Origin of the sequence: Hyphomicrobium sp. MC8b (genome assembly GCF_905067615.1) — a bacterium.
Lineage (GTDB): Bacteria > Pseudomonadota > Alphaproteobacteria > Rhizobiales > Hyphomicrobiaceae > Hyphomicrobium_B.
This window is the reverse complement of record NZ_LR898465.1, coordinates 2,490,247-2,547,917: the sequence shown is the minus strand read 5'-3', so window position 1 is coordinate 2,547,917 and position 57,671 is coordinate 2,490,247. Positions and strand designations below refer to the sequence as shown.

46 protein-coding genes and 1 riboswitch (1 of these 47 running past the window's edge) are annotated in these 57,671 nt (G+C 59.4%); of the genes, 16 read left to right on the top strand and 30 right to left on the bottom strand.

What is annotated here, in order from left to right:
* The 4 genes from ACLB1Z_RS12190 to ACLB1Z_RS12175 all read left to right on the top strand — a co-directional run.
* Window positions 1-1,635 carry the 3' portion of a bifunctional [glutamine synthetase] adenylyltransferase/[glutamine synthetase]-adenylyl-L-tyrosine phosphorylase gene (locus ACLB1Z_RS12190; RefSeq protein WP_409560100.1) on the top strand. Its footprint begins 1,323 nt before the window's first position, so the window shows 1,635 of its 2,958 coding nt (coding positions 1,324-2,958); its start codon lies off the left edge, out of view; the stop codon is at window positions 1,633-1,635.
* A gap of 135 nt (window positions 1,636-1,770) precedes the next feature.
* Window positions 1,771-2,388 carry a sigma-70 family RNA polymerase sigma factor gene (locus ACLB1Z_RS12185; RefSeq protein ID WP_409560099.1) on the top strand — a complete coding sequence of 206 codons (618 nt, stop codon included), beginning with the start codon at window positions 1,771-1,773 and terminating at the stop codon, window positions 2,386-2,388.
* A gap of 20 nt (window positions 2,389-2,408) precedes the next feature.
* A complete protein-coding gene (locus ACLB1Z_RS12180; RefSeq protein WP_409560098.1) occupies window positions 2,409-2,921 on the top strand; it encodes a hypothetical protein in 513 nt (170 codons plus the stop codon).
* Window positions 2,918-3,433, top strand: a complete 516-nt coding sequence (locus ACLB1Z_RS12175; RefSeq protein ID WP_409560097.1) for a periplasmic heavy metal sensor — start codon at window positions 2,918-2,920, stop codon at window positions 3,431-3,433. The genes ACLB1Z_RS12180 and ACLB1Z_RS12175 overlap by 4 nt, the downstream gene beginning before the upstream one ends.
* A gap of 43 nt (window positions 3,434-3,476) precedes the next feature.
* On the opposite strand, the gene ACLB1Z_RS12170 is transcribed toward ACLB1Z_RS12175, so the two are convergent.
* The 6 genes from ACLB1Z_RS12170 to ACLB1Z_RS12145 all read right to left on the bottom strand — a co-directional run bounded on the left by ACLB1Z_RS12170 (window position 3,477) and on the right by ACLB1Z_RS12145 (window position 11,231).
* A complete protein-coding gene (locus ACLB1Z_RS12170; RefSeq protein WP_409560096.1) occupies window positions 3,477-4,523 on the bottom strand; it encodes a sensor histidine kinase in 1,047 nt (348 codons plus the stop codon).
* Window positions 4,524-4,727: 204 nt separating this feature from the next.
* Window positions 4,728-7,385, bottom strand: coding sequence for an aminopeptidase N (gene pepN, locus ACLB1Z_RS12165; protein WP_409560095.1), 2,658 nt, complete (start codon window positions 7,383-7,385; stop codon window positions 4,728-4,730).
* A 69-nt stretch (window positions 7,386-7,454) separates the two neighbouring features.
* The gene (nspC, locus tag ACLB1Z_RS12160; protein ID WP_409560094.1) at window positions 7,455-8,624 is read right to left on the bottom strand and encodes a carboxynorspermidine decarboxylase; all 1,170 of its coding nucleotides are present in this window, start codon (window positions 8,622-8,624) and stop codon (window positions 7,455-7,457) included.
* 33 nt (window positions 8,625-8,657) lie between these two features.
* A complete protein-coding gene (locus ACLB1Z_RS12155) occupies window positions 8,658-9,095 on the bottom strand; it encodes a hypothetical protein (protein ID WP_409560093.1) in 438 nt (145 codons plus the stop codon).
* Window positions 9,095-10,309: a saccharopine dehydrogenase family protein gene (locus ACLB1Z_RS12150; protein ID WP_409560092.1), complete on the bottom strand. Its 1,215-nt coding sequence runs from the start codon at window positions 10,307-10,309 to the stop codon at window positions 9,095-9,097. The genes ACLB1Z_RS12155 and ACLB1Z_RS12150 overlap by 1 nt, the downstream gene beginning before the upstream one ends.
* A gap of 235 nt (window positions 10,310-10,544) precedes the next feature.
* On the bottom strand, window positions 10,545-11,231 hold the full coding sequence (locus ACLB1Z_RS12145; RefSeq protein ID WP_409560091.1) for a class I SAM-dependent methyltransferase: 687 nt from the start codon (window positions 11,229-11,231) through the stop codon (window positions 10,545-10,547).
* 214 nt (window positions 11,232-11,445) lie between these two features.
* Here ACLB1Z_RS12145 and ACLB1Z_RS12140 point away from each other — a divergent pair, with 214 nt between their 5' ends.
* A complete protein-coding gene (locus ACLB1Z_RS12140; protein WP_409560090.1) occupies window positions 11,446-12,276 on the top strand; it encodes a sulfotransferase in 831 nt (276 codons plus the stop codon).
* A 9-nt stretch (window positions 12,277-12,285) separates the two neighbouring features.
* On the opposite strand, the gene ACLB1Z_RS12135 is transcribed toward ACLB1Z_RS12140, so the two are convergent.
* The 11 genes from ACLB1Z_RS12135 to ACLB1Z_RS12085 all read right to left on the bottom strand — a co-directional run bounded on the left by ACLB1Z_RS12135 (window position 12,286) and on the right by ACLB1Z_RS12085 (window position 25,819).
* Complete coding sequence (locus ACLB1Z_RS12135; RefSeq protein ID WP_409560089.1) at window positions 12,286-12,834, bottom strand: c-type cytochrome; 549 nt, start codon at window positions 12,832-12,834, stop codon at window positions 12,286-12,288.
* On the bottom strand, window positions 12,821-14,113 hold the full coding sequence (gene soxC, locus ACLB1Z_RS12130; protein ID WP_409560088.1) for a sulfite dehydrogenase: 1,293 nt from the start codon (window positions 14,111-14,113) through the stop codon (window positions 12,821-12,823). The genes ACLB1Z_RS12135 and soxC overlap by 14 nt, the downstream gene beginning before the upstream one ends.
* Before the next feature lie 25 nt (window positions 14,114-14,138).
* Complete coding sequence (locus ACLB1Z_RS12125; protein ID WP_409560087.1) at window positions 14,139-14,960, bottom strand: quinoprotein dehydrogenase-associated SoxYZ-like carrier; 822 nt, start codon at window positions 14,958-14,960, stop codon at window positions 14,139-14,141.
* A gap of 181 nt (window positions 14,961-15,141) precedes the next feature.
* On the bottom strand, window positions 15,142-16,926 hold the full coding sequence (gene atzF, locus ACLB1Z_RS12120) for an allophanate hydrolase (RefSeq protein ID WP_409560086.1): 1,785 nt from the start codon (window positions 16,924-16,926) through the stop codon (window positions 15,142-15,144).
* Entirely contained in the window at window positions 16,923-20,543 is a 3,621-nt protein-coding gene (uca, locus tag ACLB1Z_RS12115) for an urea carboxylase (protein WP_409560085.1), read from the bottom strand. Before uca ends, atzF begins: the two co-directional genes overlap by 4 nt.
* Window positions 20,544-20,548: 5 nt before the next feature.
* A complete protein-coding gene (locus tag ACLB1Z_RS12110) occupies window positions 20,549-21,196 on the bottom strand; it encodes an urea amidolyase associated protein UAAP2 (RefSeq protein WP_409560084.1) in 648 nt (215 codons plus the stop codon).
* Window positions 21,196-21,927, bottom strand: coding sequence for an urea amidolyase associated protein UAAP1 (locus ACLB1Z_RS12105; RefSeq protein ID WP_409560083.1), 732 nt, complete (start codon window positions 21,925-21,927; stop codon window positions 21,196-21,198). The genes ACLB1Z_RS12110 and ACLB1Z_RS12105 overlap by 1 nt, the downstream gene beginning before the upstream one ends.
* A gap of 103 nt (window positions 21,928-22,030) precedes the next feature.
* Complete coding sequence (locus ACLB1Z_RS12100; RefSeq protein ID WP_409560082.1) at window positions 22,031-22,867, bottom strand: ABC transporter ATP-binding protein; 837 nt, start codon at window positions 22,865-22,867, stop codon at window positions 22,031-22,033.
* Entirely contained in the window at window positions 22,864-23,682 is an 819-nt protein-coding gene (locus ACLB1Z_RS12095; protein ID WP_409560081.1) for an ABC transporter permease, read from the bottom strand. Before ACLB1Z_RS12095 ends, ACLB1Z_RS12100 begins: the two co-directional genes overlap by 4 nt.
* A gap of 45 nt (window positions 23,683-23,727) precedes the next feature.
* On the bottom strand, window positions 23,728-24,738 hold the full coding sequence (locus tag ACLB1Z_RS12090) for a putative urea ABC transporter substrate-binding protein (protein WP_409563271.1): 1,011 nt from the start codon (window positions 24,736-24,738) through the stop codon (window positions 23,728-23,730).
* A 200-nt stretch (window positions 24,739-24,938) separates the two neighbouring features.
* Window positions 24,939-25,046, bottom strand: a riboswitch (guanidine-I (ykkC/yxkD leader).
* A gap of 134 nt (window positions 25,047-25,180) precedes the next feature.
* Window positions 25,181-25,819 (bottom strand): TetR/AcrR family transcriptional regulator, encoded by a 639-nt coding sequence (locus ACLB1Z_RS12085; protein ID WP_409560080.1) that lies wholly within the window; start codon window positions 25,817-25,819, stop codon window positions 25,181-25,183.
* 258 nt (window positions 25,820-26,077) lie between these two features.
* Here ACLB1Z_RS12085 and ACLB1Z_RS12080 point away from each other — a divergent pair, with 258 nt between their 5' ends.
* The 3 genes from ACLB1Z_RS12080 to ACLB1Z_RS12070 all read left to right on the top strand — a co-directional run bounded on the left by ACLB1Z_RS12080 (window position 26,078) and on the right by ACLB1Z_RS12070 (window position 33,063).
* Window positions 26,078-27,268 carry an efflux RND transporter periplasmic adaptor subunit gene (locus tag ACLB1Z_RS12080; RefSeq protein ID WP_409560079.1) on the top strand — a complete coding sequence of 397 codons (1,191 nt, stop codon included), beginning with the start codon at window positions 26,078-26,080 and terminating at the stop codon, window positions 27,266-27,268.
* Window positions 27,269-27,283: 15 nt separating this feature from the next.
* Window positions 27,284-30,454, top strand: coding sequence for an efflux RND transporter permease subunit (locus tag ACLB1Z_RS12075; RefSeq protein WP_409560078.1), 3,171 nt, complete (start codon window positions 27,284-27,286; stop codon window positions 30,452-30,454).
* Between the two features lie 101 nt (window positions 30,455-30,555).
* Complete coding sequence (locus ACLB1Z_RS12070; RefSeq protein ID WP_409560077.1) at window positions 30,556-33,063, top strand: tetratricopeptide repeat protein; 2,508 nt, start codon at window positions 30,556-30,558, stop codon at window positions 33,061-33,063.
* Window positions 33,064-33,084: 21 nt separating this feature from the next.
* Here the strand turns inward: ACLB1Z_RS12070 and ACLB1Z_RS12065 are convergent, their stop codons facing one another.
* The 3 genes from ACLB1Z_RS12065 to ACLB1Z_RS12055 form a co-directional block, all read right to left on the bottom strand.
* Window positions 33,085-34,296 (bottom strand): extensin family protein, encoded by a 1,212-nt coding sequence (locus ACLB1Z_RS12065; RefSeq protein ID WP_409560076.1) that lies wholly within the window; start codon window positions 34,294-34,296, stop codon window positions 33,085-33,087.
* A gap of 196 nt (window positions 34,297-34,492) precedes the next feature.
* Complete coding sequence (locus tag ACLB1Z_RS12060) at window positions 34,493-35,503, bottom strand: helix-turn-helix domain-containing protein (protein ID WP_409560075.1); 1,011 nt, start codon at window positions 35,501-35,503, stop codon at window positions 34,493-34,495.
* Between the two features lie 129 nt (window positions 35,504-35,632).
* Window positions 35,633-36,088: a MarR family winged helix-turn-helix transcriptional regulator gene (locus tag ACLB1Z_RS12055; RefSeq protein ID WP_013947952.1), complete on the bottom strand. Its 456-nt coding sequence runs from the start codon at window positions 36,086-36,088 to the stop codon at window positions 35,633-35,635.
* A gap of 449 nt (window positions 36,089-36,537) precedes the next feature.
* On the opposite strand from ACLB1Z_RS12055, the gene ACLB1Z_RS12050 reads away from it, so the two are divergent.
* On the top strand, window positions 36,538-38,448 hold the full coding sequence (locus ACLB1Z_RS12050; RefSeq protein ID WP_409560074.1) for a hypothetical protein: 1,911 nt from the start codon (window positions 36,538-36,540) through the stop codon (window positions 38,446-38,448).
* 19 nt (window positions 38,449-38,467) lie between these two features.
* Here the strand turns inward: ACLB1Z_RS12050 and ACLB1Z_RS12045 are convergent, their stop codons facing one another.
* Window positions 38,468-39,166, bottom strand: coding sequence for an SDR family NAD(P)-dependent oxidoreductase (locus ACLB1Z_RS12045; protein ID WP_409560073.1), 699 nt, complete (start codon window positions 39,164-39,166; stop codon window positions 38,468-38,470).
* Window positions 39,167-39,484: 318 nt separating this feature from the next.
* Here ACLB1Z_RS12045 and ACLB1Z_RS12040 point away from each other — a divergent pair, with 318 nt between their 5' ends.
* A complete protein-coding gene (locus tag ACLB1Z_RS12040; protein ID WP_409560072.1) occupies window positions 39,485-40,183 on the top strand; it encodes a hypothetical protein in 699 nt (232 codons plus the stop codon).
* Between the two features lie 70 nt (window positions 40,184-40,253).
* Here the strand turns inward: ACLB1Z_RS12040 and ACLB1Z_RS12035 are convergent, their stop codons facing one another.
* Window positions 40,254-41,090: an LssY C-terminal domain-containing protein gene (locus ACLB1Z_RS12035; protein ID WP_409560071.1), complete on the bottom strand. Its 837-nt coding sequence runs from the start codon at window positions 41,088-41,090 to the stop codon at window positions 40,254-40,256.
* A 456-nt stretch (window positions 41,091-41,546) separates the two neighbouring features.
* Window positions 41,547-42,416: a MurR/RpiR family transcriptional regulator gene (locus ACLB1Z_RS12030; protein WP_409560070.1), complete on the bottom strand. Its 870-nt coding sequence runs from the start codon at window positions 42,414-42,416 to the stop codon at window positions 41,547-41,549.
* A gap of 300 nt (window positions 42,417-42,716) precedes the next feature.
* On the opposite strand from ACLB1Z_RS12030, the gene ACLB1Z_RS12025 reads away from it, so the two are divergent.
* The 4 genes from ACLB1Z_RS12025 to ACLB1Z_RS12010 all read left to right on the top strand — a co-directional run bounded on the left by ACLB1Z_RS12025 (window position 42,717) and on the right by ACLB1Z_RS12010 (window position 47,553).
* Window positions 42,717-44,318: an APC family permease gene (locus tag ACLB1Z_RS12025; protein ID WP_409560069.1), complete on the top strand. Its 1,602-nt coding sequence runs from the start codon at window positions 42,717-42,719 to the stop codon at window positions 44,316-44,318.
* Between the two features lie 80 nt (window positions 44,319-44,398).
* Window positions 44,399-45,850 carry a glutamine synthetase family protein gene (locus ACLB1Z_RS12020; RefSeq protein WP_409560068.1) on the top strand — a complete coding sequence of 484 codons (1,452 nt, stop codon included), beginning with the start codon at window positions 44,399-44,401 and terminating at the stop codon, window positions 45,848-45,850.
* A 42-nt stretch (window positions 45,851-45,892) separates the two neighbouring features.
* Window positions 45,893-46,831 carry a carbon-nitrogen hydrolase family protein gene (locus tag ACLB1Z_RS12015; protein ID WP_409560067.1) on the top strand — a complete coding sequence of 313 codons (939 nt, stop codon included), beginning with the start codon at window positions 45,893-45,895 and terminating at the stop codon, window positions 46,829-46,831.
* A 41-nt stretch (window positions 46,832-46,872) separates the two neighbouring features.
* Entirely contained in the window at window positions 46,873-47,553 is a 681-nt protein-coding gene (locus ACLB1Z_RS12010; protein ID WP_409560066.1) for a type 1 glutamine amidotransferase, read from the top strand.
* A gap of 168 nt (window positions 47,554-47,721) precedes the next feature.
* Here ACLB1Z_RS12010 and ACLB1Z_RS12005 read toward each other — a convergent pair whose 3' ends face one another.
* The 5 genes from ACLB1Z_RS12005 to ACLB1Z_RS11985 form a co-directional block, all read right to left on the bottom strand.
* Window positions 47,722-48,264, bottom strand: a complete 543-nt coding sequence (locus ACLB1Z_RS12005; protein WP_409560065.1) for an NADAR family protein — start codon at window positions 48,262-48,264, stop codon at window positions 47,722-47,724.
* Between the two features lie 66 nt (window positions 48,265-48,330).
* A complete protein-coding gene (locus tag ACLB1Z_RS12000) occupies window positions 48,331-48,882 on the bottom strand; it encodes a hypothetical protein (RefSeq protein WP_409560064.1) in 552 nt (183 codons plus the stop codon).
* 54 nt (window positions 48,883-48,936) lie between these two features.
* Window positions 48,937-49,380, bottom strand: a complete 444-nt coding sequence (locus ACLB1Z_RS11995) for a tetratricopeptide repeat protein (RefSeq protein ID WP_409560063.1) — start codon at window positions 49,378-49,380, stop codon at window positions 48,937-48,939.
* 931 nt (window positions 49,381-50,311) lie between these two features.
* Window positions 50,312-52,030, bottom strand: coding sequence for a hypothetical protein (locus tag ACLB1Z_RS11990; RefSeq protein ID WP_409560062.1), 1,719 nt, complete (start codon window positions 52,028-52,030; stop codon window positions 50,312-50,314).
* 28 nt (window positions 52,031-52,058) lie between these two features.
* On the bottom strand, window positions 52,059-52,871 hold the full coding sequence (locus ACLB1Z_RS11985) for a MotA/TolQ/ExbB proton channel family protein (RefSeq protein WP_409560061.1): 813 nt from the start codon (window positions 52,869-52,871) through the stop codon (window positions 52,059-52,061).
* Between the two features lie 707 nt (window positions 52,872-53,578).
* Between ACLB1Z_RS11985 and dusA the strand changes: the two genes are divergently transcribed.
* Window positions 53,579-54,544, top strand: a complete 966-nt coding sequence (gene dusA / locus ACLB1Z_RS11980; protein ID WP_409563270.1) for a tRNA dihydrouridine(20/20a) synthase DusA — start codon at window positions 53,579-53,581, stop codon at window positions 54,542-54,544.
* A gap of 9 nt (window positions 54,545-54,553) precedes the next feature.
* Entirely contained in the window at window positions 54,554-55,381 is an 828-nt protein-coding gene (locus tag ACLB1Z_RS11975; protein ID WP_409560060.1) for a sulfite exporter TauE/SafE family protein, read from the top strand.
* A gap of 86 nt (window positions 55,382-55,467) precedes the next feature.
* Here the strand turns inward: ACLB1Z_RS11975 and ACLB1Z_RS11970 are convergent, their stop codons facing one another.
* Window positions 55,468-56,973 (bottom strand): phosphomannomutase/phosphoglucomutase, encoded by a 1,506-nt coding sequence (locus ACLB1Z_RS11970; RefSeq protein ID WP_409560059.1) that lies wholly within the window; start codon window positions 56,971-56,973, stop codon window positions 55,468-55,470.
* A 108-nt stretch (window positions 56,974-57,081) separates the two neighbouring features.
* Window positions 57,082-57,651: a TIGR02281 family clan AA aspartic protease gene (locus ACLB1Z_RS11965; RefSeq protein ID WP_409560058.1), complete on the bottom strand. Its 570-nt coding sequence runs from the start codon at window positions 57,649-57,651 to the stop codon at window positions 57,082-57,084.
* Window positions 57,652-57,671: the final 20 nt, after the last annotated feature.

The following is a 57,671-nucleotide window of genomic DNA, read 5'->3' as shown; positions in this document are numbered from 1 at the left end:
GAGCTTTCCGCTGCTTTGCTGCCAGTGCTGGAAACCGTCGAGAAGCACTACGACGGTCTGTTCGAAGAACCGCCGCAGCCGTCATCGCCTGCTGGTGCCAATCTCGTCTTCGCCGGAGCCAAGGACGATCCGCGCACGCTGGAAGAGTTGAAGCGCCTTGGATATTCGCAGCCAACACAGGTTCTGGCCATCGTGCGAGGCTGGCACCACGGCCGCGCGCCGGTCGTCAGGTCGCCACGTGCACGCGAACGCCTGACGGAAGTCCAGCCGCTGCTGATCGAAGCGCTTGCCGATACGGTCGATCCCGACGGGGCGATTGCGAGCTTCGACCGTTTTCTCGCAGAACTTCCCTCTGGCGTGCAGCTTTTCTCGTTGCTGAAGGCTCAGCCAGGGTTGATCCGGCTGTTCGCCGACATCATGGGCTCCGCGCCGCGCTTGGCTCACATCCTGTCGCATCGCCGACGCCTATTGGATGCCGTGCTCGATCCGCAGGTGTTGGGCGGCGATTTCAATGGCGCTGCCATCGACGAGGTCGTGATGAACGCCTTCGCCGCTGCCCGCGCGACAAGCGACGGCGATCCGATGCAAGAAATCCTCGATACGGCTCGGCGGATCGGCAGCGAGCAGGCCTTTCTGGTCGGCGTCAGAATTCTTGCCGGCAGCATATCGGCGACCGAAGCAGGCGTCGCTTACGCAACGATCGCGGAGCGCCTGATCGCGGCCCTGCTGGGCGAGGTCACGCGCGAGATGGAGCAGGACCACGGCCGTGTGCCGGGCGGGGCTGCTGCTGTCATCGCCATGGGCAAGCTCGGTGGCCGCGAAATGACGGCGGCGTCCGACGTCGATCTCATCTTGATCTACGATTTTGATCCGGCGGCCGAACAATCGGACGGGACAAAGCCGCTCGCGCCGCCGCATTACTACACGCGCCTGACGCAGCGCCTCATCACCGCCATCTCGGCGCGAACGGCGGAAGGGGCGCTTTACGAGGTCGATATGCGCCTTCGGCCCTCGGGTCAGAAAGGGCCTGTCGCGACGCGGCTGTCGAGCTTCACAAACTATCAGGCCAGCGAAGCCTGGACGTGGGAGCATATGGCCATGACGCGGGCCCGCATCATCGCCGGCTCACGCGAGTTGTCCGGACGTGTCGAAGCCGAGATTCGCAAGGTCCTGACGGCCAAACGCGACCGCGCCAAGATCGCCGCGGACGTCCTTGACATGCGCCGCCGCGTCGAAGCCGAGAAAGCGACCTGGGATATCTGGGATCTGAAGCAGGTTCGCGGCGGGCTCGTCGATCTGGAGTTCATCGTTCAGTATTTACAACTGGTGCATGCCGCCAAGCATCCGGCAGTCCTCAATCAGACGACGCTCGCAGCCCTGGCTGCGGCCGCATCCGAGGGTGTTATCCATAACGATGACTACCTGCTGCTGGCACATGCCGGTCAATTGCTGCACGATCTGACGCAGGTGCTCCGATTGACCATCGAGGGGCCTTTCGACCCCGCATCGGCGCCGAAAGGCCTGAAATTGCTCCTGGCCCGATCAGGAGATACAACCTCTTTTGAAGACTTGGAAATAAAGTTGAAACAAACGCTTGCAGACGTAGCGGAGGCCTTCAATCGGCTGATCGTCTAGGGTTTTTGCGGCCCGGCGACGGATTGTGGCAGGCTGAGACGTTCTTGCGATAACCGACACGGAAAGCCGTCTTTCGGGCGGCAGCATCCGAGGCGTTGGAGCGCAAGGCAGGCGAATAGGATGTCGAGGGGATTAGTGGCGGCAACGAGGACGGATGGCACTCCGGCCGCACCGCGACCGGCGGCCGAAAGCCGAGCCGATGAGGCGATGCTCGTTGCCGCGGTGGGTCGCGGCGACGGCGACGCCTTTCGCCTGCTGATGGCCCGCCATCTCGGAAGCATCGTTTCCGTGGCGCGCCGAATGCTGCGGGACGATGCGGAGGCGGAAGACTTGGCGCAGGAAGCTTTCTTGCGACTGTGGCGTTCGAGCGGAACGCTGGAAATTGGCCCGGCCGGCATTAGGCCGTGGCTGCGTCGCGTGGTCTCGAATTTGTGCCTCGACCGCGTGCGCGGTCAGGGGCGCGTGTCGGTGGTTGAAGAATTACCCGAGGTTCCCGAGCCCGCAAAACAGCTCGCCGGCCTCGAAAGTCAGGATACGCAGCGCCGGGTTGAAGCGGCGATGCAGAAACTGCCGGACCGGCAGCGCCTTGCGCTCACGCTCTTTCATTTCGAGGGGCTGAGCCAGATCGAGATCGGTCAGGTCATGGGAGTGTCGGACGAAGCTATCGAATCTCTGCTCAGTCGGGCGAGACGGCAACTGAAGACGGAATTGAAATCGGAATGGGAGTCGCTGCGAAATGATAGCGAACTCTGAAGTGCGGGAGACTGCAGACAATGTCACGCAATAGTTTAGGCCCTGTGGGGCTCGATAGACTGGAGGCGGCGCTCGATACGTACGGAGCAGACCGTACGCGATGGCCTGCACCCTTGCGTCTTACGCTATCGGGCTTAATTGCGGGCAATCCCGACGCCCACAAAATGCTGAAGGATGCCGAGGCTTTCGATCGGCTGCTGGACAAGGCACCGCAATATGATGCGACGCGCCTCTCTAAGTTGAGCGACCGCATCGCGGCGGCAGCGGAACGTCAGCCCCGGCTCGTCACGAGCCAGGAGCGTTCGCCAGCGGCAGCTGTTCGGCCGGCGTGGCCCACGCTTCGCCGTCACCATGGCTTGGCTGCGACGGCTCTCGCTGCATCCCTCGTCCTTGGCGTATTCGCCGGTCAAATGAAGGTCTTCACGTCGACCGCCGATGCGCTTCTCGGTGAAGATGGCTCTTCGTCCACCCTCAGCCGGCAGATTGCCTTTACGGACGATGGTGACAGTTTTGTAGACGGGGATCTGCTGTGACGGTCAACGTCGATCAATCGCGACCGGCAGCGGATCGGCCGCGCTGGCTTTATCCGGGCTTTATTGCGTCGTTGGCCTTAAACCTGCTGTTCATCGGCTTGTTTGCGACCGCCGTTTGGCATCATCACGAAGAGGAGCGAAAGAGGGACGAAGGGTTCCTTGGTTTCGTCAAACAGTTGCCTGCCGATAAGCAAACCATGATCCGGCAAAAGGTGATCGAGGCGCGCGCGTCCATGAAAGGTTTGCGCGACAACGTGCGCAAGACATGGACCGATGCCAACGCCATGCTGACGGCCGAGCCATTCGACAAAGATAAATTTTTGGCAGCACTCATGCAGCTTCGGACGGCCGAGAATGCTTTCAAAGGCGCGATCTATACGAGCGTCGCGAGTACCGCAGCCGAGTTGACGCCAGACGAGCGCAAGCTTCTGCAGGAATGGCGAGCGAAGCGTCACGCATCGATGCTGAAACCGCCTGGACCGCCACGGCCAGACGACGACAGGGCAAAATAACAATAACGGCGGCGGCCATGTGGACGCCGCCGTTATGCTTTCTTCAGGCCGCCATGGCGAAAAGGTCAGGCTGAACCGCGCGCTGAAGGCGCACGCTTGTTGTCCACTCGCCATTTTCCGCAACTGAACTCGTCAGCTCGGCACCTGACAGCTCGCAGAATGTGCGCGCCAGGATAATTCCGAAGCCGTCTTCCGGCTGCACGTCGATGCCGCCGATCAGCGTCAGTGAGAGATATACAGCTTCGCTGGCGACCTTCGTTTCAATCCGCAACTCAGAGCCCGGAGCCGCACGACGGGTGGCTTCTGCAATGAGGTTGATGAGCATCTGGCGCGTCGCCTGATGGTCGCCGACGATCTCGGCATCGCCTTTGACGTCAATCGCGATGGCAATAGATTGTGCCGCAAGATCGGGGGCGGCAAAGGCGCAAGCGTCGTCGACGATCGCTCGAATCTTGCTCGTCTCGCGAGCCCGCTTGCGCTCAGGAGCCGTCAGCAGCGCCGTGATCGCCAGCGCGTCTTCCGCCGACTTCAGCAGGATGCGACCACTCGTATGAATATCGCGGGCGTAGCCGCTGTAGCTCGACCCGAGAGGCCCGAAAACTTCGTTCGTCATCAGCTCCGAAAAGCCGAGCACGGCGTTAAGCGGCGTCCTGAGCTCATGGCTCATATGGGCCGTCAGCCTGGCCCAGGCCGCGCGATCCAGGCCCGGTTGCGCCGCGGGCGTGCCTAGAAGCTCCGGGAAGCGCATTTGGCGTCCGGTATCGGTGTTGAAGGCCGAGCGGTGGTCCAGCTCGCTGCGCTTCTGCGTGGCGTCCGCGCCATCCCGCGCAAGCGGCTGCCACGGCAGCATCACGACCAGGGCGGCAAGCCCTGCGCCAGCCACGAAGAATACGGTCGAAAGCATATCGGGGCTGAGCTGGGGGATGATGGCACCAGCTGCCGTCAGCACGGCGGCGAGAACCAGAAAGAGACCGCGGTTTGGAAAAGTCCGGCTTGCGGCGGCTGCGTAGAGTACGCCGGTGTGATGTGATCCAAAGCCGCCGAACGCGGCAATACTTCCCCGTTGAGGAACGGACCAAGTCCGAGCCATCCTCAAATTCCCCTGCTGAATTTTGATCTAAGTGCCCCGCCCCACAAGGCCGAAGACGATCATGTCTCCGAGCATGATTTGAGCTTCGCCGATTTGCGACTCACCGTCGAGGGAGAAAAAATCGCGAGAGAATCAATTTTGTCGCTCTTTCGACGGCCCGAGCAAAAGGATCGCGGGCTGTGGCCGAAATGCTCCAGAAACCGTTTAGTCGTCGAGCATCCGCGTGACCATTTCCAAGCAATCGCGCGACAGCCGCGGCGCCGAGCCCACCCTTTTCAGCGCCGCCTTGGCGAGGTTCTTTCGCTTGGTCTCAAGTGCCCGATAGCTGCGGAACGCAGCCAGCATGCGTGCGGCGACCTGCGGATTGAGCGGGTCGATTTCGAGCACCTTGTCCGCCAGGAATTCGTAGCCCGCGCCATCGGGACGGTTGAACTGCAGCGGATTGCTTGAAGCGAACGTCCCGATGAGCGCGCGCACCTTATTCGGCGTCGTGATCTTGAAGAGCGGGTGCTGGCAGAGCGCCTTCACTTCATCGAGCGTTTGCTCTCGCGGCGACTGCGCCTGAGCGGCAAACCACATGTCGATGACGAGATGATCGTCTTTCCAGCGCTCGAAGAAATTGTTGAGGACGCTTTCGCGGCCAGGAGCATTCACGCCCGCGATGAGAAACATCGCATGGCATGCATCCGTCATGTTCGTGGCTTTGCGATAGTGCGCTTCGAGCCGCGCGAAGTCTTCCTCGGTCTCGCGCGTTGTCAGCAGCGTCAGGGCGGCATTACGCAGGGCGCGCCGGCCGGCGTTCTTGGCATCGGGTGAGAATTTCTTCTCGCGCGATGCGCCTGCGTAGATCGTTTCGAGATCGCTCGCCAGCCTCTCGCCGATCGTGCGGGCGAATGCACGGTGCTCGCCGAAGATCGCCGCGTGGTCGACCTTCGTCGCCTTCTCACGCGCAACGTCGGCAACCGACGGCAACTTCAGAAGCTCGGCCTTGTACGCATCGTCGAGACCGGAGTCGCGCAGCGCATAGCCCAATGCGTCGGTAAGTTTCGCGGCCTTCGATGCGGCGAGCGATTTCGGCCGTTTCGCGTCGAGCAGAGCCAGGATGCTCCGCGTCGCGTAGGCGTTGCTCGCCTGCCAGCGATTGAAGAGGTCGCTGTCATGGTGCATCAGAAACGCCAGGTCCTGATCGGTGAGCGGCATGTTGATCACGACGGGCGCAGAGAAGCCCCTGAGCAGCGACGGCACCGGCCGCGAACCGACGCCCTTGAACGTGAACGTCGTCGCGCGTTCGGTGACGGCCATGACGCCGTCGCGGATCTTGACGCCGCCCTCGACGTCGAGATCCATCTCTTTGCCGTTCTCGCCAAGCAGCGCCATGCTGATCGGAATGAAGTAGGGCTGCTTCTTGGCTTTGCCGGGCGACGGCTTCAAAACCTGATGAACCGTCAGCTCCGCCGACTTCTTCCGCTTGTCGTAGGTCAGGTTGCAGACCAGTTCCGGTGTGCCTGCCTGCGAATACCAGCGATGGAACTGCGAGAAATCCTGCCCGCTCACGTCCGCGAAGCAGGCGATGAAATCCTCGATGGTGACGGCCTGGCCGTCGTGACGCTCGAAATAGAGATCCATCCCGGCGCGAAATTTCTCAGGCCCGAGCGTCGTCTCGATCATGCGGACGACTTCCGCGCCTTTCTCGTAAACGGTCGGCGTATAGAAATTGTTGATCTCGACGTAGCTTTCAGGGCGCACCGGATGGGCGAGGGGGCCTTGGTCTTCCGGAAACTGCAGCGCCTTCAGTTGCCGCACGTCGGCGATGCGCTGCACGGTAGCACTGCGCTGATCGGCTGAGAATTCCTGGTCGCGGAAGACTGTCAGGCCTTCTTTCAGGCAAAGCTGAAACCAGTCGCGGCAGGTGATGCGGTTTCCGGTCCAGTTATGGAAATATTCGTGCGCAACGACGCTCTCGATCGATTCATAGTTCGCGTCGGTCGCCGTCTCGGGCGACGCCAGAATGAGCCGGTCGTTGAAGATGTTGAGGCCTTTGTTCTCCATCGCCCCCATATTGAAGTCGGAGACGGCGACGATGTTGAACACGTCGAGATCGTATTCGCGACCAAAGCGTTTTTCGTCCCACCGCATGGCGCGCTTCAACGATTCCATCGCCCAGTGTGCCCGCTCTTCCTTCCCATGCTCGACATAAATGCGAAGGTCGACCTCGCGGCCGGACTGGGTCTTGAACGTTGACGCTATGGACGACAGATCGCCGCCGACGACGGCAAAAAGATAGGACGGCTTGGGATGCGGATCGTCCCAGACGGCATAGTGGCGCTCCCCGCCGAGCAGCGTGCCGCGCTCAACCGGATTGCCGTTGGCGAGCAGAACCGGCGCCGTCGCCACATCGGCTTCGAGCCGTACGGTGTATTTGGAGAGCACATCCGGTCGGTCGAGAAAATATGTGATGCGTCGGAAGCCCTGAGCCTCGCACTGCGAGCAGTAGACCCCGCGCGAGAGATAGATACCCTGCAGCGCCGTGTTGGCCTTGGGATTGATCGTCGTCACGATTTCGAGCGTGAAGGGCACTTTCGGCGGCGAGAGGACCGTCAGGCTGGCGTCGCCGACGCGATAGGAGGACGGCTTCAGCTTCTTGCCGTCCAACGTGATGCTCTCGAGCGTCAACAGTTCGCCGTCGAGCTTCAGGGGCACCTTGCCGGTCGTCGCCGAAGCAGGATTACGCCGGATCTCGAGCTTCGAGGCGACGCGCGTTTTCGTCGGCGCGAGCGCTATGTCGAGATGGACGGTGTCGATCAGAAATTCCGGAGGGCGGTAATCCGCGAGAAGGACTGGTTTGGGATTTTCTGCTTTCATGGCACCCCGCTGCGAACGTCATAGGCGCTTTCGGGGAAAGTTCCAACCGTTCCGCCGACCGCAAAGCTTCTATCCTAATCGGTGCCGGAAATCATCGTAACCAAACGACCGCAGAACATGAATTGTTCCGTCTTCGTTGAGAACTGCGAGATCGGGCAATGGCACGCCGTTGAACGTATTATTCTTCACGAAGGAATATTGCATCATATCGGTAAAGATGATGCGATCACCCACTTTCAACGGCGCGTCGAATGAGTACTCGCCGATGATGTCTCCGGTCATGCATGTCTTGCCGCCCAGGATATAACCGTGCGGTTTTCGACCGGGTTCCGCCGCGCCAATAACATGTGGCGTATAAGGCACCTCTAGAACATCCGGCATATGCGTCGAGGCAGAAGCATCCAGAATAGCGATGTCCTTGCCATTGTGGTGTAGCCCCAGAACGGAGCCGACAAGGTATCCTGTATCAACGACGAGACCGGCGCCAGGCTCCAGAACAACGTCCACGTTGAACTCTGTTTTGAATGCCTTGATTGCGGCGATCAGCTTCGAAATGTCGTAGCCGGGCTTGTTGATGAAGTGGCCGCCGCCAAAGTTCACGACCTTCACGCGCCGGACATAGTCGCCAAACGCCCGCGCGACGTGCTCGATGAGCCCGACCGATCCCTCGTGGCCCGACTCGCACAGCGAATGCGTATGCAGGATGTCGACGTCGTCCCACGACACGCTGTCGAGCATGTCGCGCGTCGCACCGAACCGCGAGAAGGGCGCGCACGGATCGTAAAGCGCGCCGCCAAGCGTGGCGTTCGAATAGCCCGGATTGATGCGGATGCCGATTTTGAGACCCGACACCTCGCGGATCACGGCGAGATTGTCGATGATCTGCTGCGGCGAGTTGAAATAGATGTGCTGGGCGAGCTTCGTCAGGCGCGCAACCTCGCCTGGCGCGTAGGCCGGGGAGTAGACGTGCACTTCCTTGCCGAACTCGTCGTGACCAAGGCGCGCCTCGTACTCGCCACTTGCTGTCGTGCCATCCAGCACCTCGCGCATGATCGGAAAGGCGGCCGGCAGCGCAAACGCTTTCGTCGCCAGCAGGATCTTGCAGCCCGCCTCACGCTTGACCTCTGCGGCCCGCGCCAGATTGCGCTTCAACGCCGCCACGTCGAGCACATACGACGGCGTCGCGATGGACTGCGCCCAGTCGAAAGACTGCAGGTTCAATTTGGAAAGGTCGGACACGTCGAGCCACCGATCAAACAGAAAAAGGGCGCTTTACGGCGCCACGCGAACAGGTCCGGCGGTCGTGCCGGGCCACTTGTAGATGAAGGTAAGATACGCAAGCGACACGTATATGGCCCCGAATGCCCCGCCGCCAAGAAGGACCGCCGCTTCGTAGAGCGTCAGGCCATGCAGCCAAGGCGGCTGAGCATTACCGAACCCGGTGATCTCGCTGGCATGTGTCGCGAGCTTCGACCACGCGCGTTCGGTGCCGACCAGAAGGTCGTTCAAGCCCCACGTCAGCGCGCCCATGAATGCCAAGCCGAACGTGAGCATCGTGAACGCCAGAAGCCGCAGCGAAATGGGCGCCTCGCGAAGAAAGAGCCACAACCCGGCGATGTAAGCCGAGATCATTCCGAAACTCACCGAAAAGACCGACACGACAATGCCGGTCAATTCGTTTCTGATCGAAAGGATCTCGGCTTCGCTCATCAGGTCTCGACCGCGAACAGCTTCTTCTGGTCGGATTTGTCGATTTCCTTGGCGTGCCAGGGCAGGCCCTGCTCGGCGAGTTCATCAAGGAACGGTTCGGGCGGCAGCTGTTCGACGTTGAATACGCCTTGGCCTTTCCAGATGCCCTTAAACATCATGATCGCGCCGGTGACGGCCGGCACGCCGGTCGTGTAGGACACGGCCTGTGCGCCGACTTCTTTGTTCGTCTCGGCATGATCGCAGACGTTCCAGATCATGTAGCGCTTCTTCTTGCCCTTCTTCTCGCCTTTGAGGACGACGCCGATCGACGTCTTGCCGGTATAATTTTCGGCCAGCGAGGAAGGGGCCGGCAGCACCGACTTCAGAAACTCCATCGGGACGACGGGCGTGCCTTTGTAGTCGACAGGATCGATGCGCGTCATGCCGACGTTCTGGAGCACTTCGAGGTGCTTGATGTAATTATCCGAGAACGTCATCCAGAACCGGATTTGCTTCAGGCCCTTGATGTTCTCCACCAGGCTTTCTTCCTCCTCGTGATAGATGAGGTAGGATTTGACCGGCCCGACTTCCGGATAATCGATCATGGTCGAGATCGACAGCGGATCGATTTCGATCCACTCGCCGTCTTTCCAATACTTGCCGCGCTGCGTCACTTCCCGAAGATTGATCTCAGGGTTGAAGTTCGTCGCGAACGCTTTGCCGTGGCTGCCAGCGTTGCAGTCGATGATGTCGATCGTGTGAATCTCGTCGAACAGGTTCTCCTGCGCATAGGCGCAGAAAACGTTCGTGACGCCGGGATCGAAGCCGCAGCCGAGCACGGCCATCAGGCCCTTCTCTTTGAACTTTTCATGATACGGCCACTGGTATTTGTACGTGAACTTGGCTTCCTCACGCGGCTCGTAGTTGGCCGTGTCCATGTAATTGACGCCTGCTTCGAGGCAGGCGTCCATGATCGCCAGATCCTGGTAGGGCAGCGCCATGTTGATGACGAGATCGGGCTTGATCTCGTTCAGGAGCTTGACCGTATCCGCGACGATGTCCGCGTCGAGCTGATAGATCTCGATCGGCGTCTTGCACTCGGCCTGGACCTTCTTGCAGCTTTCGAGACGGCGAGACGCGAGATGGATCTTCTTGAAGACGTCGCGGTTCATCGCGCATTTCTTCGCGACGACCGAGCCCGCAGCGCCTGCCCCGATGATGAGTACGTTGTCCAACGACCGCTCCCAAAGTTGAAAGGCCGGTCATACCGGCTTGCGTAGCGCGTAAAGTCGCGCTGGGGGCCGGAAATAGGGCAGGCGCACAATTAATTCAATACGTTCCGTCGTTTGCCGCCGACAACGACGTCGAAGTCGATACAATTCCTGCAAAAAGAGAATTATGACAGTTTCTTGCTAAGCCGTTTACCGCAGTCCGGATCGCGGGCCACCACTGGCTGTGGAAGCCCGTTCCTTAATCCGGAAGCCGCCCAAGCTCGTAGATGGGGCAGACCGAACGCTGTTCCTCCGGCGGCCACCCGTACTGTCCAAGATTGAGGTCGGCCGCCTCGAAGCGGCGCAGGATCACAAGCCGGGCCGGAGCAAGATCCTCCTCCTTGAGCCAATTGGCATGCGAAATGAAAAGTTTGGCGGCTGGCGCCAGGCACCGCCCGATGTTGGCGAAGAACAAGCTCCGCTGCGCTTCGTTGCAATGATTGAGCACCGAGAACGCGATAGCGTGGTCGAACATCCGGTCGATGCCCTTCAGCTCGAAATTCGCCAGCGCGACGACCGTCGGCCGCTTTTCTTCAAGCCCGTGCTCGGCAATCAGGCGGCGGGCGGCCTCGACGAACGACAGATTGTAATCGAAGCCGTAGTAATGCCCGGCATTGAGATAGCGAATGAAATGGACGCCGGCGCGCAGCGGACCACAGCCAATGTCGAGCAGATTGGAAGACGTCTGCAAGCCACCCGCCCGAAGTAGCTCAAGCTGGAAGCGCCCGCGCGCATCCCATCCTTCGCTTCCCCCGCCGAGATGCTGTTTGTATTCGCCCCGTGCGATGGCGTTCCCGTCAAGCACGAGGTCCGTATACTTGCCGGCTGCAGCACCCTTGACCTTCGACAGGCTTTTCAAGGCGCCGCGAAGCGTAATTACCCCCATCGGGTCATCCTGCTCCACTGACATACCGTGTTGGATTGGCTTACGGCATGCGAGCGCAGCGAACAGCTATCCGTGAGGCATAGGCTATCTTGCTGATCTCGGGAGCGAAATTGGTATTCTGTCGCGGTGGGCGGGACCGCGCGTCGCCTGATGATCGCCTCGTTTCTGACATTTCGATCAAGTCTCTGACGGGCAGCAAATCATCGGAGGACTGATGGTCGCGTGGAGCAATCCGCTCATCGCATGGGGATTGATGTACTTTGGCGCAATGCGGTTCCATACATCGGGTGAAGCACGCCTTCAGCCGTTGAGTTTTCGTGTGAAGAAGAAGGATGTGGCGGCATTTGCTGGGAAAGGCGCTCTCGACGCCCGCCTTGATCGGATCGACGAACATCGCCCGATAGATCGTGTCTTCGTAATGGGGTGCGGCCGCTCCGGTACCTGGTTGTTAACGGGGCTCATGTCGACGTTCAAGGACACTTGCGTCGTTGCCAAGGAAGTTCCGGTCGAACTCTTCGCACAGCTGACGACGACCGGACGGACGCTCGTTCTGAAGCGCAACAACGTCTCGTTTGAACGCCTATCGCAGATCCCTGCGCGCATCAAAATTGCCTACGCAATCCGGCATCCCTTCGATGTTCTGACGAGCCACAATCCAACGAGCACGCACGTTTATCATATCGACGTCGCACGATGGCTCGGCGAAATGTCGGCACTGCGGGCAGCACTCAACGATGGCAGACAAAACTTCTGCATCGTCCGTTACGAAGACTTGGCGACCGACGCAGCGGGTGTTCAGAAAAAGCTTGCCGATGAACTCGGACTTGAAGTCGGAACGCCAGCCAGCGAGCTTGCCTCAGTCTTCAAGCCGTCCGGCAAGGCTGAATCCGCGATGCACGGATTGCGCGGCATCGATACCAGATCACTGAACAAATACAGAAGTGATCCCAACCGCATCGCCTATCTGAAATCGATCAGGCCGCAACTCGGCGAAACGCTCGACTGGGTCGCTACCCGTTTCAGCTACGACACGGCCTTGCCGTGAGCGCCATGCTCATTTCTTTTTCTTGACGTCGATCCAGATGAAGCCATTTCGGTTCGGCATTTCGACTTTCGGAAGCGTCTCCGCATTGATCACTTGGCTTTCGCCGATGACCTTGTTTGCTGCCAGCAGATAAGCGGTGATCGCATACGTTTCGTCGGCGGAGAGGGAACCCGGCGCTGCTGGCGGCATGCTGCGCGAAATGAAATCGAAGATCGTCGTCGCGAACGGCCAATAAGCGCCGATGGTTTTGTTTGGATCATCGCGCGTCGGTGGCGTCGGATCGCCGATAAGATCCTCGGCGGTCGCGCCTTCGCCGTGCGCGCCATGGCATCGGGCGCACTTTTCGGCATAAAGCACCCGGCCTTCCTTGGCCGTTCCATGCCCCGGTGGAAGTCCACGTCCGTCGGGGAAAATCGTCCGATTCCACGCGGCGGCTTCGGCGGCCGTCATGGTCTTGCCGAGATGCGGCGCTGCAACTTTACTGGCGTCCGCCGCGCCCACCGCATTGAACGGCGCTGCGGCGGCGAGCACGATGACGATATGTCTAAGCATAGACATGCGTTATCTCGCCATCCTCGTCGACAGCCCAGCTGACGATCGCATTGTAGTGAAAATATCCTTCTCGCCCGCGCTCCTTTACCAGGACATCGCGCTCCGGCTGAACGTAGCCCGTCTCATCCGTTGCGCGGCTCTTGAGGATCGAGGGCTTGCCGTCCCACGCCCAGGGAGCGCGAAAGCGCGTGAAGCAATGCGCCATGACCGGCTCTTGCAGATGCGCCTCAGCCCACGTCTTGCCGCCGTCGGCGGAAACCTCGACTTTCGCTATTCTGCCGCGACCGCTCCAGGCTAACCCTCGAATTTCATAAATGTTCGGGCCATACATCTTCTGCCCCGGCGATGGTGACGTGATGAGCGACTTCGCGTCCATGACGAACGTAAACATCCGCGCTTTGCCGGATGGCAGCAGTTCCGTGTATTTCGCCGTTTCATTGCGCGTCATTGCCGGTTGATCCGTGACGTGCAACCGCCGCAGCCATTTAACGTTCGTAATGCCTTCCCAACCCGGCACGATCAGGCGTAGCGGATAACCGTTCTCCGGGCGCAGCCGCTCGCCGTTCTGGTAAAGGCCGAGCATGGCATCGGCGGCAAGCTTCGACAGCGGCAGGCTGACATTCAACAATCCGGCGTCCGCGCCTTCCGCGATCACCCATGAGGCGGTCGCGTCGACGCCCGCTTCATCAAGTAAGATCGACAATGGCACGCCGGTCCATTCCGAGCATGAAACGAGGCCGTGAAATGCACCCACGGGGCGTTGGATCGGTTCCGAGTGCCAGCCGGCGTTGCTGTTGCCGCCGCATTCGATAAAGAGAAAGCGCGACTGCATCGGATAGCGCAGGAGATCCTCGACCGTGAATTCCAGCGGCTTACCGACAAGGCCGTGAATGACGAGCCGATGCAGCGTCGGGTCGATATCTGGAACGCCGTCATGGTGGCGTTCGAAATGCAGCCCGCTCGGCGTCACGATGCCTGCGAGATCCTCCAGCGGCGTCCACGAAACGCCATCGCCCGAAGGCGTTCGATTGCCGCCGATATTGCGGATGACATACTTTTCGTATCTCGAAGGCAGGCCATACGTTGTGAACGGTCCGCCGGTATGGTGCAACCATGGCGGATCGGCAGGATCGAGCGGCGCTGCATTCTTCGTCTCGGCGGCCGACAGTGAACCCGCTGCTTGCGCCGAAGCCAGAACCATGCCGCCCTTGAGCAAAAGGCGGCGATCTAGAAGACCACCGCCCGCAACAGGCTTCAAATCAGTTTCTGTGAGCTTTCCGGCCACGCGGCCGTCTCGCGGGTCGTGAGCGTCAGGACTGGCTGGGCGTCGAATGACCGCTGAACTGCGTGCCTTCCGAATCCTCGGCTTTGACGTCCATCTTGTCCGCCGGGTTGCCTTGGTATGTGAAGCGGAAGTTCGGATCTTCGCTGATAGAGATGCCGCCTTCCATCGAAAAGATCAGCTTGCCGCCCGTCGTCACCGACAGCTTGTCGATGAAGCGCGCCGGCGGATACGCATGCGTGATCTGATCCATTGCCATGCCGGACGTATTGGGATGCTTGAGCATCACCTGCGCGACCTCGCTGCCGTCCTCTTTGCCGGCCGCCGTCTTGACGCGCATCTTACCCATCTCCTTGGCGGCCTCTTCGGGGTCCTTGCTCGCGGGTGCCGAGCAGCCGCCTGATGCCTTCACGAAGACGGTCGTCATATAGAGTTTGTTGTCGGTCGTTTCCGCGATAGCGCGAACGTCCGAGTATTGGTCGATGCGCACACGCGTCGCGAGCATACGCTCACCTGTTCCCGCCGCGTCGCCATAGTTGAACGTCGCAACGACCGGAGACGGATTCTGATCGATGACTAGGGTCAGCGACTTTACGTTAGCGGCGAACGGCGCCGGCATGCGTACGGTAATGGGGACGGTCGCCGCATCCTCGGCGCGCTTGGGAGCCTCAAGCGTAATTTTTCCTGCACCATCCAGAATTTCGCGCGAGCCGAAAGCATCCTTGCGAATGTCTGTCCATGCGCCTGGGTTGTTAACAGTGGGGCTTCCATCATCGGCGGCGAGAGCGCTGACGCTCATCGCGGCGATCAAAATAGCGGATCCCAAAAGTCCGCTTGCAGTTTTCCGCATCGTTTCCTCGCTTGCCGCCTTTTGGCGGTCTTTCATGCGCACTGAATGCCGAATTCGGAATGAAATACTACATCAACCCGGAAGACCGGGCCATCTTTTTCGCGAAAGTACGGCGCATCCTCTATTAAGAATACGCCTAACTGCCTCCATTCGTTACTAATTAGATCGAGAGGAGGCCGCGTCAAGCGACGGCCGTCCGGTTAAGCCAGGCGCGCCAGCCGCCGAAATTCGTAATGTCCTCGGCGCCGACAGTGGCGTGGCTCTCGCACAGGAAGCCTTTGACGCGTCGCCCGTCTTCGAGCACCAGCGTTCCGATGCCGAGCGGCGCCGGGATCAACGCCACAAACGATCCGAAGGCGGCGTCATCCATTTCCCAGATCTCGACCTCGATCGCGCCCGGCCCGGTGCCTTCATAAACGAGTCCCGGCTTGGGCGGTGTTGTCCCCGGCAAGGAATAGAGCCGATAACCGGCAGCAGTTCGCGATGTCTCGCGGAAGATGGCGTCGCGCTCTGTCAGCTGGCCGTTGAGCGGCTGCCCGCTGAGATGCGCGCCGACGACGGCGACCTGCACGGTCTTTTTCTTGGCCGGACGAACCGCGACCCGCATCGTATCGCCCAATGCTGCGTCGGTGGCGCCGAGCTTGGCATCGAGCAGTGCCCGGTGCACGGCATCGCCGATCGTCGCGAGCTTGCCGTCGGCAAACGCCCGGCCGATGAGGGTCACGCCGAACGGAATGCCGTCCTCGCGGAATCCGGCCGGAACCGCGAGCGCCGAAAGATCAAGAAGATTGACGAAGTTCGTATAGGCCCCGAGGTTCGAATTGAGCCGGACCGGATCGGCCAGCATGTCGGCGATCTTGTACGTCGTGCCGGCCGTCGGCAGGACCATGACGTCCATGCGCTTCCATTCGGCGTCCGCAGCGCGACGAAGCTCGGCGAGGCGATACATGCTCTCGAAGGTTTGCAGCGCGGTCTTGGCTTTGCCGCCGCGAACAATATCGGCGACCACCGGATTAAGGTCGTGTTCGGCCAGATCTTCGGTGGCGAACAAACGTTCCGCGACCCACGGTCCGTCATAGAGCATCGCCGCCGTGTCGCGAAATGGCGTGTAGTTGAAGGGCGTGATTTCGACGCCCAGGCCCGCGAGACGATCGATCGTATGGAGATAGAGCCGGCGGTATTCGCTGTCCTCGAAGAACGAAAGGGGCGAATTCGGTACGCCGACCTTCAAAGGGCGCCCGACACTCTCGACCGTGAACGGCGGCGCATCGGCGCGCGAGAAGCAATCGTCCTTGTCGAACCCAATGGCGGTCTCAGCAACCCTGGCAGCGTCCGCAACTGTCAGGGCGAAGATCGAAACCACGTCCTGGCTTTTGCAGGCTGGCACGACGCCACGCGTCGAGATCAGGCCTTTCGTCGGCTTCAGTCCGACAATGTTGTTGAAGGCAGCCGGCACACGTCCCGATCCGGCCGTGTCCGTGCCGAGCGAGAACGACACGAGACCGCCCGCAACGACGACAGCCGAACCTGAACTCGATCCTCCGGAAATATACTCCGGGTCAAACACGCTCGCCGGGATGCCATAGGGCGAGCGCGTTCCGTTGAGGCCCGTCGCGAACTGATCGAGATTGGTCTTACCGATCAAAATCGCACCGGCGGCTTCGAGCCTCTGGACGACGGTCGCCGATCGCTCCGGTGTGTACGCAAAGGCAGGGCAGGCGCACGTTGTCGGAAGTCCGGCGACGTCGATGTTGTCCTTGACGGCGAACGGGATGCCGTAGAGCGGTCCTTGCGTGATGCGCCGCGCTCGATCCTTTGCCGCTTCCTTGTCGACCAGCGTGATCCAGTCGGGCTGCACGCCTTTGGCCTGAATACGCGCGTAAATCTCGTCGATGACGGCTTCCGGCGTAATCTTCTTCGCTTCATAGAGCGCGGTCAGATTGCCGATATCGAGCGATAAAGTCACGCCGTCGCCTCCGCCTGCAATTCTTTCAAGATGACGAGTGTCTGTCCGAGCGAAACCGGCCGACCTTCGGCACATCGAACCTCATGAACGACGCCGCTGGTCGGCGCAGGAACGGCCATTTCCATCTTCATCGACTCGACGATAATCAATGTCTCGCCTTCGGAAACCGCGGTACCCGGTTCGACAAGGACTTTCCAGACACTCCCCGGCACAGGACTTTCTACCGCAGTCGCCCCCGGCGGCAACGCGGCATCGGCGTCATGGTCCTCGAAGGTGTCGGCCGAGCTAGCCGCCCCTTCCTGGTCGCTCTGTTGCCAGCGCGCCCGCTCCGCTTCAAAAGCCGCCTGCTGCCGCGCTTTGAAAGCCGCAATCGTCTCGGCGTTTTCGGCGGCGAACGCCTGATAGTCCTTCAGGCTGAACGTCGAAGGTTCAATTTTGACGTCCACTTGACCTTCGAGAAACCCGTCGCGGAAGGCCAGAAGCTCTTCGCCGGAAACTGGGTAAAACCGGATTTGGTCGAAGAAGCGCAACAGCCACGGCGAACCGGCCTCGAAAGCCTCCGTCGTCCGGTAGGTATTCCAGACTTGGCACGTCCGCCCGAAGAGCTGATAGCCGCCCGGTCCCTCCATGCCGTAGATGCACATGTACGCGCCGCCGATGCCGACGACGTTGTCCGGCGTCCACGTCCGGGCCGGATTGTACTTCGTGGTCACGAGGCGATGGCGCGGATCGAACGGCGTCGCCACCGGCGCGCCAAGATAGACATCGCCAAGGCCGAGCACGACATACGTCGCGTCGAAGACGATGCGAAGAACATCTTCGATGGAATCGAGGCCGTTGATCCGCCGGATGAACTCAATGTTCGACGGGCACCACGGCGCATCCGGCCGAACGCCCTGCATGTACTTATCAATTGTCTTCTGCACCGCCGGATCATTCCAAGACAGCGGCAGATGAACGATGCGCGACGGCACCTCGACATCACTCAGATCGCCAAGCGTGTCTTCGATGGCCGAGAGCTCCGCCAGCAAATCTTCCAGCGGCAACGTCGTACCGTCGTAATGGATCTGCAGCGAACGGATGCCGGGAGTCAGATCGAGAATGCCGGCAAGCTTGCGCTGTTCGAGCGCCGTCATCAGAGCGTGTGCGCGGAACCGCAGCGTGAAGTCGAGAGTGATAGGCCCGTATTCGACGAGCATGTAGGCGTCGCCGGCACGGCGATAGACGACGCGCGGGTTGTCGCCCGACGCTTCGCGGCTACCGATCACGCAATCGTCGGCGCCCCACTTGCCGTTCGGAAACGAGGGTGCTGCAATGGACTTCAGCGACGCGACTTCCGCTGCTTGCTTTCCCAGTCGAGCCGCCGCGGCTGCGGGCGTCAACCGCACGAAGCGGACTTTATCGCCAGGGCGCAATTGCCCCATCTTCCAAAGTTCCGCCTGCACGATCGTCACTGGACAGACGAAACCGCCGAGTGACGGACCGTCGGGGCCGAGGATCACCGGCATGTCGCCCGTAAAGTCGACCGCACCGATGGCGTAGGCATTGTCGTGAATGTTGCTTGGATGCAGTCCCGCTTCGCCGCCGTCGGTCCGCGCCCACACGGGCTTCGGTCCGATCAGGCGAATGCCGGTCGGATTCGAATTGTAATGGACCTCCCAATCTGCCGAGAAAAACGTGTCGATGTACTCCGGCGCGAAGAAGTCTGGCGCGCCGTGCGGCCCATAGAGAACGCCGATCTCCCAGGTATGCGTCAGCGGCGGCATGAGGTCGGCAGAAAGGCCGGGCACCGGCGGTTGGCTCGCCTCCGTGCCGACATGAAGCACGTCCCCGGTCATCAGCACGCGGCCGCCGTGGCCACCGAATTTGCCGAGCGTGAATGTCGATTTGCTGCCGAGATAGCTCGGAACATCGATGCCGCCGCGAACGCCGATGTACGCGCGTACGCCAGGACCTTTAACGCCGCCGACTTTCAGAACTTGCCCGGCCTTGACGGCGAACGGCTGCCAATAAGCCACCGGCTCGCCATCGAGCGTTGCGGCAAGCTCGGCGCCCCCCAGGCAAACAGTCGTATCGGTATTGAAGCGCAGCGTCGGGCCGGCAAGCGTGGTCTCGATCGTCGCTGCGCTCTCTTCGTTGCCGAGCAGGCGATTGATGAGCCGATGCGACAGCGGATCCATCGGCCCCGAAGGCGGTACGCCAACGGCCCAATAGCCGACGCGTCCCGGCCAATCCTGGATCGTCGTCTGAGTGCCGGGAGAGAGAACCTCGATCGTCTCCGCTTCATAAACGAACGTCTGCAGCGTGCGCGTCAGCATCTGACCGGTGTCGAACACCTCCGAGCGCGAAAGCTGACGCAGATAATCGAGGTTGGTTTCAAGCCCGCCGATGCGCGTCGCATCGAGCGAAGTCTGCAATCGAGATAGCGCTTCTTCGCGCGATGCGCCATTGACGATGATCTTGGCGATCATCGGATCGTAAAACGGAGAGACTTCTGATCCGCTCTGTACCCACGTTTCGATGCGTGTCTGAGGTGGCCAGGTGACCTCCGTCAGACTGCCCGAACTCGGACGAAAATCGCGGCCAGGATCTTCGGCATAAAGGCGAACCTGAATCGACGCACCTTTTGGAGAAAGCGTCGCTTGCGCCGGAAGCTGCAACTCGTTCGCCGCTTGCCGCACCATCCACTCGACGAGGTCGACGCCGAAGACTTCTTCCGTCACGCCATGCTCGACTTGAAGCCGCGTGTTGACTTCTAGAAAATAGAATTCGTTTGTCTCAGCGTCGTAGAGATATTCGACCGTTCCTGCGCTTTCGTAATTCACCGACTGGCACAGACGCCGCGCCGTGTCCCAAAGCGCCGTGCGCGTTGCCTCCGGCAGGTCGGGAGCAGGCGTCTCTTCGATGACTTTCTGATTGCGCCGTTGTGCCGAGCAATCGCGCTCGCCGAGCGAGACGACGTTGCCCTTGCCGTCGCCGAAGATCTGCACTTCGATGTGCCGCCCGCGCGCCACATACTTCTCCAGGAAGATGCCAGCGTCCTTGAAGTTGTTACGAGCGAGACGCTCGACACGCTCAAACATCGGCGCAATCTCGTCGGCGGACGAGACGAGCTGCAAGCCGATGCCACCGCCGCCCGCCGTGCTCTTGATCATCACCGGATAGCCGATGCGCTGGGCTTCGCTTTTCGCATGCTCGACATCGCGAATAAGCCCCGAGCCCGGCGCCAGCGGCACGTTCGCTTCGAGCGCCAGTTCGCGCGCTTTGTGCTTCAGGCCGAAGGCACGCATGTGCTGCGCCTTCGGGCCGATGAATGCGATGCCGGCTTTTTCGCAGGCTTCCGCAAAGTCGGGATTCTCGGACAGAAAGCCGTAACCCGGATGGATGGCCTCGGCGCCCGTCTTCTTCGCCGCTTCAAGAATGACGTCATACTTCAGATAGCTTTCTGCCGCAGGTGAGGGGCCGATGGCGATGGCCTCTCCCGCTTGCATGACGTGCATCGAATGACGATCCGCTTCCGAATAGACGGCGACACTCGCGATGCCCATCCGGTCGAGCGTCCGGATGATCCGGCAGGCAATCGCGCCGCGATTGGCGATCAAAACTTTGCGAAACATCTGCGTTACGCCCCCTTCGCCCAGACGAGTACTTCAATCGGCGTCGGATTGTAGGCGTTGCACGGATTGTTGAGCTGCGGGCAGTTCGAGATCAGTACGATGACGTTCATGTGCGCCGTCATCTCGACATACTTGCCGGGCGCCGACAGCCCGTCTTCGAACGTCAGACCGCCATCGGGCGTCACGGGAACGTTCATAAAGAAGTTGATGTTGTGGCCGATGTCGCGCTTCGAAAGTCCGTACTGCTCGTTCTCCGCGATCGCCAGCATGTAGCTGTCGCGGCAAGCATGCATCGATTTCTTTTCGAGCGCATAGCGGACCGTGTTGCTCTCGGTCGCGCACGCCCCGCCGAGTGTATCGTGGCGGCCGACGGTATCGGCCGTGATCGTCAGCATCGGCCGGCAGAGGTCCGACAGCAGAACCGTTCCCGCCGTCAGATAAATGTTGCCCTGCTCGCGGATCGTATCGGATGCCGAATAACGCTCGCCGGGATTATCGGCGTTGAAAAACAGCGTATCGGCGGCCTGGTTGCCTTCGAGATCGAGAATGCGAAACGTCTCGCCCGCGCGGACGACGTGCATCCAGTAATCGCCAGCCGGAACGACACGCCGATAGATCGCGTCGGCATCGCGGAATGTGCTTTCTTTGATCATCAGTGCGCCTCCTCGCAGCAGCCGGCGAGAAAGATCCGGTTGTTTTCGAAGCCGCGGCCATTCTCGGGACGCGAAAGGCGCGCTGGATCATCCTCAGAGGCGGGCGGCCCTTCAAAAATTTCAAATCCCACCGCTTTGCGCGGATAGCTGTTGGCAGGATTGAACGGATGCGGGCAGGTGTGGAACAGCACCAGCGTTTCCATCTCGAAACGCAGCTCGACCTGCGAACCGGCCTTCGCCGCAGCGGAATCGAGCGACATCGCACCACTATCCGCGACGACGACCTTGCTGAACCAGTTGACGTTCGCCGCGAGATCGCGCCGCGTCAGGCCGTATTTCGCACCTTCGACGAGGAAGCTATCGTGGCCATTCTGCTGCCAGTCGTTGCGCGCGGCCTGATAGCTCTTCTCGCCCCACTTGCGCGTGACGGTGGCTTTCGTCGCGTTGCCCGAGACCGTGTCGTGCCAGCCAAACGTGTCGCTGACGATCGAGCAAAAGATGCGCCCCATGTCGGAGTAGAGGCAATGACCCGTCGTCAGCTTGAACGTGTGCTGACATTTGAGCGTATCGGGCGCGTTGTAGCGCTCCAGAAGGTTTTGCGGATTGTAGAACAGCATGCCGATATTGGCGCCGCCTTCGACGTCCGTCAGCCGCAGTCGCATATTGCGCCGCATAAGCAACGACCAGTGCTTACCGCCCGGTAGCGTATCGGTATAGATCAGGTTTCCCATCGTCGACTCCCAACGCAAGAGCACTCCACTCTTTGCGTGCCGGTCCGGGCCGTCCCGGGTTGGTCATAGCCGCCAGGGTCGTCCCTGGCGGAGGCATGTCGTCTTACGAACGCGACTCCGAATGCCCGCCATCCGCCGGAATGGCGGGCGACCCCGCGATTTTCGGCGGCCAAATATCGATGTCCTTGGTGATGGTCGCGCCCTGGGGCAACACGACGCCGTTCATGCCCGGCGTGATGTCGGCCGACAGGCGCGCGCCATAGCGCTCGGCTTCTTCGGGACGATCACGCGTACGTTCGAAGGCGATGATGCGCGTCCCGAGCGCGAAGGCCTCGCGCAAATCGTGCGTGACCATCACGACGGTCAGTTCCGATTCATTCCAGATGCGGCGCATCAGAACGTGGATGTCGGCGCGAATGCCGGGGTCGAGCGCTCCGAACGGCTCGTCGAGCAGCAGGATCTTCGGCCGCCGCATCAGCGCCTGCGCGAGCGCCAAGCGTTGCTGCATGCCGCCCGATAACGCCGACGGATATTTCTTCTCGTTTCCCGAAAGCCCGACCGCCTTGAGCAACTCGCGAGCCTCTTCTTCGGCCTGCCTGCGCTTCGAACCGAACAGTCGGCCGAGGCCGCCGCTTTTCTCAAATTCTCGCCCGATGACGACATTGCCGAGCACTGTCAGGTGCGGGAACACCGAATAGCGCTGAAACACGACACCACGATCCGCATCAGGCTCGGGCTTCAGAGGTTGACCGGCGACCGTGATTTTTCCGCGCGTCGGCTTCTCTTCTCCGAGCAGCATGCGCAGAAAGGTGGTCTTGCCGCAGCCCGACGGACCGACGAGCGCCACGAAGGCACGCGGCGCAATTCTGAGATCGATCTGTTCCAGAACGACGTGATCGCCGTATTCCTTCCAGACCTTATCGAAGACAATTGCGCTCATTGAGCCCTCGCTTGAGCAAACCACGGGAAAGCCTTCCGTTGCAGGATGCGCAAACCAAGATCCATCAGGAAGGCGAGGAAGGTGATCCACGCGACATACGGCAGGATCACATCCATCGAGAGATAGCGGCGCACGAGGAAGATGCGATAACCAAGGCCGGCATCTGCCGCGATGGCTTCGGCCGCGATCAGGAACAACCACGCTGGTCCGATCTCGAAGCGCACGGAGTCGAGGAGACGCGGCAGTGTCTGCGGCAGGATCACACGCAGCGCGATCTGCATGCTCGATGCGCCGAGCGTCTGCGCTTTGATCAGCTGCTCGCGTGGAATGTCTTCGACGCGCAAAGCGATGTCGCGGATCAGCTTCAGCGACGTGCCGACGACAATAAGTGTAATCTTCGAAGCTTCGCCGAGGCCCATGATGATAAAAAGAATAGGTAACAAGGCGAGCGGCGGCACCATAGATAAGACGGCAATGACCGGCCCGAACGTTGCGCCTGCGACCGGCAGTAAGCCGAGCACGATGCCGAGAACCAGCGCTATGATCGTTGAGATCGCAAGCCCCGTAACGAGCCGCGTCAAACTCGCGGTCGTGTCTTCCCATAAAAGATAGTCGCCGGTGCGCGCGTCGGGCTTCAGTGCATAGTCGTCGATGGCCTGGCCCATTTTCGAGAAGCTCGGCAGGAGCTTGTCGTTCGGGTTTTCCGCCAGTCGGATGCCTGACCCGATCATGTAGGCCAGAATTAGAAGTGCGAATGGCAGGAGGGCAAGCGCAAGCCGCCACGTTCTGTCAGGACGATAGTTTATGGCGCGCATGCATCCGCCTTCCTGCGATTATTGTGGGATGAGACGTGTGCGAGCCTAGAGCTTGCCGTCTTCCGCTTCTTTCATAAACGACGCGTCGTAGCGGAACTTCACGTTCCCCTTGTCGCCGAAGACGGTCTTGTCGGGAAATTCGACGCCGATCGCGCCGGCCGACTTCGCGTCCTTGCCGAGCAGCGCCTTCTCGAACAGGAAGTTCGAGACGAGTTCCGTCGTCTTCTTGAGTTGCTCGCCCGTCGTGAAGGCCACGGCGTCCTTCGGAGCGGAGAAGAGCATCGTCGTCGCAAGCTGCTCATCGAAGCCCTTGAGATCGGTGCCAGAAGCTTTTGCCATCGCTTCCTTCGCCGTGGTTCCGTCCTTCATCGCTGCCAGCGTCTCGTACCAGATGCCGACGAGCGCCTTCGCGAATTTCGGATTGTCCTTCAGGACGTTTGTGTTCACGACCATCAGGTCGATGATCTCGCCGGGGATCTGCGAGCTGTCGAACACCTTGTGCGCGTCAGGCGATTCCAGGATCGTCGAGACGATCGGCTTCCAGGTCACGACCGCTGTCACGTCGGGCGTCTTGTAAGCTGCTGCCATATCGGCGTCGGACGTGTTGACGACCTTCAGATCCTTTTCGGCGAGCCCGACGGTCGGCAGTGCTCGGGCCAGCAGATAATGCGAAACCGAGAACTCGACGAGATTGACGTTCTGTCCCTTAATGTCGGCGAGCTTGTCCTTGTTCTTCAGGATGATCGCGTCGTTGCCGTTCGAGAAGTCACCCACGATCACGGCCGTCGTATCGACGCCGCCTGCTGCCGGAATAGAAAGAGCGTCCATGTTCGTAACGGTCACGGCATCGAAAGAGCCGGCCGTGTATTGGTTGATCGATTCAACGTAGTCGTTGAACTGCTTCACTTCGATGTTGATGCCGTACTTGTCGGCCCACTTCTTCACGATGCCGGAATCGGCCGCGTATCCCCACGGCATCCAGCCGACATAAATCGACCAGGCGACCTTGAAGTCTTTTTTCTCGGCGGCGTTGGCCGGCGATAGGGCAAACCCCATCACGGCCGCGGCGCCAATCACAGCTTTCAGAATTGTCGTGACGGAATAGCGCATTGCTGACCCCTGTCCTTGTGCTGGTCACTCAAATCAGACCGCAAGGGCGCCGGTTCAGGAAGCGGGCGGGGATCCTCGAATACGCGCGGAAAATGCGCACAGAGGGAGGCCTGTCCGTTCGAGAGCCGAAGCAACTCGCGGTGTAGGTCTCCCGGGCTTTTATCCCGCCGTGGCTCCGCCGCGCTGCTCGCGAGGCGGGAGAGCCTCTCTCGGACCTGACACTTGGAAAAGCCGGAACCCTAGAGGCGTTATGCATCGCTGCGCTGCACAAGCTGTGCCAGTTCATATTCGTCGAAAATACGTGATTTTATCGCGGTGTTTGCGCGGAGCTCTGCTAATCACTTGAGCACGGCGCCTAGTGCATGAGCATGCCGTCGGCGTTCGGCGATTATTTTGCAGCATCGCGGGGGCTGGCGGCGAGAAGGCTGCGCAGCATGGCAACGAGACGCGACGCCGGTCCGGCGCCGCCGCACTGCAGGCTGATGCGAGCCCCTTCGAACAGCAGGAAGACTTCGTCTGCGAGCCTTTCCGGCTCCCGATAGCGTGCAGCGCGGAAGACTTCGACGAGCCGGTCATGCTTCCGCCGCTTGTAGGCTTCGATCACCCCGCGTGCCGGATGTCCGGGATCGAGCTCCACTGCGGCGTTCGCGAGCGCACACCCACGCTCACTCTTATTGGATAGAACATCTTCGACATGATCGATCCAAGCGGTGAGCTTTTGTTCGGGCGTACCAAGGCCTTCGCCCAGCAGGCGGTCCAGGATTTCGACATTTTCTCCCGCCAGCTGCTCGACGTAAGCGACGATGAGGTCGTCCTTCGAACGAAAGTGCCGGTAAAGCGTCATTTTGTTCGTAAGGGCGGTCTCGGCGATGGCTTCGACGCCGACGATGTGCACGCCGAACCGATAGAAAAGCTCACGTGCCGCAAGCAAAATTCGCTCGCGCGGCGGCTTCCCGGCCAGGATCGCGCTGATTTCAGAGCGCAACTCGCTGAAATTGCGCACGTCCTTGTCCAGGGTGGTTCCCATCGCCCTCTTGACGAAAAAGTTAGCCGTCGTTAGCTCTGTTACCGATCGGTAACTGCGTCGGGGACTCGCTATCATGACTCCCTGGACCTGTCATTCGGTTGTTCAGCGCTTGCGCTCCATAGGGTGGGGTCCGAGTAAATTATATCGGCGAGCCCGCCCGTGTGCGTGACGCCGTAGAATCTGACGTTCAATGCCACGAGTTAACCGAAGCGCTCGGCTGATGCATTGACGCAAAATTTCGTGATGGAGAAAGACAGCGTGTTCCAAAGATCCGCTCCCATCGTCGCGGCTCTGCTCTTTCTTTCCGCAGCCATGTCGGGGTGCAGCGAGGAGAAGTCCGTCGCTCAGACGGCGCCTCCGCCGCCGCCGCAGGTCACCGTCGCCAAGCCGGTCAAAAAGGTCGTGACCGACTATGACGAATACGTCGGCCGCTTCGTCGCGCTCGATTATGTCGAGGTGCGCGCTCGTGTCTCCGGTTATCTCGACAAGATCCATTTCACCGACGGCCAGATGGTCAAAGTCGGCGATCCGCTCTTCACGATTGACCGTCGGCCCTTCCAGGCGGCGCTCGATCAGGCCCAAGCGTCCATCGCGCAAGGAAAAGCCAACTTGGCGTTCGCCGAGGCCGATCTCGAACGCGGCAAAAATCTGCCCGTCGGGACCGTCATCACGCAGCAGACGCTCGATCAGCGGGTGCAGGCCGAACGCGTCGCGCAGGCCAATGTGACGGCGGCGGAAGCCTCGACACGTCAAGCGTCGCTGGATCTTGAGTTCACCGAGCTGACTGCGCCGATCTCCGGCCGCATCGGCGATCGTCGTGTTTCCATCGGCAACCTCGTCACCGGCGGTACGAGCGGCAACACGACCTTGCTCGCGACCATCGTCTCCGTCGATCCGATCCGTTTCGAATTCACGATGGATGAGGCGTCTTACCTCCGCTATCTCGATGCAGCCTCGGTCAAGCGCGCCGACAGCGTCGATCGCGGCTTGAGCCTCGATGCTGACTTGAAGCTGATCAACGACAAGGATTTCGTGCATCACGGCCACATCGACTTCGTCGACAACGCCATCAACCCGTCGTCCGGCACGATCCGCGGCCGCGCCGTCTTCAAGAATGCCGATGGCCGCCTGACGCCAGGCATGTTCGGTCGCATCCGCATCGCTTCCCATCCGCCCGAAGAGGCGCTCCTCGTTCCCGACGATGCCATCGGCACCGAGCAGGTTCGCAAGTTTGTGTTGGCCGTCGACAAGGACAACGTCGCGAAGCCCAAATACGTGACCCTCGGTCCGGTGATTGATGGCTTGCGTGTCATTACGGCCGGACTGACCGCCGACGACACGATCATCGTCAACGGATTGATGCGCGTGCGGCCCGGTTCGAAGGTGACGCCCCAACAGGCGACGGCAGACGCTTCGAACCCGAAGGACCAAATGGTCCGGACCAACTAGAGAACGGACCGTTCCATGCGTCTTTCGCACTTCTTCATCGATCGGCCCATCTTTGCGGCCGTCGTTTCGATCGTTTTTGTGATCATCGGCGCGGTGTCCGTCAGCCGTTTGCCGATCGCACAGTATCCGGAAATTGCACCGCCCGTCGTCAACGTGACGGGGCAATATCCGGGTGCCAGCGCGAGTATCGTCGCGGCGACGGTCGCAACGCCGCTCGAGCAGCAGATCAACGGTGTCGAGCACATGCTGTACATTTCGTCGAACTCGACGAATGACGGCCGCTTCTCGATTTCGATCACGTTTGATATCGGCACCAACCTCGACATCGCGCAGGTTCAGGTCCAGAACCGCGTGCAGATCGCGCTTCCCCGACTGCCGGCCGACGTGCGAAACATTGGTGTGACGGTCGCGAAAGCGTCGCCCGATCTCATGATGGTCGTGCATTTGTTGTCGCCCGACAACTCCCGCGATACGCTCTTCATCTCGAACTACGCCAACGTCAACGTCATCGACCAGTTGAGCCGTATTCAAGGTGTGGGTTCAGTCACGGTCTTTGGCGGCCGCGATTATTCGATGCGCGTCTGGCTCGATCCCGACAGGCTGCAGTCGCTAAGCTTGACCGCCGACGACGTCGTCACGGCGCTTCGCGGACAGAACGTTCAGGTCGCGGCGGGCGTTCTCAATCAGCCACCTTTGCCAAATCCTGGCGCCTTTCAGATTACGGTGCAGACGTTAGGCCGATTGGTGGATCCGAAAGAGTTCGGAAACATTGTTGTCAAGCAGACATCGAATTCGGTTGTCCGCGTGAAGGATGTCGCGCGGGTCGAGCTTGCGGGTCTCGATTACGGCATCAATTCCTATCTCGATAAGCAGGCCGCTGTCGGTCTTGGCATCTTCCAGCTGCCCGGCTCGAACGCCATCGAGACGGCGAAGAAGATCAAAGACGAGATGGAGGAAATTTCAAAGAATTTCCCGCCGGGCCTCAAGTATACGATCGTCTATAACCCGACCGACTTTATTCAGCAGTCGGTCGATGCCGTCGTTCATACGATCCTCGAAGCCATCGTGCTCGTCGTGATCGTGGTCGTGCTGTTCCTGCAGACGTGGCGCGCGGCGATCATACCGATCGTGGCGATCCCCGTATCCCTTGTCGGCACGTTCTTCCTCATGGCGCTGTTTGGCTTCTCGCTGAACAACCTGTCGCTGTTCGGTCTCGTGCTCGCCATTGGTATCGTCGTCGACGACGCGATCGTCGTCGTCGAGAACGTCGAACGCAACATGTCGAACGGGCTCAGTCCACGCGAAGCCGCATATCGGACGATGGAAGAAGTCGGCACCGCGTTGATCGCCATCGCCCTGGTGCTGAGCGCTGTCTTCGTGCCGTCGGCGTTCATCACAGGCATCTCTGGCCAGTTCTATCGGCAGTTCGCTCTGACGATCGCGGGCGCGACCGTCATCTCGTTGATCGTGTCGTTGACACTGTCGCCCGCGCTTTGCGCTCTCCTGTTGAAGCCGCACGCCGAGCACGAACGCCACAGCATCATCACGTGGCCGATCCGAGCGTTCTTCAATGCGTTCAACTGGAGCTTCGAGAGGCTCTCGCACGGGTACGGCTGGCTCGCTAGCCGCGCCGTTCGCTTCGCAGTGATCATGCTCGTCATCTATGCGGGTCTTATCGCGTTTGGCCTGAACGAGTTCCGCAAGACGCCGGTCGGCTTCATTCCCGATCAGGACGGTGGCTACCTGATTACCGTTGTCCAGCTTCCTCCGGCCGCATCGCTCGAGCGTACCGACGCGGTGAACCGGCGGATCGTCGACATGGCGCTGAAGATTCCCGGCGTCGCCCATTGCGTCAGCCTCGTCGGCTTTTCCGGTGCGACACGCGTCAACGCGTCGAACACCGGTGCCGTCTTCGTGGTGCTGAAAGACTTCGCCGAGCGCGCCAAAGATCCCAAAATGTCGGCGGCGAATATCCGCACCGAACTGCTGAAAAAGTTCTCGGCGATTCAGGAAGGTCTCGTTCTGGTCGTTGCGCCGCCACCTGTTCGCGGTCTCGGCAACGCTGGCGGCTTCCGTATGATGGTCGAAGACCGCAGCGGCGCGGGCTCGCAGGCATTGCAGCAGGCCGTCAATGCGATGATGGCCAAAGCAGCCCAGACGCAAGGCGTCCGGCAGGTCTTCTCGCTGTTTGAGACGGCAACGCCGCAGCTCTTTCTCAACATCGACCGCGTCAAGGCTGAGATGCTCGGCATCAATATTCCGGACGTCTTCTCGGCGTTGCAAACCTATCTGGGATCGCTCTACGTCAACGACTTCAACATCCTGGGACGCACGTTCCGTGTCACTGCGCAGGCTGATGGCGCCTTCCGCCTGACCCCGCAGGATGCGCTAAATATCCGTGTCCGAAACAACAACGGCGATACGGTTCCGCTTGGGTCGTTCGTGACTGTGAGTGACATTTCCGGTCCGTCGCGTGTTCCGCGCTACAACCTCTATCCGGCTGCCGAACTCGATGGTTCGGCGGCGCCCGGCTATTCGCAGGGCCAGGCGATCAGCATCATGGAGAAGATGGCTGATGAAACACTGCCGCCCGGCTTTAGCTACGAATGGACCGATCTCGCCTTCCAGCAGATCCGCGCCGGCAATACGGCGGTGTTCGCTTTCGCGCTCGGCGTCGCGTTCGTGTTCCTTGTGCTGGCCGCGCAGTTTGAAAGCCTGACGCTGCCGCTTGCGGTCATCTTGATCGTGCCGATGAGCTTGATCGCGTCGATCTCCGGCGTCGTCATCCGCGGTATGGACAACAACATCCTCACCCAGGTCGGCTTCATCGTGCTCATAGGTTTGGCGGCAAAGAACGCGATTCTAATCGTAGAGTTTGCTGAGCAACTTGAAGGTCAGGGCCGAAACCGCTTTGAGGCGGCAACGGAAGCCGCACGACTCAGAATGCGGCCGATCATCATGACGTCGCTAGCCTTCATTCTCGGCGTCGTTCCGCTGGTCTGGGCAGTCGGTGCCGGCGCCGAGCTTCGTCAGGCTCTCGGCACGGCGGTGTTTTCGGGCATGATCGGCGTGACGTTCTTCGGCTTGATCTTCACGCCGGTGTTTTACGTCGTCTGTCGTTGGCTCTCTAGTTTGCGCCGCAGCCGGCCGGAGCAGAGCGAATCGCCCGCGCATCCGGCGGAATAAAAATCTCGGCCGGTTCCTCACCGGTGCAAGCCTCGCACATGACGCCGGAGTCAAACTCGACTCCGGCGTTTTTATGCGGCTGAGAGGACCGGGCAGCGACGATGAATAGAAGAGAGCGGCGGCGCGCAGATGCAGTTTCGCGAGCGGCACCGCAGTCCGGTCAAAATGCCGACGTCGCCCGGCATTATCACGACGCAGTGCAATCCTTGAAAGCGGGCCGTCTCGACGAATCGGAGATCGCTCATCGTCGTGTGCTCTCGCTCGTTCCTGAGCATCCGCCGAGCCTCCACCATCTCGGCCTGATCGCCTTCCGGCGCCGCGATCTGGAAGGCGCGGTCGATTTCATTCGCCAAAGCGTCACCGCCAAGCCCGACTATCACGAGGCGTGGCTCAACCTGGCAATCATCCTTGGCGAGCTGAGCCGTTCGAAAGAAGCCATAGAGGCTTGCCGCGAGTGCCTGGCTCTGCAGCCGGGGAACGCGAATGGTCACGCTATTCTCGGCAATCTCTTGCGCGTTGCCAACAACGACGCCGAGGCCATGACGGCCTACCTCAACGCTCTCAACTTAAAACCGAACCAGCCGCTCGTCCTCGCGCGCCTCGGTGAACTTCTCTTCAAATCGAACGACATCGAATCCGCGGCGGCCTATTGCAACCGAGCGTTGGCGCTGGACCCGGAACTCAATGAGGCGAAAACTCTCAATCTGCGTCTCTCGACGATGCTCGGCTTGACTGGGACACGCATCGCCGAAATCGAGGCCCAATCAGATTCTAACGAGGAGCGCGCCAGGAAGTTCGACCACTTGGCCACGTACCTGCGCGAAAATCGGCGCTTTGAGGAGGCGGCTGATCTCGGCCGTCGTGCAATCGTCGCCAACCCCGGTGTTGCCGATTATCATTTCAATCTGGCGCTGTCGTACGAAGGACTGGGATACCGCCAAGATGCCTTGGCGAGTTATCAAGCGGGTCTCGCGATCGACCCCAATCGGGCAGAGGGGTATGCTTGTGTCGGCATGCTTCTCAGCGGCATGAACATGCACGCTGGCGCCGTTCAGGCACTGGAGCACGCGATAAAACTCAATCCGATGCTCGCGTATGCATACTACAACCTCGCTATCGTCCAGAAGCAGCGCGAAAATTACGACGAGGCGCGCGCAGCCTTCCAGAAATGCCTTGAATGCGCGCCCGACGAGATCGTCAATCGCTTCGAATACATCAATCTGCGGCGATTGATGTGCGATTGGGATGGCGTGGATGAAGAAGAGCGCGTCTGCCTCGAAATCTTCCGGACGAGAAACGTAAGCATTGCGCCATTCCAGCTGATTGCATTGCGCGCAAAGCCGAGCGATCAACTCAAGGCAGCACAGAGCTACACCAGAACATTCGACGTTCCGCCGTCTTCGCGGTTTACCTCTTATCGCAGCCGCCTCGGGGCCGGGGAGCGCATCCGCGTCGGATTTGTCTCCTGCGATTTCTTCGAGCACGCAACCGCGATGCTTTTCGCCGAGGTGCTAGAGCGGATCGATCGCAGCCGCTTCGAGATCTTTGGCTATTGCCACAGTCCCGAAGACAACAGTGCCACACGCCAGCGCTTGTTGCGGTCGTTCGAGCATTTGAAGAAAATCGGGACGATGCGCAATCGTGACGTGGCGCAGTCGATCCATGATGACGCCATCGACATCCTTGTCGATCTCAAAGGATATACGCGAGATGCGCGCAGCGAGATTTTTGCCTATCGCGCGGCTCCGATCCAGGTGAACTATCTGGGCTATCCAGGCACAATGGGCGCCGAGTTCATCGACTACCTCATCGCCGACGCGATGGTCGCGCCGATGGATGCTCAGGAATTCTACACGGAACAGATCGTCCATCTGCCGCACAGTTATCAGCCGAATGATCGACAGCGCCTAATCTCCGACGCGCCGATGTCGCGCGCCGACTTCGGATTGCCGGACGACGCGTTCGTGTTCTGCTCCTTTAACAACAGCTACAAACTCAACGCGACGATGTTCGACGTCTGGATGCCGTTGCTGCAAAAGGTGCCGGGATCGGTGCTATGGCTGCTCGTGCCGAATACGACGTGCGCAGAGAATTTGCGCCGCGAGGCCGAGGCGAGGGGCGTCGATCCAACCCGGCTCGTTTTTGCCAAGCGCATGCCAATCGCCGAGCATCTCGCACGCCATCGCTTTGCCGATCTTTTCCTTGATGCGCTGCCCTGTAACGCCCATACGACGACGACAGACGCACTGTGGGCCGGTTTGCCGGTCCTGACGTGTCTCGGCGACACGTTTGCCGGCCGCGTCGCCGCCAGTCTGCTGTCAGCAATAGAGTTGCCCGAGCTGATTACGACCAATCTTGCCGATTACAGCGACTTGGCGCTGGAATTGGCTCAGAACAAAACGAAGCTTGGCGCGATCCGACAGAAGCTCGCGGCGAATAGAGAAAGCGCACCGCTTTTCGACCCAGCACGATACACGCGCAATCTCGAAAGATCGTTTGAGATGATGCTCGACATCAAGCGCGCGGGTGACGCGCCACGTCCTTTCACCGTGATCGAGAATGAGGTGGCGCAGATAGCGCCATCTCCGATCAAGATTCCAGCGGAATAGAGCTAAGCTGAAGCAGCGCGTCTATTCGCACAGTGTCAGATGCCGCCTGCGTTCCTTCATGTCGAGGTGAAGGTGATCGCGGTGAGCTTCGTTCGTGTCAGGCCCGAGCACGGTATCGAAAATATCGCAGGCGCCATCGTGCGCTTGGTGCAGGAAGGCCGACACGGCCTGCTTTTCCTGCTCCGCCTTTAGCTCTTCCGGAGATTTCGCCTTCGCTTTCGGGTCGACTTTGGATTTCGCGTCGCTCTTGTCTTTTTCATCGCTCTTCTTGGCGATGTCGTGCGCGCCGAGCTTGGAAGCGGCAACCTGGAACTTGGCTTTCTCGGCGGGCGCTGCGGCATCGCTCGCCTTTTGCGCCCGTTTTAATTCTTCCTCCGTCGGACCCCAGTCTTTCGAAATGCGGATGACCTTGCCGTCCGCTAGAACGAAGGCCGAGACGTCGATGGCATTCATCAGCGCGTGCTCGCTGATCGGCGCACGCGCAAGCCCGTAGCGGTTGCGGCACGAGTAAGACCCCGCAATGACGCGCACGATCGATGAACCGAAGGTTTTTTTCGCGGCGGGCTCGAGCTTGTCGGTGACCCACGAGTTGAGCCCTGCGATCATCTGGCAGTTGAGCGTTGCTGCGGGCTCAATTCTGACCTTGCTCTCGCCGACCGCCTTCAGAAGATACGGAGCCGGCGCGCCGCAAATACCTTCGCGGACCGGCGGCAATTCTTCGCTGACGACGGTTATTTTGCCGAGCAGCCGCGTACAATCCTGCCTCGCCGATGCGATCTCGGCCTCGGTCCAATCGGGCGCGCTCTGTTTGCCTGGCGGGACCGGTTTCGCCGAAGCCTCGCTCTGGGCGGGTAGCGTCGGAACTGTCTGGCCCGCATTCGATGACGCCGGCAAATTCGGTCCGGCCGCATCCGCCGCTTTGTCCGTCGGCGCCGCGTCGGCCTTTTTGTCGGCAGGTGGGCTGTCGGCTTGAAGCGTTGGCGCCTTCGGTGATGAGGGAATAATCGGCGGAACATCGACTCGCGCATGCAACTCAAGTGCGGGCGGCGAACTCAGCCGTCCGGCGCGAACGATGGAGAAGCTGTTGGGTTCAAAGAAGGGCAGCAGCAGCAGGCCGAAGAAGACGATGCGCGTGAGCAGAACAGATGAGCGAACCGCAAGTTCATCTGCCTTGACGGCAGCCTTGGAACGGAACGCCAAGGCCAGAGCTAACAATTCCTGTTGCCTGCTCAAGACGGATCCTATTCGCTGAAGCTCCCGAGGGGTCCGATGCGCTTTGAATGCTTAAGTTCGATAGCCCCAAAATTTGACGACAGATGGCCTCAGCCGCGCGCAAAGGCAAAATCTCAGCCCCTTTGAACGAGAGGGCCTTTCGAAACGCTAATAAAGGCGTGAAGTTCCGCCGACGCCGATTATGACCGGGATTTCTTCAAATTCGGTCAACGTGGGCGAGCTGACGCTTTTTGAAATCTCGTGGCGTCATTCCAACCAGGGCTTTAAAGAGCCGTCCGAAATGCGAGACGTCGCCGAACCCCCACGAATAGGCGATGTCGCTGATCTGGCGATGCGCTTGCGCCGGGTCAGCAAGCGCAGCCTGGCACTTTTCGATCCTTTTGCTGAATAATAGGCGTTGAAGGGATGTTTGCTCGGCATCAAGCAATTGATTGGCGTAGCGGACCGAAATGCCGGCAGCGTTGGCCAGGTCTTCGCATGTTGCACTGCAATTCGATAGGTTGTCATCGACGACGGATTTGAGCCGAAGGAGGGAGGCGAGACGTGCCGATGAATGAACGAAATCGTCACCTTCGGAATCCTTCAGCGCGAGTGCGACGAGATCAAGCAGCTGCAGCTTGACCTGCGATTGCGAGGACGCGCTCAGATAGGAAAGCTGGTCGGGCAGCAATTGGGCAAACGTCGAAGCCAGTGCGCCGCCGCCGTGCCGTCCATCGACCCGCCGCGCGGTCCATCGCGCCAGCGGACCGAGTCGCACTTCGCAATCGCGACGCGAGACTTCAATCACGAGGCAGTAAGCATCAGCGGATTGAACGAACGTGCCGAGACGCCCAGCATCGACAATGCAGAGATCGCCATTCTTGAGCTCGGCCTCGCGGCCGTCTTGTGTAATTCGGACACTGCCGCCGAGCTGCACTGCAATGTGCACGACATCGGCAAGCTGGGCCGCCTGGCGCTTGGTGCGCCACGCCGTCATTCCATTGCAGCGAAAAATCGAAATTGCCATGCCGGGCAGCCGCAGATGCCGCAGGTCGCCTTCGAAACGTGTTGGATGGTCTGGCCGCGTCTCGAAAGGCCCAAGTACCTTGCGGCTAGTCTCGAACCAGTATTCGAACCGATCGCGCGGATGAACATCTGATGTGGAAATGGACCATTCTGTCAGCTCGTCCCCGGCTGACTGAGTGGAATCCTCAAGAATGCGCAACATTTTTTTATCCCTGCCCGCTCACAGATGATACGGGCCGAGGGAGGAACGTCAAACGCAAAGAGAGAGGAACCGCCGATAATTCTACGGATGGAACTATCGGCGGCGTCGGCAGTTATGATGGGTTATTCTTTATGCAGACGCTGCCGTTTCGTCGTGTGCGGACAGGATCGACTTTAGAGTCGAGACAAATTGGCTCGCCTCTGCAGCAGGGACGCCGGCCAGCAATTTCTTTTCGACGCGCGAGTAGAGGCGGTCAGCGCCCGCAATCGCTTTTGCGCCGCGCTTGGAAAGGCGGACGCAGTAGGCGCGACCGTCGAGCGGCGAGCGTTTGCGCTCAAGTAGGCCCTTGCGGATAAGACGGCTTACGATTCCTGCGACCGTAGAACGGTCGATGCCCGTAATCGTGACGAGATCGGTCTGGCTCAGGTTTTCCTGACGGGAGATCGCCGTAAGGATGGCAAGCTGGCGAAGGGTCAGGTCGTTGTCGGCCGTTTCCGTAGAATAAAGCTGCGTTGCGCACTGATCGACGCGCCGAAGAAGATGAATAACCGAGCGCTGAAGATGGGCTGCAGGCTGCTGGCTCATTGTCGAAGTGTCCCTCCATAAGAAAGCGTGCGATTGATCAGCACGCAAATGCTCAGTGGAGAAAACAGTAGTCGGCCTCGGTTTTCTCTACTCATCAGGGCTTGAAAGTCGGATGTGAGGGAGATTGCGGAAAATTTAGGTGAACGTGAACGTGCACAGATTGTTCTGAGCAAGAGAACAAACTCGCATCTAAAACGCGCGTGCTGGCATGCCACACGTGCCTGACGCACAAGGTTCACATTGCGCGTCGGATTTCGCCGAAGGTCGAATTGTTCGCAGACATCAGCCATTCCATTCGCGTCTGCACGTAAAAAATGACAGGGGATTCGCTGCAACACGGCCTGGACTTCGCGCGCCAAATCGCATCCGTGGAATGATACTTTCTGTCGGATGCGCCATCATCCGCCCATAGGCCTGCGCGACACGTGCGGCGACCAGGGGAGGGGGCTTTGGCGACGATCATTGCCGTGCACGGAACGTTTGCGGCGCCGACATCGGCTGATCCGAACGGCGGTCCGATGCCGGAATTGCAGTGGTGGGAAGCGGGTAGCACGTTCGAAAAGGACATGCGCGCCTGCGTCGAGGCGCGGGACGGTGAACTGAATTTCGTTCCATTCTCTTGGGCCGGCGACAACAGCGAAGTCGAACGCCGCGAGGCTGGCGACCGGCTGACGAAAGTCATGCGCGACCTCGAAACCAAGAGTGAGCCCTATTGCATCGTTGGCCATAGCCACGGCGGCTCCATCGTCTCCGACGCATTGCTGAACAACGCCGCCCGCCGCCGTCCGCTCGCCAACCTTAAGCGCTGGATCACTGTCGGCACGCCATTCCTGAAGCTTCGGAAAGAGCTTTGGTTGCTTACCCGTTTGAGCTTGATGCGGAAGGTGATCTTCGTCGCCTCGATGATGCTGCTGATCATGTATCTCGTGTATCTGATCGCAACACAGTTCGACGGCGGACGAACCTTGTTTGGCGGAGTCTTTCCTCGCGTATCAATCTTTACGGGCGTTCTTGCAAGCTTACCGGCCTTGGTCTTCTATGTCGTCCTGCACTGGCTGGACCGCCGCAGTCTGCTCAGCTACCGAAAACGAACGACGAGCCGTGCCCGCATAAATTTCGCCCCGCGATGGTTGCCGCTGTCTCATCCCGATGACGAAGCGATCCAAGGGCTCTCGCTGCTGCCTGACGCCAAGCTCGATTTTTTTGATAAATCGTTTGCCGTCTCGTCGATCACGCTCCTATCGGTCATTGCACTGCCGATCATCTATTTTGCCATTCTGCTGTCGCCGGCCAAGATGGTTGGAATCGCGAACTGGATGAAAACCGAGATTTACGACGCCAACGCTTCACCCGAAGCGGAGGCGGCGTTGAAGGATCTTCGCAGCCAGCTGATGGCCGCTTGGCGCGGCGAAGGCGAGGCCGTGAAGACCGAGAGCGGTGCGGCGGTCCCAAAGCCGTCGGATCCGAAGGCTGCGTGGCAGCAATATCGCCAGAAACGCAACGAACTTGAGCAGAAATACCCCAATCTTGACGCTATCGAACGGGGAATGCGCTTCAAGAAACGCTTCTTCGAGAAGAACGGGCAGCCCTGCGAAACGCTCTGCGGAAACGGCGAAGATATCGCGACAAACAGCGGCCTTCTGCTGCACGTCGTCACCGACGAATTATCTTGGGCGCTGGGAACGACAGATCTGCGAGACCCACGGCTGCGCTGGTTTGGTACGATCTTCGTGCCCGCGATTATCGTTCCAGCCATTCTTGGCATTTTGGCTCTCGTTCTTATGGTCGTGATTCAAGGCATCGCGACAGTGGTCAGCGCGGGATTGGCGAAAATCCTGAATGGCATCACGAACTCGGAAGTAAAGCGCGCCGCTTACGGCAACGACACAGACGGCGAGGTTGCTATCGGTGCCCTGGACCGGCCGACGTGGGTCGAAAAATCTCAGCCGCGCCTTCCTGCGGCGGTCGCCGATCTCGTCACAAATTACTCCAATGCCGCTGCAAGTTTGACGATCGCCAAGTTCCGCCACGCGATCGGGCAAATCCGGTTCGCCGTACCACCGCATACAGCCGATACTGCTATCAGCACGTATTTCACCTGGAAAGAACTGGTGCACGCGTCCTATTTCGACGTGCCCGAATTTCGCAAGCTGATCGCTCAGGCCATCAGCCGTTCGGATGGCTTCGTGGCGAGCGCACGCTTTCGCGCCGATCCGGATTTCGCGCGGACGGCCGAGTGGCTGGATGCCATCGAGAACGCACCCGGCACCACTGAAGAGCCGGCCGATCGCGAGCCGACGCCGGGCGACTCCAAGGCCGTCGCGGCCGTCGTCGGTTCGACTGTGAAAGCCTCGCCCTAGCTGAACGAGGCCTCGCGCGTCACCACCGCACGGTGCGGCCCATATAGTCGAGATATTTCAGGCCCGGCGTTCCCGACTGAGCCGATATCGTGTCGACGACGCGCGGAATGCTTTCCTCGATACCGAGCGTCGCGTGTGGGCCGCCCATGTCGGTGCGGACCCAGCCCGGCGCAATGATAACGAGAGAGCGGCGGCTGCCCCGTTGCCTGGCCGCGTAGCTGCGCATGAATGTATTGAGCGCCGCCTTGCTGCCGCGATACACCTCCCAGCCGCCGTGCTCGTTATCGGCCACGCTGCCGAGGCCCGACGACATGACGCCGATGGTGCCGGACGGCGAGACGAGCCCATCGAGTGCCTCGATCACACGCATCGGGCTGAGGGCGTTGGTGACCATCACGCGAATAAACTCGTCCGTCGAAACATTGCCGATCGTTTCATCCGGATCGTTAGCAACACCCGCGTTGACGAACAGCAGGTCGAACGTTCTCCCCGCCAGCCGATCACGCAACGCCGCAACTTGATCTTGCGCCACGATATCGACCGTTTCGATTTCGAGCGATCCGGCGTGTCTCGCTTGCAGATCGTGAAGCGCTGTTTTCGTCTGGCCGCGCACGGTCGCAACCACGTGCCAGCCGCGTCGCAGATATTCCTCGGCGAGGGCGAGGCCCAGGCCGCGCGACGCGCCGACAATCAACGCTGAAAGTCTTTTGTCGGACATGGATTGTTTCCTTTCGATAATTCCAATTGCTGAGATCGGTCCCACCCGGAAGCAGTCCCACACCGCGAAACATCGTGCATCCAGAGCGCGGTTGCGAGTGCGGTGGTGTCAAGGGTTTGATGACAAGAAAGAACGGCGACGCAGGCAAAGCGCTCAAAAATATCAATGCCAGCTTTATGAATGAAGGCAAAAAAGCCCCTCCGCGTTTCGCCGCGAGCACACTGCTTCCGGAAGCTGCGTGCCATCGGCGCTCAGTTCTTGACGCGCTAGGGCAAGGCTGATTGCTATGCCGCCCGCATAGGCGTTGGAGCGTAGGGAATGACGAAAGAGCAGCATGAAATCGAGGGTGAAGGTTCGCAGCGGGAAAGTGGAAATTCTTCCGGCATCAGCAGCCGGTCATTTTCCGCAGCGATATCGGCGCTGGCACTCGCATTCTCGGGTTACAGCCTTTGGGACAGCTCGCTGAAAGCGCCGGATATCAAGATTTTCGTGCCGCCGGTCATTCAATTCAGCGCGCCGTACAACAACAGCAACTTCGAAGTCATCGAAGTTCCCGTCACGCTCCTGAACGACGGCGGCCGGACCGGAACCGTCATGTCGATGGAGTTGGAAGCAACCAACACCAAAACCAATGAAACCAAGCATTTCTACGCTGCCAATTTTGGCCGCTGGTCCATGGAAAAAGCCCGTTCGCTGGCATTCGATGCGTTCGCGCCCATTCCCTTGCCGGGCAAGGCGAGCAAGACTGAGACCGTCCTTTTCTTCACCGATGGCGCGAAAGAGAAGCCGGACCAGCTCATTCGCGATCTCGGCGTCTACAAATTCCGCTTGGTTCTCGACAAAGCCGAAGTGAACGATTTCGGTCCGCTCGACAAGTTTTTCCATCGCGGTCCAGCCGAGGTGACGTTCGCTATGGAATTGCGCGATTACGATGCCAGAGCATTCAACGTCGGCACATTGCCTCTTTATTCGACGACGGGACGCTCAGCGAAAGGCGGGGACGCACCACCAGAATAGTTGTCCCGGCTATCGGTTGGGACGTAAGAGGACTAGCGAAGTTCGTTCGTCACCTGATTAAATCGTGTTTTTAGGCCGCCGTTGCTGCAATCGCGATTTCCGCAATGGCGACGTCACCGTCCGTCACATAGTGGTTGACGCGTCCGGTCTTCACCTGATCGCCGGCGCGATAGAGCCTTGCACCCGCGATGGCGCCGCAGCGGGTCAATTCGCTGACGATGAATTCGCGTTCGATGTCGGTATCGGGGTCGGTCGCGTGCGTGATTTGGAAGGTCAGACGCGTAAGGGAAAATCCCGTGTCGCGTGTGCCTGCGCCGATCCAAAGAACGCGCTCCTCTTCGCCGGGACGATCGGTATTGAGCCAGAAGTCGAGCGTATTGGCGTTCGCCTGTGCATAGTCGAGCCCTTGCGCCCAAAAGCGGATGTGATGACGTTTGCGCGGACTGTTATCGATCGCCTTTTGAAAGCCGATATCCTGTCCGCGTCCGAATAGGTACAGCGTGCTGAACGGCGCCGTCGGATAGGGTTCGTTGAGGACGAAGGCCTTCGCCATGCGCCACGAGCTTTCCAGCGTCAGACGATCAGCTTCAACCCAACCGGCGGCGGCGAAGGCATCGCGCAGCTGTTGGAATGTCCCGGCCAGGGCCACATTGATCGGATCACCCGGCAGACCATCGCCCGTGATTGTGAAGCTCGGTACATGTCGCGCCCGTTGGATTTTAAGGCCCATTCTGACCGCATTCGGAAGGATGAGATAGGCGCCAATTGCGTAGGCCACGCTCAGCGCCAGGATCGGTGGCAACCGGTGATCGACGAACTTGAAGACGTCGACGATCAGCCAGATGCTCAAAGCGCCGAGGCCAAGAATGGCCACGCGTTGCAAAAGCCGAATTGCTCGTCTCACCATGCGCTGCTACAGCCCGGTCGATCGCACAAACCCGACGTTATTAAGAGTGTTTGGATTGGCGTTGCAAAGGAAGTTTGCGCGGGTGGTTGATCGCGCTATGCATCGGCGCCAGCGTCGACGGCGACACAAATGCCCCCTCCAATCGGCGCGCAAAGCAGGTACAAGGAGGCCGTGACCATTGTTTTGATGGCGCGCATTCGACGTTGCTGCACTGCCAGGTTTTTTATGCAATATCAAGCACATAGATTTCCAGTGCAATGAGGCGGCGCCCGTGGACTAATCCTCGGAAGGTACGCATACGAAAATGTACGCGGTCCTTCGGACTAATCGGTAGGAGAGGCTCAACGCGCCGACGGATTGAAAGCGGTACCCGGCCATGTCCGTATCCTTAGCGGACATCGGCTGGTCGACAGTAGAGAAGGATGCCGAGACGCCATTGATCGATGTACGGCTGCGCTATCCGGCATCGAGCTTTCGGCGGATCGCCTCTAGCTCTTCCATGCGCGCCTTCACCTCGGGCCAACGCAGCGCGCTGAGGCGCGCGATCATCGCCTCGATCAGAACCGAGATCGGAGCAAAAGAATCCCAATTGGAATTGACCGCGATCCGCAACGCGAAGACGTGCTCGGCGACGGCAGATAACGGCGACAACCACTCATCCGTGAACAGGATAATCTTCGCTCCGCGAGCAGCCGCTTCCTTTCCCATGCGCACGACGTCATCCTGGTAGCGACGAATGTCAAACAGCAGGTATGTGTCCGACGATGTCACTCCCAGGAGATGCTCCGCCCAGGTCGCCGTCTGGCTGTCAATGATGGTCACGTTCGAGCGCAATTCGCGCAAGTGAAGATACGCCTGCAGCGCAAGGCTTGATGTGAGACGACCGCCCAGGATCGTCACCGGTCGAGCTTCTTGTGCGAGCAAGGCAATGGCACCGTCAAATTCCGAAGGCCGTATCAGGTGCATCGATGCGGCCATCGCGCTCGATACGGATTCCCAGTACTTGGCAAATGGAGGAACCTCCGCCAAATCTCGCGCGTCGGCCGAGAGGATGTCTTTTGTCAGCGGTGATCGGAGACGCGCTTCCAACTCGTCGCGCAGACGTTGCTGAAAATCCGCGTACGCGCCGAACCCGAGCTTAGCAATCAAGCGCAGAACGGTGGGATTGCTCACATCTGCTTGCTTGGCGAACTGCGCCACCGTCTGCAGCCCGGGAACCGGATAGTTGCCCAACAGAATAAGAGCGGCTTTGCGCTCCGTTGGCGTCAGTTGGTCTAACCGCCGGCGGATCATTTCCGCGACAGTGGTGTGAGGCAGGCCGGTCATTAATAGCGCTCCAGGTCGTCCATTGCCTCTGAGCCAAGCCGGGTCCGTGCCAAATAGTACAGCATTCCCGCTCCAAATCGATGAAATTTCTTGCACGCGCTGGCTCCTGAGAGAGATTCGCGCGCCCATAACTGGTCTTAACGTCGATAACCAATTTGGAAAAATTGGTACATATCTCTGTTATTTATGGAACTAAACAACACACATATTGCATAATCTGTTCTATTTGGTACATCGCTTGCAATGGCGTTGACGGAAGGGGCTCGACGGGACGCCCCAAGCTGAAGCAGGGGAAAGCGCATGTATCCGTCTGTAGATGGTAGCACGGCCGCCGCGAAAGTTGCCGACCGGTCGACGTTTGACGTTACCAAACAAGAAGACCTTCATCTCTTGAAACCAAAGGCTGTTGGACTCGTCGGCGTTCTCTTTCTGACGCTGACGGGAGCCGCCCCAATGACGGCCAGCCTTTTGAATATCCCGATTGTCGTCGGTAACGGCAACGGATACGGCGCGCCCGCCGCATTCCTAGTAGCGACGGCGATCCTTCTGCTGTTTTCCGTCGGCTACGCAGCAATGGCCTCGAAAGTATCGGCAGTCGGCGGATTCTATTCCTTCATCAGTCACGGTCTCGGACGTGAACTCGGCATGGCATTTGGATTCTGCGCCGTCGCCGCATATGCGATCTTCGAACCCGCGCTTGCCGGCGGCCTTGCGTACTTCTTGAACCTTAAGCTCACTGAACTCTTCGGTATCAATGTGCCGTGGGCGCCTCTCGCGGTCGGCATGGTGGTTCTGATTTCGGTGCTGACCTATTTCGAGGTTCAATTATCTGCTGCACTCCTCGGCGTTGCGTTAGTCGCAGAAGTTCTCATTCTTCTGTTCTTCGACCTCGGCATCTTTGCGCATGCTGGTCACGGCGCGACGGTATCGTTATCGGCGCTCAATCCCATCGGCGCCTTTCAAGGTTTCGAACCCGACGGCAAACTGCTGGGCGGCGCCGCTGGTATCGGATTGTTCTTCGCTTTCTGGTCCTGGGTCGGCTTCGAAATGGCTCCGAACTATGCCGAAGAGTCGGTCAATCCGAAAAAGATCGTGCCCATTTCGCTTTACGTGTCCGTTATCTGCCTAGGGGTGTTCTACACGATCACCACTTGGGCCGTGGTCTCATCCTATCCCGACTTCCATTCTTTGATCGACGCCGCGCAGAACAACTCTGCGACGTTCTTTTTCGATCCAGCCACGAAGCTGCTCGGGCCGTGGGTGACATCAATTATGAGCTATCTCGTTCTGACGAGTTCGTTCGCCTGTGGCATGGCTTTTCATAACACTGCTGCCCGGTATCTCTATGCGTTGGGTCGCGAGGGCGTGTTTCCGAAGGCATTAGCGCGGACCCACGTCGTTCATAAAACGCCGTATGTCGCGTCCGTCGTCCAATCGGTGATTGCGATCCTCGTCATCGCTGCATTCGCCGTCTTCATCGGTTCCGATGACCCGAAGACCGATGCCTACGCCGGGTTGTTCTCCCTCATGGCGCTGATGGGGACGATCCTCGTGCTCGCCGCTCAGGCCATCGTGTCGCTTGCGGTGATTGTCTACTTCAAGAAAAATCACCCGTCTGAGGCAGGCCGTTGGTCGACGTTTATCGCGCCGACGTTGGCGTTTCTCTCGCAAGCGTTTGCGCTCTATCTTTGCGCGACGAACATGGAGTTCCTTGGTGGCGGCTTTGCGTTCGCGGAATGGATCATCCCGCTCGACATTGCGATCTTCGCAGTGGGCCTCGCCGGCGCGTTCTTTATCAAAGCAACCAATCCGACAAAATTCGAAAAAATCGGCAGGCTCATCTATCAGGGCCTGCCCGACGGGATGATCGCCTCTGCCGAACACGCGGCAAAACAGCGATAAACTTACGCAACTGGTGGTTCCGGCGCGCGGCGCCGGCCACCGCACGCAACGATCTCGAACTCCAAACTAAGGACAGCATGATGTCGGCCAAGCAGCCTCATTTCATCGAAGACCACGGCCTCTGGAGCGAAGAGCAAAAGCTCATGGCCGCCGATCTGATCGCCCGGATCGAACGCGAAAATATCAAATACATTCGCATCGGCTGGGGTGACCAGCACGGCATCGTGCGCGGCAAGACGGTGACGGCCGCGGAATTTCGCTCAAACCTGAAAAGCGGCAAAGATTTTCAACTCGTCACGGCGATCTTCGATACGACGAACCATCCTATCGTCGCGCCGTTCGGCGATTCCAATAAACTGAACGTTCCCGAGATGATCGGGCTTCCCGACGGTGTGCTTGTGCCTGACCCGTCGACATTTCATGTTCTGCCGTGGGCGCCGGACACCGGCTGGATCCTAAGCGACGCTTATCTTTCGAACGGTACTCCGTGTCCTCTGTCGACGCGCCAAGTTCTGCGCAGCCAGCTTGAGCGTCTCGAGGAAAAAGGCCTTGAGATGGTTGTCGGTCTTGAGTTCGAATTTTACGTTTTCAAGCTCGAAGACCCGAGCCTCCGGCCTGAAGAAAGCGGCTATCCGCCGGAGCCGCCGAAGGTGTCGATGATCTCCCACGGCTACCAGTATCTGACAGAAAATCGCGGAGACGAAATCGACCCGGTTCTTCGTTTGCTGCAGTCCAATCTCGAAGCGCTCGGCCTACCGCTCGCAACCGTCGAAGACGAGTGGGGGCCCGGTCAATGCGAGATAACTTTTAGTCCGATGACTGCCATGAACGCTGCCGACAACGCTCTGCTCTTTCGTTCGGCCGTGAAGCAGATCTGCCGCCGCAACGGCTATCACGCGACGTTCATGGCAAATCCGCAGGTGCCAAATGTTTTTCCCAGCGGTTGGCATATGCATCAGTCCATCCGGCGCATCGCCGACAAAACCAATATGTTCATGGCCGAAGGCACAGAGGGTCCGCTTTCAGCATACGGCATGAATTACGTTGGCGGCTTGCTGCAAAATGCGGCGGCAACCTCTCTCATGACCACGCCGACGATCAACGGCTACAAACGTCAGCGTCCTGACGGTTTCGCGCCGTTCAAGGCAGGCTGGGCACTGGAAAATCGAGGCGCGATGATCCGCGTCATCGGACGGCCAAACGACCCCGCCTCTCGTGTTGAAAACCGCGTCGGCGAGCCGACGGCGAACCCCTACCTCTATATCGCCTCGCAGCTTATCGCCGGACTCGATGGTGTCGACACGCAAAAGGATCCAGGCAAACCGGCTGCTGCTGCTTATCTTGCCGACGCGCCGCTTCTACCACGCAGCCTCATGGATGCTGTGGAAGGCTTTCGCAACAGCGCCGTCATTAGGGACGCAGTCGGCGAAAAATTCTGGAACTATATGATCATGCTTAAAGAGTATGAAGTCGCCCGCTTCCTGGCCGCGGTTACAGACTGGGAGCAGAAAGAGTACTTCGAGATGTACTAGAGCGGCTTAATCATTCAACGCTTAGGGTATCAGGAGGATGCTTTGAAGATCGCCGCTGCTCAGATCAGGCCCGTTTGGCTCGACAAACGCGCGACCGTCGCAAAAGTCATCGACACAATAAAGCTCGCCGCTGCCGAACAGATCGATCTGCTGGCCTTCCCTGAAGCGTTCGTCAGCGGATATCCGTTTTGGTTATGTCGGACGGATGCCGCCGCGTTCGGCGACCCGAAGCAGAGCGAAGCGTATGCGCGCTTTCTCGATGAGTCGATGGAAGCCGATTCCGAAGAGGTGAAAGAAATCGTGGAAGCGGCGCGCGACTATCGCGTGTCCGTCTTTCTCGGTTTTAACGAGCGCGGCAATGGTATTGGTCGAGGCACGCTGTACTGTGCGTTGTTGAAGGTCGACTGCAATCAAGGGCTGTTGGGCGTACATCGCAAGCTCATGCCTACTCACGATGAGCGCTTGTGCTGGGGCGCTGGAGACGCCCACGAACTCCGCACGCACCGCATCTCAGGAGTTCAGGTCGGAGGGCTTTGTTGCTGGGAAAACTGGATGCCGATGGCGCGCTTCGCTCTGTACTGCGGCGGCGAGGAGCTGCATATCAGTCTATGGCCCGGCAACGCGGTTGTCGCCGAAGGCATCGTTTCTGCTACAGCGCGCGAAGGCCGCGTCTGGTCGCTGAGCGTCCACGGACTACTCTCCATGAGCGATATTCCCGATGATTTTCCATTCAAATCGCAACTTATCGCGGATGGTCACGACGTGATTTTCAACGGCGGCTCTTCACTTGTGGCACCGGACGGTACGGTTGTCATACCTCCATCTCCTGGCGTCGAAGGATTGATTTCGCACACCATCGACGTGAAAGAAGTCTACGAGAACCGACAGCTTTTCGACGTGACTGGACACTACTATCGCCCGGATATTTTCGACCTCCACATTCGCAGCGAGCGTTTCGACGCCGCGAAGCTGCGGCGTTGATCGCTAGAAATCTTGCATTTTAATTAGGCTGCCGGTCGAAGATGAGGGTTACCGTCATTCAAAACAGCGCGTATGGCCGCGCCGGTCTCGTTGAAAAATTCATAGCATCGAAAGGTTGGACGTGTCGGCGCACGCTGTCGCCCAAAGATATTGTGACGACTGACCTCGCCGATATCGTGGACGATGTCGTCGTCTTTCTCGGATCTCGCCGCGGCGTCTATGAAACCCATATTCAATGGATTGCGCGCGAGCGCGCTTTGATGAAGCGTCTCGTTGACAACGCTATTCCGGTCGTTGGGATCTGCTTTGGCGCGCAACTCCTCGCGACCGCCTTGGGTGGCACGGTCAAACCGATTGGACATAGATACCGTGGCTGGATGGAAAATGCCTTTGCCAGCACGCCGGTGTGGCAGGGGCCCTGGCTTCGTTGGCATGGAGATTTCATTACGTTGCCGGGCGAGATAAAAATTCTAGCGAGAGATAACGAGACCGTGCAAGCGTTCGAATATGGCAATGCCGTGGGCGTCCAATTTCATCCCGAAGTTTCAAACGCGGTTCTCAAAGACTGGGGCGCCTATCGGCGTTCTATGCCCGAAGAGGACCAGATATCTCTCGCGAAGGCGTTGAACTACGCGGACGACCACGCCTACGAAATCGAAAAACGGGCATTCGAGCTATTCGATAATATTTTTGGGAAGATTGTGGGTCGGAGCTTGGCATGAAGCGGCCCATATCGCTGCTGCAGGTCCACCGCCGCCTTGATGTCCGGTTTTCTCCCCAAAAGGTAGATATCACTTTTTGAAGCGGCCGGCACCGCCACCGATTGATCCGGATACGGAATGTTATCCGCAGTTTTTGAATCCAATAATTCCCTATTGTGTCCGAACCAGTTATGAAGGTGTCGACGATGGTCCAACGCGCAGGCCGTCGCGCACTTCCATCAGAACGCGCCCGGCCCAGTTGAGACCAGTGCCGTCAGGGCCGATGCCCCAGAACGGCTCGCTTGGGCAGTCTTCAACCAATTCGGCGTTCCCCGTCGCGAGTAATAGGATCCCCAAACCCCCGTTCTGCACAAACTTGGCGTAGTCGGCACGACGCATAATGTCGAGTTTCACCTCATGCCAGTCGGCGCGGGGTTGCTCGCCGTGCTTGCGGAACCATGAGCTCTGCGAAACCCGGCGAGGCGAAGTAGGCGGTGCCGCAAGGCGTTTGGCCAATCCGGGATGAACGGCTGCGCGGATAGCCGCCTTGTATTGCGGATTGGCCGACTTCTGCGCCTGATAATAATGCTCCACCGTGGGCCAGGCTTCGCCGTCAATCACAATGGGGCTTGAATGGAAATGCGAGAGAAAGCGGAACCGCTCACGATCGCGGCCGAAGTAGAGGATGCAATTGTCGAGTGGAACAATGACGCTTGGTCCATCTCCAATCATAGCTACCAGTCATCTCAAAAATTTAGATAGTCATATGGTGCACCAGGTCGATGTCCGCGCGCCTCGCTATGGCCTCGGCTGCGGGTTGACCTCGGGCTCAGGGTTTAGATATTTGCGGTCGGGTGGCGGTGGCTTGGGAAGGGCTAGGGCATTGTAACCTTGGTTGCCGCACCCCAGGAAGAGGAGCGCGGACAGATCATCGAGCGGGATGTTGAAGGGCCCGGCCTTCCTGCCTTCGGTGAGGTCGAGTTCCAGAACGGCGAACGAGCCCGTGCGCAGACCGGTGTTCAGGTCAGTTCGGTCCACAGTGCAACGCTCGCCGGCGGCGTAGCAGATGAACTTTTTCGTCACTCCGCCCTCAACGGCTAGCGTTCCGCCGACCATATGGCCGCCGCGGGCCATTACCTCGACAACCAGCGGCTCGACCCAGAACGAGTAATATGTCCAGTTGTCGGCATCGACGATATTGCGTGCGACGCTGCATCCGTTCTCTGGCCTGATAGCCCAAGGGCCGTACTTGACGCCGATCTTGCCGTCCGCCGGATAATCTTCTTCTGCCGCGGCCTGTGGTGTGCTGAGGAAGAGGACGCTAGCTATTGCCATAAAGGGAATACGCACGGCTCGACCTTTCAAGTTTTCTAGCATTGCACAGCAAGCGGCGCAGTTTATCCGTCAGCGGCGCACTCCCAATCTGCGTAGATTATCGCGGGCATATGCAAAATTCGGGTCGATGTCCAAGGCTCGGTTTAGATCGGAAATCGCTTGCTTCCTGTTACGGAAATAGGTGAAAAGTACCCCCCGGTTCGCCCAGGTCCAAGCATTCTGCGGATCAACGCGGATTGCTTCGTTATAGTCGGCCATTGCGAGGTCGAGCTGGCGAAGATCGAAATAGATCGTCCCGCGATTGTTATAGGCTGGGCCATAATCGCGGTTCGCACGCAGCGCATAAGTGTAGAAGTCAATAGCTTTGCGCTTGTCTCCCGTCTTTTCGGCGATAAACCCGGTCAGAAAGTTCGCATCCGCTTGATCGGGATCAAGCTCCAAGGATTGAGCAAGGTCCTTTGATGCCGGTTCGTACTTTGTCGCCGTGGAGCAAGACGGAGGTCGCGGAAGCATCGCCTTGCACGTGTCTCCTTCCTCGTTTGCGATTTGCACGCTTGTCCTCGCGCGCATGTAATAGGCTAAGGCCTTCGATTTATTGTCGGCGGATTGAGACATTTCGACAAGCTTGTCGAAGACCGGGAGAGCTGCACGATACTCACCCTTGTAGAAAAGGGCCTCGCCCTGATCGTACGTGCTCTGGAGTTCAGAAGAGCTAGGGGACGAATTTGAAGGAGTTGGTTGCGGGCTCGGTGCGGGGGAGGGCGTCGGCGCGGCTGGCGCGGGCTCTGGCTCCGGTTTGGCTGACGGCTCCGGAGTAGGCGGCGGTGCCGCCGGAGTTTGAGTTTGAGTTGGATTGGGTGCCGGCTCCGGAGTAGACGTTGGTACTGCAGGGGTCGGCGTCGGAGTGGGCAACGGCTCCGGGGCGGGCTTGGATGGAGGAGGAGACGGCGGTTCAGGCGTTGCCGGCGCCTTCTCGTTCTGGACCGGCTTGACCTGCGGTTCCGGGTCTGGCGCGGGCGGAAAAGGGTCAGGCAAGAGGCCCGCTGCCCAAGCCGACGCTAAGGCGGCAACGATTCCGGTGCTGAAGATCAGTAGGCGCAACTTCCGACCCGCCGGCAGCGAACTCGCCGCCACGTAGGCACCGGCAGCTAGCTGTGTGGATGCGGGCGCCGCATCTGCTGCCGACGCGCAGGATGGGCACTGACTGTGGGCATCGGCGTCGTAGATATGGCCTTCGACGCAGCGAACGAGCCGTGTGCTCATTTTTAATTCCAAAGAAAAACTGGCTACGCCCATCCAATATTGCAGCAGCAAAAACTGCAGCACAGCAGATCTAGCCAGATTTTACAACGTCTTCGAGCGGAGACCCTGGCGACCTAGAGATCCGTATTTTCCCTGGCGAATTTGTTGCCCGGCGTGTCAGCTTTGACGTAAATTGTTGCCGCTACTGCCGTTTGATCTGTGAAACGAGTGGCAACGACAGATCCGGGGGAACTCGACCACCGGACGGATCAAGCATTTGGAACAGCGGATTGTTTGGGCGGATCGTTTGCAGAAGCTGCTCCTGGACGATTGCGCTAGGGACGGGGTTCGTTTCAAAGAAATCACGCGGGGTGCTGGATTGGTGATCAATCAGAAGTTTGATCAGCGCCTTCGCGGCGTCTACGGGCATGCGTCGTTCGGCAACGAGACGGCTGACCTGAAGCGCCGATGCGGGGTCGCAGCCACCGGCTTTCGCTTCGTCCAGGAGAAGTTGGGCCGCCTTCTCATCTTCTGGCCGGTTAGCGAGTTTAATGCCGGCCTTTTCCAGCGCGCGGCGGGCGGCGGTCGCGTCGAAATGGGCTGAGATCGTCAGAAACTGAGCGAAATCGATCACGCCGTCGGGGGCGGCAGCGGCGCGCAGACTGTCGATATAAGACGCACGCTCATCGGCTGTTGCAGTACGGGTCCCAGGAGAAATGCTTGCAGACAGCAGCCTGATCCATTTCGAGATGTCGGAGAATGATATCTGTTTGTCTGCGTATTTCTGGCCCAAGTCTTTGAGCATCGTATTGCCGGGTGAAGCGAAATCGGTCCCGGATGTCCTTACATCTCTCGCGGCGACGATCGTCGAGGTCACGGCGCCTGAAAACCGATCAACGATCGCTTGCGCGAAAGCATCCTTGGCGCCCGGATCGTCAAGGCCACACGTCATCTTCTCGCAATGGGATGCCGCAATCGTTTTTTGGAAATCCTCAAGCTCGGCAGCGGATACGTCGACAGGTGCGAGCGAACCACGTTCGCCACTCTTAAGGCGGACGAGCAATGCGTAGGGTTCACGGTCTGAAACCTTGCCGCTGACAAAGGTCGAGGGCTTCGTATCGCCGTCGAGACGGGCCGACCAGGAGGCCGTGAGGTCGCAGACCATATCGCCGCCGGGGAGAGGGTTCAGCAACTTCACATACACCGTTAGCAGCTCGTCGACGTTGAGCTCATTGATCATGTAAGTGATGGTCCCGGAGGTTGGTTGTCCTGAGGGGCCAGCGCTGGTCCGGTTTGTTACCTCCGTTTGCACCTTATCGGTCTCGAAGAATGGTTTTTGCGCGGTACGGTCGGGCGGCGGATTCACAGACCCGTTCTTACGTGGCAAGTTGCTAGTAATGTAGAGATTGAGTGAAGGCGACGTGCATCCTCTCCAGTCGAGACGCACGATGTTCCAGTAGACGGCCTCGGGTTTCTGGTTGCGCTTCAGCAGCTCGATCTCGGCGAGCAGCTTGGCGACCTCCACCTTCAAAGCGGTGATCTCTTTTTCCTGAGCAACCAACAGCTCTTCAAGTCGCTTCACCTGCGACGTGAGCTGATCGACCTGGATCTTCAATTGGTGGATGTTGAGCAGAGCCTCTTCGAGCTGCCGCGTCGCCTCATCAAGCTCATCCAGAAGTGCGTCGATCTCCTCATCGGTGAGCCGACCCTTCTTCAGCTTGTCTTGAGCCTCCTGAAGTTTCTGTTTGGCGTGGTCCACCTGCTCCGTGGCTTCGTCTGCCGTGCGCTGGGCCACCGGGTCGCTAGTATAATAGGGCATCAGCACAATCATGAGCACGAGGAACGCGCCCATGGCTTTGGTGATCACCGCCATCATGGCGATCTCGCTGCCACCTGCCGTGTCGCGCCGTATCCGTCTCATCGCGCCTGCCCCGTCCTCCCTCGCCTCATCATGTGCGCGGTACGTAAATACGGTTGATGAGATTCTTCAGACAGTATTGTGCGGCATCGTTCAGCGCGCTTTCTTCCATCTTCTGCACCGCGTGCTGAAAGAACACCAATACCGTGCTGACGAGGAGTGCGACGAGCGTCGTGTAAAACGAGACTGCAAGGCCGCCGGTCACACGGCCGATATCGATCTTTCTCGGGTCGATGAACTCCAGCGCGACCGCGATGCCGACAATCGTGCCGATGAAGCCGATAGTCGGGATCAACCAAGCGATATAGCGGACATTCTGATAGCGCAGGTCGACGCGATGCGTGAGTAAGTCGAGGCTGCTCTGCATGATCGAAACCGCCTGGTCGACCGAGTGGCTGGCCTGCAGTTGCGTTGTCGTGATGTCTATCAGGTAGGGAAGGAAGCCGTTGTCGCCGTCGTAGAGTTTCGACACCTTGCGGCGGATCGGGCCGAGGTCGCTGACCTGCAACACGGATGAATCGTCTTCGGGCAAGAAACCGCAGCTCAGGAACGCACTCTCGGCGCTGGCGGACCGCCAGCGGATGTAGAGGTCGGCGAGACCGGCGGCGAAGATGAGATACGTCATGTTTTGAATGGTGAAGGGGTAGGGAAAGATGCTGCCCTTGTGATGATCGAGCACCAACGCCGCCGCGACCGAGTTATAAGGCAGCGCAAAGCTCAAAATTCCGATGATCAGCACGGCCATCAGCAGTGCCGTTGCGTAGACCATCGCTGAATTCAAGCGGCCGTTTCTGCCGCGCGCGAAGGTCGAGCTCTTCGAGAGGACCGGCGTCTCTGTTTGCATGCGATCTGGTCTCAGTTGTTGGAGAGACTAAAGAGGCAACGTCATAAAATCCGTTTTCAGAGCGTCTTTTAGTTGAGCTGTGTCGGAAGTCCGTTGTCAACCGGCTCTACCCACGCGGTTTCAATGGAGCAAGAGTAATCGCTCCGCTGACGTGCATCCGCCGGGCGCATTCTGCTAATAGGTGTGATGATAGATGGGCGAGTTCGGCTGATGCTCGAGTACTATTCCTGAATCGCCCATAATGGCCCTTCGCGTATCAGCTAACGAAACGTCCAAATCTCGTTTAGAGATGTTCAGCCCTCTGCACTATGCGCCAATACCAGGGGCGCCTAGAGGGCTGCGAGCCTCGCGAAGTACACATTCTTTGCGCCGAACGAAGCCGGACCTGATTTTTTCCGACCAGGAAACCTTCGTGCTGTGAAGCTGCTGCTGGGGGCACCAGATCGAACGCTCCGAGCGTTAGCTAAGCATCCAAGTCGATGAGGATATCGAGATCGCCGAAGATCGACATCTGAAGCATGGTCTCAGCAAATCGTGAACACTGCCGCTGGTCGGTCCGAATACGATTTCTGCAACTGCTTCCAGAATTTAGATAGCCGACCGCCCTTGTGAATTTCGGGTGTCTCCAATAAAACATTGGGCGGAATTAGACGTAAAAATATAGCAATATGAAGTGCATAAGTCACAGATTCTGCGTGGCCCCCATGATGGATTGGACTGACCGGCATTGCCGCGTCTTCCACCGCCGTCTGACGAAGCGTGCGCTGCTTTACACCGAGATGGTCACCGCTGATGCCGTCATTCACGGCGACCGCGAACGATTGCTCGGATTTTCCGCCGAGGAACACCCGATCGCTCTGCAACTTGGCGGCTCCGACCCGGCGAAGCTTGCGACCGCCGCGCGGATCGGTGCGGAGCTTGGATACGACGAGATCAACCTCAACGTCGGCTGCCCTTCGGATCGCGTTCAGGAAGGTCGCTTCGGTGCGTGCCTGATGGCAGAGCCAGAGCTTGTCGCCGCGTGCGTCTCCGCCATGCGCGAAAGCCAGCCTGTCCCCGTCACCGTCAAGTGCCGCATCGGCATCGACGATCAAGATGCCGAGGCCGATCTGACGCGCTTCATCGACGTTGTCGCTGATACCGGTTGCACCTCGTTTGTTGTCCATGCTCGCAAGGCTTGGTTGAAAGGCCTCTCGCCGAAGGAAAATCGCGAGGTGCCCCCGCTCGATTATCAGCGCGTGTATCGGCTGAAGGTGCGACGGCCTGATCTCACCATTATCATCAACGGCGGCATCGAAACCATCGCCGATGCTGAGACGCATCTCGAACACGTCGATGGCGTCATGCTCGGCCGCGCCGCTTATCAAAACCCGTATATTCTTGCGGATGTCGATCGGTCCATCTTCGCCGACGCATCCGCACCGCCGACGCGAGGCGAGGCATTGACAGATCTGCTTCCCTATGTCGAACGTCACGTCGCCAAGGGCGGCCGGTTATCGAACGTCACGCGTCACATTTTGGGTATCTATCACGGTCAGCCGCGTGGCCGCGCGTTCCGCCGCCTGTTGAGCGAGAGCGCAACCAGCGCTTCCGCCACCGCAGAGGTGCTGAGCGAGGCGATCGCGCTCGCAGAGCACGGCTTCGGACGGCAAGACCGTCCCGATGCAGCCTGAACCGACCGCATGGCATTCTCAACAGTCCCGACACATCATCTGATTGAATTGCTGGCGCTGCTTGCCGGTGCGGGGCTGCTCGCCGGATTTTTGTCGGGCCTTCTCGGCATCGGCGGCGGTGGCGTTCTCGTCCCGGTCCTCTATGAAGTCTTCGGCGCGGCAGGCGTTTCCGAAGACATCCGCATGCACATCACGCTCGGCACGACGCTCGGCGTCATCGCGCCGACCGTATTTCGCTCGTTTGCCGAATATCGGGCGAGAGGTACAGTCGATACCGGCATCGTCAAGCGCATGGGGCCATGGATTTTTTTCGGGGTCAGCGTTGGTATCGTCGTCGCGTACTACGCCAGCAGCGAAGTTTTGCGCTGGATATGGGTGGTTTTCGGCTCAGCGCTGGCCGTCAAAATGTATCTCGGCCGCGACGACTGGAAGATCGCCGACACGCTCCCACGTCGCCCGTGGCTGGAAATCGCTGCCTTCCTGATTGGCTTGGTATCGACGCTGATGGGCATCGGCGGCGCGACGTTCACGGTGCCGCTGTTCACGCTGCATGGCATGCCGTTACTGAGAGCCGTTGGAACCGCAACTGGCATCGGTACTGTGATCGCGGTTCCGGGAATCGCCGGCTACATCATCTCGGGCTGGGGCGAGCAGGGATTGCCACCGCTTTCGCTCGGCTACGTCAGCCTCGGCGCGCTGCTGATCGCGCCGCTCGCAGTCTTTGCCGCGCCCTATGGCGTGAGGCTCGCGCACGGCATCTCGAAGCGCGCACTGGAACTCGCGTTCGCAGTCTTCCTGACGACCGTCGTCTCGCGTTTCCTCTGGACGCTTTTTTAATTGGCGCTGGCGACTCCCTGCGGGAAGCCGGCCGCCAGCGCAAATGTATGGCGAATGCACGCACCGGCGGCCGGGGCGCGCTACGCTTAAACAGCTATCTTCTGATTGTATTCGCCGACTTCGGGAAAGCGCGAAAGCTGCTGGTCGATGTCCTTGAAGATCGCCTTCATGTTAGCTTCCGACGTCGGGCTTTCGACCACAACGACCAACTCCGGCTTATTCGATGATGCGCGGACAAGGCCCCACGTCCCGTCTTCCAGCATCACGCGCACGCCGTTGACGGTGATGAGATCGCGGATCTCCTGGCCTGCAATCGTGCCTCCGCTCTCTTTCTGTTTCGTATAGTGCTCGGTGATCCGATCAACGACGCCGTACTTTTTCTCGTCGTCGCAATGCGGCGACATCGTCGGCGAGCCGTAGGTTTTGGGAAGCGCGTCGCGCAGATCGGCAACCGTTTTTCCAGGACTGCGATCGAGCATGTCGCAAACGGCAATCGCTGAAACGAGGCCATCGTCGTAGCCGCGGCCAAGCGGCTCATTGAAGAAGAAGTGGCCCGACTTTTCGAACCCGACCAGCGTCTTGTGTTCGAAATTATAGCGCTTGATGTAGCTGTGGCCGGTCTTCCAATAGCTCGTCGTCGCCCCGTTAGCGATCAGCACGGGATCGGTCGTGAACAGGCCCGTCGACTTTACGTCGACAACAAACTTTGCCTTCTTGTGGATCGCCGAAATATCGCGCGCCAGCATCACGCCGACCTTGTCCGCAAAGATTTCATGGCCGTCGTTGGCAACAACACCGCAACGGTCGCCGTCGCCGTCGAAGGCCAAGCCGACATCCGCGCCGGTTTCGAGAACCTTTGCAGAGACCGCATGAAGCATCTTCATGTCTTCGGGGTTCGGATTGTGGTTCGGGAAGGTGTAGTCGAGATCGGTGTTGAGCGGGACGACTTCGCAGCCGATCGCTTCCAGCACTTGCGGGGCAAAGGCGCCCGCAGTGCCGTTGCCGCAAGCCGCGACGACCTTCAAGCGGCGCTTCAGCTTCGGACGATTGGTCAGCGCCTTGATATAGCGCTCGGCAAGATCGGAAACGAAGATATAGCGCCCGCCGGTCTTGGCTTCGAACTCACCGTTGAGAACGATCGACTTCAATTCGGACATATCGTCGGGTCCGAACGTCAGGGGCCGCGACAATCCCATCTTGATGCCGGTCCAGCCATTATCGTTATGGCTTGCCGTCACCATTGCGACGCCTTCGACGTCGAGTTCGAACTGCGCGAAGTAGGCCATCGGCGACAGCGCGAGGCCGATGTCATGCACCTCGCATCCGCCGGCGAGCAGCCCCGTCATCAGCGCCTGCTTCACCGCTGCCGAGTACGAGCGGTAGTCGTGACCGACGACGATGCGCTTCGGCACGCCGCGGCGTGCAAACAGCGTCGCCATGCCGAGCCCGACGGCATTGAGGCCCATCAGGTTGATTTCCTGCGGGTAGAGCCAGCGCGCGTCGTATTCGCGGAAGCCGGTCGGCTTGACGAGCGGAAGGCGCTCGAAGTCGGCGGTGTTGGGCTTCAGGTCAGCGCGTGGCTTCGGTAGCATGAGGTTCTCCTCGAACGTGGTTCATTCGGGGACCTTAACGCGCTTTGGCATGCGCGTGGTTCCGACGGCCGCTCTATCAGCAATGTTCTGGGCGGAATAGTGGAATAGTCACTCTTCAAGCTCGAGTTTGTCACCGCGCATCTCGACGCGCGACAGCCGCCCCAAAAACGACATGCCCAGAAGCGTGCGTTCGGAAGCACCTCGTTCCGACACCACGCCTTTGACGTTTCGCACAGTGATATCGCCGATTTCGATGCGTGAAATCGTGACTGGCGCGACACGTGCAATGCCGTTCGCTGTTTGAGCCGTATGTGTGAAATCCGACGGTTTTACGAAAATTCCGGCTCTGGCGGCATCGTCATAGGTCAATGCAACGAGAGACGCGCCCGTATCCACCATCACGTCGATTTCCCGGCCGTTGATTTCGGCCTCCGTCAGAAAGTGGCCATATTGACCAGCAGGCAGCGTCACCGAGTTGGAAGCATGCGAGGCAACGACTGGTACATCCAAAGCGGGGGAGGGTGCCGTATCTGTCTGATCGGCAACCATAGGTGCCGGATGTAGCCGGTCCATGATACCGGCGACGACGCCAGGATGTGTCAGGGTATAGGCAAGTCCAACCGCGCCAACAGCCGCGATGGCGAAGGACGCGAAAAGACTGGCCGTGGCCGACGACATTTCCATTGCCCTTTCAACAG

Coding starts and splice junctions, on each gene's coding strand:
- ACLB1Z_RS12020 (WP_409560068.1), top strand. CDS start 44,399: ATGTCGGCCAAGCAGCCTCATTTCATCGAAGACCACGGCCTCTGGAGC.
- ACLB1Z_RS11970 (WP_409560059.1), bottom strand. CDS start 56,973: ATGCTACCGAAGCCACGCGCTGACCTGAAGCCCAACACCGCCGACTTC.
- pepN (WP_409560095.1), bottom strand. CDS start 7,385: ATGAAAGCAGAAAATCCCAAACCAGTCCTTCTCGCGGATTACCGCCCT.
- ACLB1Z_RS12155 (WP_409560093.1), bottom strand. CDS start 9,095: ATGAGCGAAGCCGAGATCCTTTCGATCAGAAACGAATTGACCGGCATT.
- uca (WP_409560085.1), bottom strand. CDS start 20,543: ATGTTTCGCAAAGTTTTGATCGCCAATCGCGGCGCGATTGCCTGCCGG.
- ACLB1Z_RS12075 (WP_409560078.1), top strand. CDS start 27,284: ATGCGTCTTTCGCACTTCTTCATCGATCGGCCCATCTTTGCGGCCGTC.
- ACLB1Z_RS12100 (WP_409560082.1), bottom strand. CDS start 22,867: ATGAGCGCAATTGTCTTCGATAAGGTCTGGAAGGAATACGGCGATCAC.
- ACLB1Z_RS12135 (WP_409560089.1), bottom strand. CDS start 12,834: ATGTCTATGCTTAGACATATCGTCATCGTGCTCGCCGCCGCAGCGCCG.
- ACLB1Z_RS12125 (WP_409560087.1), bottom strand. CDS start 14,960: ATGCGGAAAACTGCAAGCGGACTTTTGGGATCCGCTATTTTGATCGCC.
- ACLB1Z_RS12045 (WP_409560073.1), bottom strand. CDS start 39,166: ATGTCCGACAAAAGACTTTCAGCGTTGATTGTCGGCGCGTCGCGCGGC.
- ACLB1Z_RS11990 (WP_409560062.1), bottom strand. CDS start 52,030: ATGAGACGGATACGGCGCGACACGGCAGGTGGCAGCGAGATCGCCATG.
- ACLB1Z_RS12180 (WP_409560098.1), top strand. CDS start 2,409: ATGTCACGCAATAGTTTAGGCCCTGTGGGGCTCGATAGACTGGAGGCG.
- ACLB1Z_RS12040 (WP_409560072.1), top strand. CDS start 39,485: ATGACGAAAGAGCAGCATGAAATCGAGGGTGAAGGTTCGCAGCGGGAA.
- ACLB1Z_RS12005 (WP_409560065.1), bottom strand. CDS start 48,264: ATGATTGGAGATGGACCAAGCGTCATTGTTCCACTCGACAATTGCATC.
- ACLB1Z_RS12105 (WP_409560083.1), bottom strand. CDS start 21,927: ATGGGAAACCTGATCTATACCGATACGCTACCGGGCGGTAAGCACTGG.
- ACLB1Z_RS11975 (WP_409560060.1), top strand. CDS start 54,554: ATGGCATTCTCAACAGTCCCGACACATCATCTGATTGAATTGCTGGCG.
- ACLB1Z_RS12110 (WP_409560084.1), bottom strand. CDS start 21,196: ATGATCAAAGAAAGCACATTCCGCGATGCCGACGCGATCTATCGGCGT.
- ACLB1Z_RS12070 (WP_409560077.1), top strand. CDS start 30,556: ATGAATAGAAGAGAGCGGCGGCGCGCAGATGCAGTTTCGCGAGCGGCA.
- ACLB1Z_RS12030 (WP_409560070.1), bottom strand. CDS start 42,416: ATGACCGGCCTGCCTCACACCACTGTCGCGGAAATGATCCGCCGGCGG.
- ACLB1Z_RS12060 (WP_409560075.1), bottom strand. CDS start 35,503: ATGTTGCGCATTCTTGAGGATTCCACTCAGTCAGCCGGGGACGAGCTG.
- ACLB1Z_RS12095 (WP_409560081.1), bottom strand. CDS start 23,682: ATGCGCGCCATAAACTATCGTCCTGACAGAACGTGGCGGCTTGCGCTT.
- ACLB1Z_RS12025 (WP_409560069.1), top strand. CDS start 42,717: ATGTATCCGTCTGTAGATGGTAGCACGGCCGCCGCGAAAGTTGCCGAC.
- ACLB1Z_RS12145 (WP_409560091.1), bottom strand. CDS start 11,231: ATGGGGGTAATTACGCTTCGCGGCGCCTTGAAAAGCCTGTCGAAGGTC.
- dusA (WP_409563270.1), top strand. CDS start 53,579: ATGGATTGGACTGACCGGCATTGCCGCGTCTTCCACCGCCGTCTGACG.
- ACLB1Z_RS11985 (WP_409560061.1), bottom strand. CDS start 52,871: ATGCAAACAGAGACGCCGGTCCTCTCGAAGAGCTCGACCTTCGCGCGC.
- ACLB1Z_RS11995 (WP_409560063.1), bottom strand. CDS start 49,380: ATGCTTCCGCGACCTCCGTCTTGCTCCACGGCGACAAAGTACGAACCG.
- ACLB1Z_RS12055 (WP_013947952.1), bottom strand. CDS start 36,088: ATGAGCCAGCAGCCTGCAGCCCATCTTCAGCGCTCGGTTATTCATCTT.
- ACLB1Z_RS11965 (WP_409560058.1), bottom strand. CDS start 57,651: ATGTCGTCGGCCACGGCCAGTCTTTTCGCGTCCTTCGCCATCGCGGCT.
- ACLB1Z_RS12035 (WP_409560071.1), bottom strand. CDS start 41,090: ATGGTGAGACGAGCAATTCGGCTTTTGCAACGCGTGGCCATTCTTGGC.
- ACLB1Z_RS12140 (WP_409560090.1), top strand. CDS start 11,446: ATGGTCGCGTGGAGCAATCCGCTCATCGCATGGGGATTGATGTACTTT.
- ACLB1Z_RS12090 (WP_409563271.1), bottom strand. CDS start 24,738: ATGGGGTTTGCCCTATCGCCGGCCAACGCCGCCGAGAAAAAAGACTTC.
- ACLB1Z_RS12170 (WP_409560096.1), bottom strand. CDS start 4,523: ATGGCTCGGACTTGGTCCGTTCCTCAACGGGGAAGTATTGCCGCGTTC.
- ACLB1Z_RS12085 (WP_409560080.1), bottom strand. CDS start 25,819: ATGGGAACCACCCTGGACAAGGACGTGCGCAATTTCAGCGAGTTGCGC.
- ACLB1Z_RS12010 (WP_409560066.1), top strand. CDS start 46,873: ATGAGGGTTACCGTCATTCAAAACAGCGCGTATGGCCGCGCCGGTCTC.